Origin of the sequence: Larkinella fluvii, from assembly GCF_051857545.1 — a bacterium.
In the GTDB taxonomy this organism is placed as follows: Bacteria; Bacteroidota; Bacteroidia; order Cytophagales; family Spirosomataceae; genus Larkinella.
On sequence record NZ_JBPZHB010000005.1, the window covers coordinates 632,439 to 690,109 of the forward strand.

Annotated in this window: 48 protein-coding genes (1 of these 48 only partly in view); 13 read left to right on the top strand and 35 right to left on the bottom strand. The window is 52.3% G+C overall.

What is annotated here, in order from left to right:
- The first annotated feature begins 83 nt into the window (after positions 1-83).
- The 8 genes from ACS5NO_RS16030 to ACS5NO_RS16065 all read left to right on the top strand — a co-directional run bounded on the left by ACS5NO_RS16030 (position 84) and on the right by ACS5NO_RS16065 (position 8,493).
- Positions 84-749, top strand: a complete 666-nt coding sequence (locus tag ACS5NO_RS16030) for an SGNH/GDSL hydrolase family protein (RefSeq protein ID WP_439416102.1) — start codon at positions 84-86, stop codon at positions 747-749.
- Positions 750-797: 48 nt separating this feature from the next.
- On the top strand, positions 798-1,622 hold the full coding sequence (locus tag ACS5NO_RS16035) for a PepSY-like domain-containing protein (protein WP_439416103.1): 825 nt from the start codon (positions 798-800) through the stop codon (positions 1,620-1,622).
- Between the two features lie 111 nt (positions 1,623-1,733).
- On the top strand, positions 1,734-3,188 hold the full coding sequence (locus ACS5NO_RS16040) for a S41 family peptidase (protein ID WP_439416104.1): 1,455 nt from the start codon (positions 1,734-1,736) through the stop codon (positions 3,186-3,188).
- Positions 3,189-3,213: 25 nt separating this feature from the next.
- Positions 3,214-4,185: a hypothetical protein gene (locus ACS5NO_RS16045; RefSeq protein ID WP_439416105.1), complete on the top strand. Its 972-nt coding sequence runs from the start codon at positions 3,214-3,216 to the stop codon at positions 4,183-4,185.
- 102 nt (positions 4,186-4,287) lie between these two features.
- Positions 4,288-5,343 carry a Kelch repeat-containing protein gene (locus ACS5NO_RS16050; RefSeq protein WP_439416106.1) on the top strand — a complete coding sequence of 352 codons (1,056 nt, stop codon included), beginning with the start codon at positions 4,288-4,290 and terminating at the stop codon, positions 5,341-5,343.
- An 8-nt stretch (positions 5,344-5,351) separates the two neighbouring features.
- Positions 5,352-5,675, top strand: coding sequence for a DUF4907 domain-containing protein (locus ACS5NO_RS16055; protein ID WP_439416107.1), 324 nt, complete (start codon positions 5,352-5,354; stop codon positions 5,673-5,675).
- A gap of 144 nt (positions 5,676-5,819) precedes the next feature.
- Positions 5,820-7,133, top strand: coding sequence for a DUF4270 family protein (locus tag ACS5NO_RS16060; protein ID WP_439416108.1), 1,314 nt, complete (start codon positions 5,820-5,822; stop codon positions 7,131-7,133).
- A gap of 259 nt (positions 7,134-7,392) precedes the next feature.
- Entirely contained in the window at positions 7,393-8,493 is a 1,101-nt protein-coding gene (locus ACS5NO_RS16065) for an alkaline phosphatase family protein (protein ID WP_439416109.1), read from the top strand.
- Positions 8,494-8,523: 30 nt separating this feature from the next.
- On the opposite strand, the gene ACS5NO_RS16070 is transcribed toward ACS5NO_RS16065, so the two are convergent.
- The 19 genes from ACS5NO_RS16070 to ACS5NO_RS16160 form a co-directional block, all read right to left on the bottom strand.
- Entirely contained in the window at positions 8,524-9,888 is a 1,365-nt protein-coding gene (locus ACS5NO_RS16070; protein ID WP_439416110.1) for an MFS transporter, read from the bottom strand.
- On the bottom strand, positions 9,885-10,952 hold the full coding sequence (locus ACS5NO_RS16075; protein WP_439416111.1) for a tRNA wybutosine-synthesizing protein 4 beta-propeller domain-containing protein: 1,068 nt from the start codon (positions 10,950-10,952) through the stop codon (positions 9,885-9,887). Before ACS5NO_RS16075 ends, ACS5NO_RS16070 begins: the two co-directional genes overlap by 4 nt.
- A gap of 89 nt (positions 10,953-11,041) precedes the next feature.
- A complete protein-coding gene (locus tag ACS5NO_RS16080; RefSeq protein ID WP_439416112.1) occupies positions 11,042-12,010 on the bottom strand; it encodes a dihydrodipicolinate synthase family protein in 969 nt (322 codons plus the stop codon).
- A 31-nt stretch (positions 12,011-12,041) separates the two neighbouring features.
- Positions 12,042-13,097, bottom strand: a complete 1,056-nt coding sequence (locus tag ACS5NO_RS16085) for a sialidase family protein (protein WP_439416113.1) — start codon at positions 13,095-13,097, stop codon at positions 12,042-12,044.
- A 71-nt stretch (positions 13,098-13,168) separates the two neighbouring features.
- A complete protein-coding gene (locus tag ACS5NO_RS16090) occupies positions 13,169-14,401 on the bottom strand; it encodes a sialidase family protein (protein ID WP_439416114.1) in 1,233 nt (410 codons plus the stop codon).
- A gap of 46 nt (positions 14,402-14,447) precedes the next feature.
- Positions 14,448-15,896, bottom strand: coding sequence for a RagB/SusD family nutrient uptake outer membrane protein (locus tag ACS5NO_RS16095; protein WP_439416115.1), 1,449 nt, complete (start codon positions 15,894-15,896; stop codon positions 14,448-14,450).
- 23 nt (positions 15,897-15,919) lie between these two features.
- Positions 15,920-19,270, bottom strand: a complete 3,351-nt coding sequence (locus ACS5NO_RS16100) for a SusC/RagA family TonB-linked outer membrane protein (RefSeq protein WP_439416116.1) — start codon at positions 19,268-19,270, stop codon at positions 15,920-15,922.
- A 170-nt stretch (positions 19,271-19,440) separates the two neighbouring features.
- The gene (locus ACS5NO_RS16105; protein ID WP_439416117.1) at positions 19,441-20,568 is read right to left on the bottom strand and encodes a mandelate racemase/muconate lactonizing enzyme family protein; all 1,128 of its coding nucleotides are present in this window, start codon (positions 20,566-20,568) and stop codon (positions 19,441-19,443) included.
- A 109-nt stretch (positions 20,569-20,677) separates the two neighbouring features.
- Positions 20,678-21,025 (bottom strand): VanZ family protein, encoded by a 348-nt coding sequence (locus ACS5NO_RS16110; RefSeq protein WP_439416118.1) that lies wholly within the window; start codon positions 21,023-21,025, stop codon positions 20,678-20,680.
- Between the two features lies 1 nt (position 21,026).
- On the bottom strand, positions 21,027-21,755 hold the full coding sequence (gene gldF / locus ACS5NO_RS16115) for a gliding motility-associated ABC transporter permease subunit GldF (RefSeq protein ID WP_439416119.1): 729 nt from the start codon (positions 21,753-21,755) through the stop codon (positions 21,027-21,029).
- 106 nt (positions 21,756-21,861) lie between these two features.
- Positions 21,862-22,389 (bottom strand): DUF4199 domain-containing protein, encoded by a 528-nt coding sequence (locus tag ACS5NO_RS16120; protein WP_439416120.1) that lies wholly within the window; start codon positions 22,387-22,389, stop codon positions 21,862-21,864.
- Between the two features lie 16 nt (positions 22,390-22,405).
- Entirely contained in the window at positions 22,406-23,002 is a 597-nt protein-coding gene (locus ACS5NO_RS16125; RefSeq protein WP_439416121.1) for a DUF4199 domain-containing protein, read from the bottom strand.
- A 6-nt stretch (positions 23,003-23,008) separates the two neighbouring features.
- Entirely contained in the window at positions 23,009-24,304 is a 1,296-nt protein-coding gene (locus ACS5NO_RS16130) for a dihydroorotase (protein WP_439416122.1), read from the bottom strand.
- Between the two features lie 51 nt (positions 24,305-24,355).
- Complete coding sequence (gene gcvH, locus ACS5NO_RS16135; RefSeq protein WP_439416123.1) at positions 24,356-24,736, bottom strand: glycine cleavage system protein GcvH; 381 nt, start codon at positions 24,734-24,736, stop codon at positions 24,356-24,358.
- A 199-nt stretch (positions 24,737-24,935) separates the two neighbouring features.
- Entirely contained in the window at positions 24,936-28,349 is a 3,414-nt protein-coding gene (locus tag ACS5NO_RS16140; RefSeq protein ID WP_439416124.1) for an RICIN domain-containing protein, read from the bottom strand.
- Between the two features lie 43 nt (positions 28,350-28,392).
- Positions 28,393-29,301: a hypothetical protein gene (locus tag ACS5NO_RS16145; RefSeq protein WP_439416125.1), complete on the bottom strand. Its 909-nt coding sequence runs from the start codon at positions 29,299-29,301 to the stop codon at positions 28,393-28,395.
- Between the two features lie 172 nt (positions 29,302-29,473).
- Positions 29,474-30,388: a hypothetical protein gene (locus ACS5NO_RS16150; RefSeq protein ID WP_439416126.1), complete on the bottom strand. Its 915-nt coding sequence runs from the start codon at positions 30,386-30,388 to the stop codon at positions 29,474-29,476.
- A gap of 280 nt (positions 30,389-30,668) precedes the next feature.
- The gene (locus ACS5NO_RS16155; protein ID WP_439416127.1) at positions 30,669-31,532 is read right to left on the bottom strand and encodes a hypothetical protein; all 864 of its coding nucleotides are present in this window, start codon (positions 31,530-31,532) and stop codon (positions 30,669-30,671) included.
- Between the two features lie 326 nt (positions 31,533-31,858).
- On the bottom strand, positions 31,859-32,413 hold the full coding sequence (locus ACS5NO_RS16160; RefSeq protein ID WP_225309613.1) for a lipocalin-like domain-containing protein: 555 nt from the start codon (positions 32,411-32,413) through the stop codon (positions 31,859-31,861).
- A 366-nt stretch (positions 32,414-32,779) separates the two neighbouring features.
- Here ACS5NO_RS16160 and ACS5NO_RS16165 point away from each other — a divergent pair, with 366 nt between their 5' ends.
- Positions 32,780-33,100, top strand: coding sequence for a heavy metal-binding domain-containing protein (locus ACS5NO_RS16165; RefSeq protein ID WP_114409040.1), 321 nt, complete (start codon positions 32,780-32,782; stop codon positions 33,098-33,100).
- Positions 33,101-33,109: 9 nt separating this feature from the next.
- Here ACS5NO_RS16165 and ACS5NO_RS16170 read toward each other — a convergent pair whose 3' ends face one another.
- From ACS5NO_RS16170 to ACS5NO_RS16190, 5 genes are all read right to left on the bottom strand, one after another.
- Complete coding sequence (locus ACS5NO_RS16170) at positions 33,110-34,156, bottom strand: porin family protein (RefSeq protein WP_439416128.1); 1,047 nt, start codon at positions 34,154-34,156, stop codon at positions 33,110-33,112.
- 257 nt (positions 34,157-34,413) lie between these two features.
- A complete protein-coding gene (locus tag ACS5NO_RS16175) occupies positions 34,414-35,946 on the bottom strand; it encodes a P-loop NTPase family protein (protein WP_439416129.1) in 1,533 nt (510 codons plus the stop codon).
- 96 nt (positions 35,947-36,042) lie between these two features.
- Positions 36,043-36,432: a type II toxin-antitoxin system death-on-curing family toxin gene (locus ACS5NO_RS16180; protein ID WP_439416130.1), complete on the bottom strand. Its 390-nt coding sequence runs from the start codon at positions 36,430-36,432 to the stop codon at positions 36,043-36,045.
- A 5-nt stretch (positions 36,433-36,437) separates the two neighbouring features.
- The gene (locus ACS5NO_RS16185; RefSeq protein ID WP_439416131.1) at positions 36,438-36,638 is read right to left on the bottom strand and encodes a hypothetical protein; all 201 of its coding nucleotides are present in this window, start codon (positions 36,636-36,638) and stop codon (positions 36,438-36,440) included.
- A gap of 10 nt (positions 36,639-36,648) precedes the next feature.
- Positions 36,649-37,752 (bottom strand): vWA domain-containing protein, encoded by a 1,104-nt coding sequence (locus ACS5NO_RS16190; RefSeq protein ID WP_114409035.1) that lies wholly within the window; start codon positions 37,750-37,752, stop codon positions 36,649-36,651.
- A gap of 305 nt (positions 37,753-38,057) precedes the next feature.
- Between ACS5NO_RS16190 and thrA the strand changes: the two genes are divergently transcribed.
- The 3 genes from thrA to ACS5NO_RS16205 all read left to right on the top strand — a co-directional run bounded on the left by thrA (position 38,058) and on the right by ACS5NO_RS16205 (position 43,238).
- Positions 38,058-40,520, top strand: coding sequence for a bifunctional aspartate kinase/homoserine dehydrogenase I (gene thrA, locus ACS5NO_RS16195; RefSeq protein WP_439416132.1), 2,463 nt, complete (start codon positions 38,058-38,060; stop codon positions 40,518-40,520).
- Positions 40,521-40,589: 69 nt separating this feature from the next.
- A complete protein-coding gene (locus ACS5NO_RS16200) occupies positions 40,590-41,519 on the top strand; it encodes a homoserine kinase (RefSeq protein ID WP_439416133.1) in 930 nt (309 codons plus the stop codon).
- A gap of 207 nt (positions 41,520-41,726) precedes the next feature.
- Positions 41,727-43,238: a capsule assembly Wzi family protein gene (locus tag ACS5NO_RS16205; protein WP_439416134.1), complete on the top strand. Its 1,512-nt coding sequence runs from the start codon at positions 41,727-41,729 to the stop codon at positions 43,236-43,238.
- A 114-nt stretch (positions 43,239-43,352) separates the two neighbouring features.
- On the opposite strand, the gene ACS5NO_RS16210 is transcribed toward ACS5NO_RS16205, so the two are convergent.
- The 3 genes from ACS5NO_RS16210 to tsaE form a co-directional block, all read right to left on the bottom strand.
- Positions 43,353-43,760 carry a hypothetical protein gene (locus ACS5NO_RS16210; RefSeq protein WP_439416135.1) on the bottom strand — a complete coding sequence of 136 codons (408 nt, stop codon included), beginning with the start codon at positions 43,758-43,760 and terminating at the stop codon, positions 43,353-43,355.
- A 102-nt stretch (positions 43,761-43,862) separates the two neighbouring features.
- On the bottom strand, positions 43,863-45,074 hold the full coding sequence (locus tag ACS5NO_RS16215; RefSeq protein WP_150880222.1) for an alanine dehydrogenase: 1,212 nt from the start codon (positions 45,072-45,074) through the stop codon (positions 43,863-43,865).
- A gap of 115 nt (positions 45,075-45,189) precedes the next feature.
- Entirely contained in the window at positions 45,190-45,600 is a 411-nt protein-coding gene (gene tsaE, locus ACS5NO_RS16220) for a tRNA (adenosine(37)-N6)-threonylcarbamoyltransferase complex ATPase subunit type 1 TsaE (protein WP_439416136.1), read from the bottom strand.
- A gap of 166 nt (positions 45,601-45,766) precedes the next feature.
- On the opposite strand from tsaE, the gene ACS5NO_RS16225 reads away from it, so the two are divergent.
- Positions 45,767-46,798 (top strand): oxidoreductase, encoded by a 1,032-nt coding sequence (locus ACS5NO_RS16225; protein WP_439416137.1) that lies wholly within the window; start codon positions 45,767-45,769, stop codon positions 46,796-46,798.
- Between the two features lie 158 nt (positions 46,799-46,956).
- On the opposite strand, the gene ACS5NO_RS16230 is transcribed toward ACS5NO_RS16225, so the two are convergent.
- From ACS5NO_RS16230 to ACS5NO_RS16265, 8 genes are all read right to left on the bottom strand, one after another.
- Entirely contained in the window at positions 46,957-48,714 is a 1,758-nt protein-coding gene (locus tag ACS5NO_RS16230) for a phospho-sugar mutase (protein WP_439416138.1), read from the bottom strand.
- Positions 48,715-48,836: 122 nt separating this feature from the next.
- A complete protein-coding gene (locus ACS5NO_RS16235) occupies positions 48,837-50,270 on the bottom strand; it encodes a TolC family protein (RefSeq protein WP_439416139.1) in 1,434 nt (477 codons plus the stop codon).
- Positions 50,260-53,469, bottom strand: coding sequence for an efflux RND transporter permease subunit (locus ACS5NO_RS16240; RefSeq protein ID WP_439416140.1), 3,210 nt, complete (start codon positions 53,467-53,469; stop codon positions 50,260-50,262). The genes ACS5NO_RS16235 and ACS5NO_RS16240 overlap by 11 nt, the downstream gene beginning before the upstream one ends.
- 24 nt (positions 53,470-53,493) lie before the next feature.
- On the bottom strand, positions 53,494-54,576 hold the full coding sequence (locus ACS5NO_RS16245) for an efflux RND transporter periplasmic adaptor subunit (RefSeq protein ID WP_439416141.1): 1,083 nt from the start codon (positions 54,574-54,576) through the stop codon (positions 53,494-53,496).
- 6 nt (positions 54,577-54,582) lie between these two features.
- Complete coding sequence (locus ACS5NO_RS16250) at positions 54,583-54,888, bottom strand: hypothetical protein (protein ID WP_439416142.1); 306 nt, start codon at positions 54,886-54,888, stop codon at positions 54,583-54,585.
- 263 nt (positions 54,889-55,151) lie between these two features.
- Positions 55,152-56,507 carry an ATP-binding protein gene (locus ACS5NO_RS16255; RefSeq protein ID WP_439416143.1) on the bottom strand — a complete coding sequence of 452 codons (1,356 nt, stop codon included), beginning with the start codon at positions 56,505-56,507 and terminating at the stop codon, positions 55,152-55,154.
- Positions 56,508-56,517: 10 nt separating this feature from the next.
- On the bottom strand, positions 56,518-57,189 hold the full coding sequence (locus tag ACS5NO_RS16260; protein ID WP_439416144.1) for a response regulator: 672 nt from the start codon (positions 57,187-57,189) through the stop codon (positions 56,518-56,520).
- Between the two features lie 41 nt (positions 57,190-57,230).
- Positions 57,231-57,671, bottom strand: partial view of a hypothetical protein gene (locus tag ACS5NO_RS16265; protein ID WP_439416145.1) — the 3' portion only. The gene runs 414 nt beyond the window's last position; 441 of the gene's 855 nt are visible here — the last part of the coding sequence; its start codon lies beyond the right edge, outside the window; it ends in the stop codon at positions 57,231-57,233.

The window sequence follows — 57,671 nt, forward strand, 5'->3', positions numbered from 1 at the left end:
GTCAATTGTATCGTCGAAAAAACCGGTTCGCTCCCGAGTGGTTCTCCCGCTTTTTCCGACTTCGAACCTGAAATTCTAAAGCAATGAAAATACATCTGTTGGTCATTGCGGATAGTCTCCATTACGACTCGGGCCTCAACTCCCGGCAGAGCTACATCGATCAGTTCGTGCAGCAACTGGAACGCGGGGGGCAGGAAGTAATCGTGACCTACCATGCGCCGATGGCCATCAGCACCATCGCGGAAGTGTTGCAGCGGGTTCCGCTCCGGCGCTATGACCTGATCATTCTGCAAATTGCCAACCGCCACCTGCGCGATTCGCGGCTGGCCCTGCGCCCCACCGCCGGAACGCGGTTCATGGAGCATGTGATGGCGTGGAAGTTACGCATCCAATCCGTGCTGGGTGCCATTCGGCCCCTCAACGAAGTATACGCTCATTTGTCGATGATCCTGGAAACCCTCCGGTTTCACCGCAGCCGGGTTATTCTGATGACCCCTTTCCCCCACCGCGAACCGGTCAGTGGCTGGTTGCGACGCAAGGGCAGTGCCATCCTTAAAAGCGAAGGACAACACCGGGGGTTCCGGGTATTCGATGTGCAGGCACTGGTCGATTCCCGCGAGGAGTTTTTCAGTACCGGCGACCGCGAAAGGCTCAACGCCATCAGCCACGAACTGATCGGACGACGGCTTTATGATTTTTACCGAACCGAACCCAGCATGACCACCGGCCCTTTGAAACAGGACACCTAATTTGTTACTCTGCATTACCAACCACCATCATATATAGACAGCAAAACCATGAAAAAATCCCTGTTCATCGCCTTGACCGTTATCGTCGCCGGCCTATACGGCTGCAATCAAAGCCAGCAAACCGTCACCCCGGACACCGATTCGGCTATCTCGGCCACCAGCACCGCCCGGCTGGCGTCCGACAGTTCCGGATTCTTTTGCAGGAAGAACATTACGAAAATCGCCGTAACCGACCTCCCAACGTCTGTAAGCAACTACCTCTCTACTAATTATGCCGGCGCCACCGTTGACTATGCCGCTAAAGATGACACGGGCAATTTCCTGGTAGCCATCACGCAAAATGGCGAAACCAAAGCCCTGTTGTTCAACGCTGACGGCACCTTTAACGAAGAATTAGCGCTGAAAGGCGGACCCGGCCGTAAAGGGGGTTCGCACGGAAAAGGGGGTGGCAAAAAAGGATCGCTGGAACAGATTGCCGTCGCTGACCTGCCGTCTGCCATCACCAATTACATCAGTACAAATTATGCCGGCGCCGAAGTGAAAACCGCAGCCAAAGACAGTACGCGTGGCTATCTGGTGATGATCGTGGTCAGCGATCAGGCCAAGACCCTGCTCTTCAACACCGACGGGACCTTCAACAAAGAAGTTTCCAAACCGTTGCGCGGCAACTTTACGTCGGTTGCCGTGGCAGATTTGCCCGCTGCCGTTACGACCTACATCACGACGACGTATGCGGGTTCGACGATTAAAGATGCCGCCAAAAATGCCGAAGGGCAATTGGTGGTCGTTGTGAAAACCAGCGATGGAAAACCGGTAGCCCTGCTTTTTGAGGCCGATGGCACCTTCAAGCAGGTGCTGAAACAACGGCGTTGAAAAGTCAATTGGCATCCTTCTCCGAAAACAGGATGCGGAGCGGTGGAGAAGGGTGCCAATTGTTTTGGTAAATGACTTATCCTTTTTGAATACAACCTGAATTGAAACGCTATGAAAAATAAACTGCGCAGTGTCCCTGCCTGGTGGGGAATGGTTTTGCTTTCCGTTACGCTGCTGGCGGGTTGCCGCAAGGAAACGGACCTCGTTGAACCAACCACCACGACCACTACAACCGCCGAAAACCAGACCATCAACAAGTGGATTCTGGAAAACATGCGGGAGTATTATTACTGGAATGACAAAATCCCGGCCAGCCCGGATCTGACGCTCGCGCCTTCCGACTTTTTCGATTCCATTCTCTATTCCTACGACGCCACCGCCCGACCCGACGGCGACCGGTTTTCATGGATCGAAGAAAATGCGGACGACCTGTCGGCATCGCTGAGCGGAGAATCGACTACCACCGGCATGGAATTTATGCTCTACCTGCGCTCGCAGGGTTCTACCAACGTGATTGCGCAGGTTTTATACGTTTTGCCCAACTCCCCGGCAGCCGCTGCGGGCTTCAAACGGGGCGACATCATCAGCAAAGTGAACGGTCAAACCATCACGACGTCCAACTACGTTTCGTTGCTCTATTCGGGCGGCACAACGTTCTCCTTTGGTCTGGCCGAATTGCAAAACAGCACGCTGGTCGATACGGATCTGACCCGCGCGGTAACGGCTACGGTTTTTCAGGCCAACCCGGTTTTCATGGATTCGGTCTACACCGTTGGCGGAAAAACCGTCGGCTATCTGGTTTACAATCAATTTGTTCCGGCGCCCAACAACAGCAACGGTTCGGAATATGACGATCAGGTCGATGCCATTTTCAGCAACTTCAAAGCCAAAGGCGTTAACGAACTGGTGCTGGATCTGCGCTACAATCCGGGCGGCTATACTTCGTCATCCGCCAATCTGGCCAGTTTGATCGGAAAAAACATCGACCGAACCAAAGTCTATTTCCGCGAAGAATGGAACTCTACCCTGACGCCTTATCTCCAGCAGGAATACGGCGATGAGTTCTTTATCCAGCGGTTTGTTATCAAATCGCAAAACATTGGAAGCAACCTCCAGCGGGTTTTTGTGCTGACCACCGACGGAACCGCTTCGTCCAGCGAATTGATTATCAACGGACTGCGCCCTTATATGACCGTAACGACCATTGGCACTACAACCTATGGCAAAAATGTGGGGTCTATTACGATAGTCGATGATTCCGGAAACATTAAATGGGGTATGCAGCCAATCGTTTTTAAGTCATTCAACAGCCTCGGCCAGTCCGATTATTCCACCGGTTTTACGCCCGCGGTGGAGGTTCAGGAACCGCTCAATTTACAACCATTGGGCGACGTCAACGAGCCCCTGCTCAACGAAGCACTTTACCAGATTACCGGAAGCCGCATTGCCCGGCGGGGTGTTGCCGAACCCAACCGCCTGCCCGCCCTGGGGTCGTCGATCCAGCGGAAAGCCGGCGGAGGACGCATGATCAAAAGCTTGCCAACCTTTAAACCCAGTACCCTATAAAACACCTTTAAGCTGCCTTTTCTCCATGAAAACCGCTCTGACTACGTTCTGGCTCACCCTCCTCGTCTGCCCGGCTTTTGCCCAGGGAATTACCGACTACTATCGCCCGCCGGTGGCGTCTGCGGGTGAATTCACGCCCGAGTACCGATCGGTGAAGGAACGCCGGGCCGAAATGACGAAGCTGATCGCCCGCTATGGCGAGACGTATATCCTGGAGCGTTGGTATATCGGAGGGGACGGTTTTTTCCGAACCGACAAAGGGCAGCTTGACCAAACCTTCAACGGATTGATTAGCACCAAAGGAACCACACAAACCGGCTGGAGTGCCGTCATCGGCTGGGTTAGCAACGAACGCTGGGCCGTGGAAGGCGGTTATGCCCGTTCCCCCATTCACAACACGCTGGTGGTGGGCAGCGGCTCGAATGCCCTCGATCTGCGGTTTGAGAACAACAAGCACGGTTTTGTGGTACGCGGCAAACGGCTGATGCGGTTTGGCAACCGGGCCGCCCGTCGCTCCGGCTTGTGGCTCGGAGCCGGGGTCTGGATGGTGCCGAACAATGGCCAGCAAGTCAGCAACTTTCTGGTGGAAGGCTACAGCTACAGTGGTTCCGGGGGTGGTTTTGGCCGCACCAGCCGCGCCCGGGTCGACACCATCCAGATTTTTGGGGCAACCCGCCTGAGCCCGCGCCTGAACGGCATGGCCGAAGCCTCGGCCGAATATACTGTAAAACTGGGCGGAAAAGCAGAACTCAGTCTGTTTGCCCGGAAATACTGGGGACTCAGTAACTCAATAACAACCAACCTATTATACACCGTAAACCGCGGAGAGTCGCAGTCCGCCGTCCTTCGGGCCGACGGCAGCGGCTGGAGCGTAGGCGTATCCTTGCGGTACGTCTACGCCCTCCGCTATGACCTGCGAAAAATGCCGGGCATATTTAACCTGCGGGGCAATCGACCGGAAACCGTCAACGAAAAACGACGACGTACTCAATTGTAAGTTCATGCATATCGATACCGAAAACAATCACCCTTTCTATTCTTTCACCGTTGCCCCATCGGTAACGGGTTTTTCTATTTACTCACTTTCCCCTTTTTTTCTATGAAAATTTCATTCCCCCGCGTGTTGCGTTCTAAACCCTCGATGGTAAGCTCATTTTTTAAGAATCGTTTTTCGATTCTGATCCCGGCTTTTTCCTACACCTTAATCTGGGTGTTGTGGGGTGCTATGCTGAGCAGTTGCTCCAACGAAGACGACGTTGCGGTTTTGGGCGACTGGAACCGCCGGTCCGACTTTGAAGGCGTGGCCCGCAATGCCGTGGCCGGTTTTGTGCTGAACAATGTGGCTTACATGGGTACCGGCACCAACGCTGACAACGACCGGCTGAAGGATTTCTGGTCGTATGACCCGGCCCGCAACACCTGGACGCAGTTGGCCGATTTTGGCGGAGAAGCCCGCAATACCGCCGTTGGTTTTGCCGTCGGCACGAAAGGCTATCTGGGTACCGGGCTGAATGCCAACAGCGACCGGCTGAAAGATTTCTGGGAATTTGACCCGACCGCCAACGCCTGGAAACGCATCGCCGACTTCGGTGGCACCGCCCGCCGGAACGCGGTGGCTTTCTCGGTGGGGAACAAAGGCTACGTCGGCACCGGTTTCGACGGTAATTATCTGAAAGACTTCTGGGCTTATGATCCCACCAAAGATACCTGGGAGAAAACAGCCAGCTACGGCGGAGCCAAACGACTGGGAGCCATCTCGTTCGTGATCGACGGACTGGCGTATGTCGGAACCGGCAACAACAACGGATCGGCCGAAAAAGACTGGTGGGCCTACGATGCAACCAAAGATGAATGGATCGAAAAAGGCGATTTTGAAGACGATGAACTGGTACAACGCAGCTACGCCGTTGGCTTTTCAATTGGCAACAAAGGCTACGTAACCCTCGGAGATGGCAGCACGGCGGTTTGGGTGTATGACGTTGCCACCGACGACTGGTATGAGCAGGGCATTTTTGAAGGATCGGCCCGGCAATACGCCTTTGGATTCGCCATCAACGGCAAAGGCTACGTCACCACCGGCAGCAGCGGTTCCGGCCGGTTCGACGACATCTGGGAATTTGACCCGACCGTTGAACAGGATACGGATACGAATTGATGAGACGTATGAAAGGCAAAAAAATTCAGTCCCTGGCGATCCTGCTGATCGGGCTGGCCATTGTCACGACGTACAGTTTGTTCCGTCAAAAATCGCAGTATGAGCTTCAAACAACCCGCACACCGGCGGGCTGGGGGTATCAGGTCATGTTGAACGGAAAAACCGTGATCAACCAGCCGACGGTGCCGGGTCTGCCGGGGCAACGCGGTTTTGCCAGCGAAGAACTGGCCCGCAAAGTGGGTGAATGCGTTGTTTCCAAACTGCATCAGGGACAATTCCCGCCCACCCTCACCCCGCCGGAACTCAGCCAGCTAGGCGTGTCGGTTCCGTAATCGGTTTACGGTTTTCAGTTTACGGTTTACGGTTTACGGTGGCTGACGCATTCTGGTTGAAGCACGCGCCAGCCACCGTAAACTGAAAACCGTAAACCGTAAACTACTATACAGTATTTAGTCCCCCTACTTTAGAAAAAATACATGCGAACTTTACTGCGCTTAGCGCTACCGATTGTGGCCGCAATATTGATTTCCGGCTGCATGTCGGGGGATCTGGACGTCGGCCAGAATCTAATCAATCCCGACGAAATGGAACTCCAGTACATTGACACGGTGACGGTCAATCTGTCGACCGTCATGGCCCCCGACTCGTTTGTCACCTCGTCCGACAGCACGATTCTGGTGGGTCGCTGGACCGACTCCCAGACGGGCCAGATGGAAGGCCGGGGATTTGCGTCCTTATCGTACGTTACCAACGATTTACCCGATCAAAAGGGCATCCGGTTCGACTCGCTGGTGCTGGAAATGGTGTACGGTTATTCGGTGGGCGACACCCTGAAACCGTTTACGCTTCAGATTCACCAGCTTCAGCAGCCGCTCGATATTGGGGCGGTTCATTACAACACGCAATCGGTCGCCTACAACGCCACACCATTGATTACCAATACCTTTCTTCCTCAATTCAAGGAAGAAACCCGGCAGGTTCGGGTTCGGATACCTGACGCTCTGGCGCAGTCGTTTTACACCAAGCTGATCAGCAAGGAGATTAACAGCAGCGAAACCATGTCTGATTACTGGAAGGGGTTTGCGTTTTTGAGTCCAGCGGCCAGTAATGTTTTTCTGGGGTTAAACCTCACCTCGTCGCTTTCCGGCATCCGGTTGTATTACCGGGGCAACGACATCAGCCAGACGGCGGGTAATCTGCTCTTTCCGTTCCAGGCGTCGCAATTCACCCAACTGACCAACAACCGGAGCGGAACGCCTTTGCAGGCTTTGCAACGCGCATCGGATGCGGTTTCCAGCCGAACGACGCAAAATTCATCGTTTGTCGTACCCGGTGCGTTTCTGTCCACCCGACTCGAAATCCCGTCGCTGAGTGAATTCATCAAACCGGAAAATTTCATTGGCCTGAACCGCGCGGAACTGATCATCGAACCCATTCGGCGGGATGTGCGCGACAACAATGCGCCCCCCGACCAGTTGGCGCTGTATTTCACCAACAATCAAAACGAAACGGTAGAAGCCGTTCCCGGTTTTTCTACCGGTGCATCGGCCGCCGTGGCCAGCTATTCGTATTTGCCAAACGCCATCGAACTGGAGGATGCCTACGTCTTCAACATCACCCATTACGTCAACCAGGTGATGAAGGGTTTGTCCGTCAACCGGCCGATGTTGCTGAAGGTAACCACTGGTCAAAGTACGATGAAAACCATGATTCAACGCGTTGCATTCGGAAACCGGCAAAGTACCACCGACCGCATCCGGTTGAAATTGTACATTACATCGGATACGTAACCAAACCATTGGGCAATTCAGAAGTCTAGCTTTTTTCTCAAGGCTTACCCTCTGATCATTCTTTATGCCTTCGTTTTGCCCTGTTCCCCTAATTTAATCGCCGAAATGAATAAGGCCGCCGTTTAGGGGAACGGGGCAAAAACGAAAGTCCTATTTCTATATTTTTACAAAAATTTAACAGCCTGAACACCAGCGGTTCTAACGGCTTTTCAGTATTTTACCGGTTCATCTGCCCCTTTTTCTCTTTCTTCTTCCCGGTATGAACCAACTGATTCGAATTTTCACGCTGGCTTTTTTTCTGGTCATCTGTCGCCTTTCTTTTGCTACGGCACAGCAAACGCAAAACGTTATTCTGGTTACGCTCGACGGTGTTCGCTGGCAGGAGGTGTTTTCCGGTGCCGATTCGACACTGTTGTTCGACCCGGCTTATTCGCCCGACACGGCCACGGCACGGAAGTTTTTCTGGGCGGCTACGCCCCAGGAACGACGTCAGCGGTTGTTTCCGTTCTTCTGGAATACCGTCGCCAAAGAAGGTCAGCTTTACGGAAACCGCCTGAAAAACAGCCGCGTCAATGCCTCAAATCCGTACTGGTTCAGCTATCCGGGGTACAACGAAATTCTTTCCGGTTATGCCGACGACCGCATCAAGTCGAATGATAAAATCGATAATCCGAATACCACCGTTCTCGAATTTCTCCACAACCAACCCGACTACAAGGGCCGGATTGCGGCATTTTCATCCTGGGATGTGATTGAAGCCGCCGTGAACGAGAAGAAAACCGGTCTTTTCGCCAGTGCCGGCAACGAGCTGATTCCATCCCCAAAATCCGCCACCGATTCGCTGCTCAACAGCATGATGACGACCATTCCCGCGCAGGTTTGGGACAAATCCGTCCGCAGTGATTTCCTGACCTATTATGCCGCCAAAAACTACCTGCTGCAAAACCGCCCCCGGGTGCTGTTCATGCAGTTTGACGAAACCGACGGGCTGGCCCATGCCGGGCGGTATGCCGACGATCTGCGCATGGTGAACACCGCCGATGCGTTCATGGCCGACCTCTGGAAAACCATCCAGCAAATTCCACAATACGCCGGAAAAACCACGCTCATCCTGACCACCGACCACGGACGGGGCCACACGCCGAAAGCCACCTGGAAAGGTCACGGTGCCAAAACACCGGATTCCTACCAGATGTGGTTCGCCGTGATCGGCCCGGACACGCCACCCACCGGCGAACAGTCCGGCGGACCAGTCTTGTTTCAGAATCAGTTGGCGGCAACGGTGGCGAAGCTGTTAGGCCAGTCGTTCACCTGCGAACACCCGGTTGGACCGCCGGTTCTGACAGTTTTGAAACCGTGAGTCTACCAAAACCGGCTTTTCATCCGGCAGTTATTCAGAAGCCAGGGTGACCCGTTCCATTTTCGGAACCAGCAGATGAATGATCCCCAGCGCGAGCAGATACGAGCAGGCAGCAACCACAAACAGCGGAAAATAGCCATACCGGACGCGAATGACGCCTGCGATCAGCGCCAGCAGAACGCCGGAAATCGCCCCGACCGCTCCCCCGATTCCCGTGACCGGGGCCACCAGCGGTTTGGGGAACAGATCGGTAACGCTGGCGAACAAGGTCGCCGAAAAACCCTGGTGGGCCGCTGTAGCCAGTGAAATCAAGCCGATGGCCACCCATAAACTGTGCGTCTGAGCGGCCAGCACTATCGGCACCACGCAGAGGGCACAAATCAGCCAGGTGATCTTGCGGGCGCGGTTGACCGACCAGCCGATTTTGAGAAAGTAACTCGATAGCCAGCCGAAGAAAATACTGCCCACATCGGTAACGAGGTAAATCACCAGAAACGGTAACCCCAGATTTTTGAGGTCGAGCTTCTGGTCCAGGGCTTCGCTGCTGTTGAAAAAATCGGGTAACCAGGTCAGGTAAATCCAGAAAACCGGGTCGATCAGGAATTTACATCCCGCATACGCCCAGGTCTGGCGGTAGCGCAGCAGTTGCCACCAGGACACGGAAGCCCGCTCCGGCTCAGGAACCTCATCGGCCCGAATCAAAGCGTGTTCGTCGGGCGACAAACGGGGATGTTCCGCCAGCGGGCGGTAAATCACCAGCCAGGCCACCAGCAGCCCGATACCGAGTAAACCGGTGAGCAGAAAGCAACTTCGCCAGCCGTATTGCAGCGTCAGAAACGGCACGAGCCAGGCCGTCAGAATGATCCCGATGTTGCCGCTGGCGTTAAAAATACCAAACGCAATCGAGCGTTCCTTTTGCGGAAACCACTCCGACACCGTGCGCGTAGCTGCCGGAAAATTCCCGGCTTCACCAACGGCCAGCCCCGCCCGCGCCAACGCCAGCGACCGGATCGAGCCGACCAGCGAGGTCAGCATCCCGGCCAGGCTCCAGATCATCACAAACAGCGAAAATCCCCGACGAAGGCCCAGCCGCGTGGTGAGCCAGCCCGTCAGCAGAAAGCCCACCGCATAGGCCGCTTTGAAAGCCGCATCGACAAACCCCATCTGTTCCTTAAACTGCCCGTCGAGCGCCGGGGTCAGAACCGCGTCGGCGGGCAGCCCCAGCATATCCCGCTTGAAGGACGGATCAATCATGGTGAACGACAACACATTGCGATCCACATAGTTGACAATACCCGACAGAAACAAAACCGCCAGCACCCACCAGCGCAGGTTCTTCCAGGGTTTGTATCCGATGGCCGGTTTCAGATCCGGCACATTGAGGGGTTGATTCATGGGGTTGTGGGGCTGGTGATGAGTACCCGGTTGGTGCGCAGGCCGGGTCGTACCTCGCCACCGGGCAGAATCCATTTTCCTTCCCAGACCACTGCGGGCGTCGTAACGGGTGCCCACAATGCCGGTTTTTTATTGTCGTCATTCACCCCGGTTTTGGGACTGACGTTGCCAACAACCGTCCAGGTGTTGGTCGGGATGTGGTAGGCCAGAACTTCGGTGCGAAAACCGGGGTGATTTTCTTTCAGAATCAGATTGCGGTCGGCATTGGCCCCATCGTCGCCACCCGGCACCAGCAGGTGATTGGAGCCGGACGGAAAAGCGGGTGAGGGCGCGGCAACAATGGGATTCGGCAAATCGGCCAGGCGTGTCCAGGTTCGTTGCGCGGGGTCGTAGGCATACGCATCGGCCAGATACCGGCGTTTGATCGCTCCGGTTTTTGGCTCCGCGAAAACTTCCGTACCGCTGAAAAGATAGAATTTTCCGGCCTGCGCACCCGCTACGGCCAGCATTCGGCCCGGCCCCGGCCAGGGTGGTAACCGCTGCCATCCGGCTTCGGGTTGGCGCAAATCCAGGCTCAGAAAAAGGTTTTCGGCGGTGGTGTCGGTCGGCGTTTCAATCCCTCCGGCCACGTAAACGACTCCGTTGAGAACCGCCCCGCAGGCATTGGCCAGCGGCAATGGCAACGGACTCAGACTTTTCGTCGTCACCTGTCCATGCTGGTATTGCAATACAAATACATCCGGATAATGCCGTTCCCCGTCGGCACCACCGATGCACAAAACACCGTCAGGTACCGTCAGGGCCACGCTGTACCCCATTTTTCGCGGCAGTTTACCCACTTTTTTCCAGGAACCGTCCGGTTTTTCCAGCACAAACAGATCGTCGTACCAGGTTTTCGGCGTTTTGCCCCAAGGACCTACATTATCGGGAAAATTAGCGCCCCCTCCCACCAGCATAGCCCCGTTGCTAATCCCGGCGACAGAACCCGCAAACCCCACCGGATCGGGAACGGAAGGCAACGTTCGCCAGGTCAGCGATTGCGCCAAAGCAAGATCATATACCATTGAAAAGAGAAGAACAAGAAACCCGTTTCGAGTCATAACGTCTATAAAAAACCGCGTTGGTGGGCCATCCAGCCCGTTCAAAAACCGACTCAGGGTTGACCATTTGGCGTAGCGGTGGCCGACAGAACGACCGGAGTTTCCGAAGCCGCGCGGAGCCGTTGCCAGAAACCGATCGTTTCCAGTTCGGTGTACAATTGATCGTATTGATTCTCCGAAAGCCGGGTCAACGGCAGACGGCACGGCCCTACGTTGTACCCCAGCATGTGCATGATGGCTTTCTGGGCCGGAATGGGCGGAAATTGGGTCATCACCCGGATCATCTCGATCAGGTGGGCCATGCCCTCCTGCGCCTGCTCCATCTGCCCAGCGTTGTAGCGCCGCTGGACTTCCAGATACAGCGGAGCGGCAAAATTGTACGTGCTGCCAATGGCTGCTTTTGCCCCAATACTCAGGGCTGGCAGTAACATTTCATCGTATCCGTACAGAACGTCAAACCGGCTGTTGGCATACCGCAGACACACCTGGTATTCCCAGATCGTCGTGGCCGTATACTTAATTCCGCGCAGGTTGGGAATCTGTTTTTCGCTCAACCGGAGAAATTCAACCATGTCCATGCCTACGCCGGTCAGGGTCGGAATGTGGTAATAGTAAAACGGCATTTCGGGTGCTGCCGACGCGATTTCGGCCATGCTGCTGACCAGATTCTGAACCGATGTGGGTTTGAAGTAAAACGCAGCGACCGACGAAGCCGCATCGGCCCCGATCGAATGTGCATGTTGCAACAGTGCCTGCGATTCCCGAATACTCGAATGCCCGACGTGTACCCAGATGGGCAACCGCCCCGCTGATGCCTGCACGAACGCTTCGGCCACGGTCATGCGTTCCTGTGTCGTCATGTTGGGGCCTTCGCCGTTGCTGCCACAGATGAAGGCGCCACTCAGCCCATCGGCAACCATTTTATCGATTAAAACCGGTATTAATTCCAGATTGAGGGAACCGTCTTCGTGAAAGGGGGTAAATGGTGCGGACAACAGTCCTTCGGTTTTTGGTACGTTCATGGTGTTTTGGTCAATTCTACTCTCATTAATTTTAAAGCCTCTTGTCGAAATCGTCGAGCTTGAACCGCACGGAGACGACCGAATGCTTTTTCGTTCCGGGTTCATATTTGATGTAGGTCGTCGCCACGAGCGTACCGTCGGGCAGGAGTTCCAGACCGGGATACCCGCAATCGGTTCCGGCGTAATTATGCAGCAGTTTCACCCGGTATTGCCCCGAAAGACCGTTGACAATGTCGTTGTACGTCCCCACCCAGGCTACGAAATGCCCTTTGGTGGGGCTGTTGGGGGCCATATCCCGAAAAACCGACACAATCCGGCCGTCCGGCGTATACCGCACCATATGGCGGTCGCCGGTCAGCCCCCAGGGCGTTTCGACGGGCTTCGACCAGGTTTTTCCCTCGTCCTCCGACGTCATCATCAACGCCCGGCCTTTCCGCTGGTTTTCCCGCATCAGACACAGCAATTGTTTGCCGTTGGGCGACCGAAACACGGCGGGTTCGCAAGGCGAACGGCCTTCCATTTCGCCCACCATCACCGATTCGCCCCAGGTCACTCCACCGTCGGTCGAGATCGATTGCCAGATTTTCAGCGGAGATTTGTCCTTGTCGTCCGGTCCCCGGTGATACAGCCCCAGGTAATCGCCGTTTTGTAGTTTGACGATGCTCGAAAAGGCCATGACGCACGGTTTTCCCAGACTTTTGACAGGTGTCCAGGTTTTGCCGCCGTCTTCGCTCCAGGTCTGGGACATGCCCGGACGAGCTGCAAACACCATCAGACGCGCCTTCCCGGCTTTGTCGGTTAAGTGATAAATACTGGGGCAATTAAAGGTCGTGCTCCAGTCGGCGGGCGTCGGGATCATTTCCCACTGCACACCGCCGTTCGTACTCTTCGCCAGCGGGCCGCATTTGCCCCCGTGATCGAATGACCAGGCACAAAACAGCGTCTTGCCATCGGGCATCAAGACTGTTGTCGGGTGGCCCTGGTAGATTTCCTCCGTTCCCCGGGCAATAACCGTGTGCCGGTTTTTCTCGCCGGACACATCCAGAATCGGGAGATTTGGATGGTAAGGCTGTGCTACAGCAGACAAAGTCGCACTAGACCCTAAAACCGTTACTATACAGCACTTTATCGATTGTTTCAGGAAATAATTCATAAGATTTAGCGGGTAAAAGACACCATGTTGACCTTATCTTTCTGATCCGTGAGCCAGGCCAGGTTGAAGCGTTTGAGCACAATGCGATACCGCCAGGTTTCGGTTGACCCTTCGTTGGTTTCGTAAAGGCAATACATCATGCCATCCGGACCAACGGCCAGATCGGAATACCCCGCCTTGCCCGCATCGATCACTTTCTGCACCGGCCACGACTGTCCATCGTCGTAACTCAACTTCGCCGTCAGGTTCTGCCGTTTGCGAAAATCGTTGCGTTTGTTGAGGTATTCCGGATCATTTTGGCTGTCTGGATTCACGAATAAAATACGGTTTTTTCCGCCCTTGCCGGGGCCGCTCACCCGAATCAGGCTGGCCATACAAACCGGGTCGAACAGTTCCTCATCAAAAACCGGCTTTGTCCAGTTCGTAGCACCGTCCGGGCTGTAGGCAATCATCCGTTGGTGCGGTGCGGATTCGGTGCGGATGTTGAGCATCACCCGCCCGTCGGCGGTTTCGATGGCAACGTGTTCGCTCGGATTTTTGATTTCCGGAGTGGTGTTCGCTACGATGGCTCCGCGTTTCCAGGTCTGGCCAAAATCGTCGCTGTAAATCGTGGCCACGCACGAAGGCCGGTGGTCACCGCCCGGAATTTTGGGATTCGGTTCGCAGAGCCAGACCGGCACCACGAGTCGCCCCTTGTGCTGCCCGTTCTGAAGCTGAATGGCGTGGCCGGGGCCGGGTGCGAGCACTTTCCAGTTGTATTCGGGCCGAAACTGGTCAAAGGCGTAGGTGATTTCTTTCGGTGCCGACCAGGTTTTGCCGTCATCGGTCGAGCGGACGTAATAACAATTGCTGTAGTTCCGATGATAGAGCACATGAATGGTTTTGCCGTCGCGGTCGACAATGGGGGTGCAATTGGACGTCGGCCGTTTGATTTCACGGGCGGCAATAACCACGTTCTCTTCCCAGGTTTTCCCACCATCCGTGCTCCGGCGCATGATCATGTCGATGTCAGCCCAGTCGCCGGAATTATTAACGCGGGCTTCACAAAACGCCAGCAGCGAACCTTTGGTGGTCATCACCAAAGCCGGAATGCGGGTCGTCGCGTAGGACGTTCCCGGATCGAAAACCGTAGCGGTGGTTTCAAAAACCGGCTGCTCACTCACCTGAGCGGGGCGGTTCGCGGTCCTGCAATTCGCCAGCAACACGCTCAGGAACAGAAAATAAACGAAGATCCGCATGTTTTAAAAGTAAGGGTTTAGGAAGTCTATATATTCAGGACATTGATCAGTAACCTTCGGTCTGCTTAATGAGATTATTCAGCGAAAGCACGCGCGTGGCTACCGGCCAATACAAAGGTGTGGTTTTTCCCCGCAGGTTCGGCACGAGTTCGTAGACATTGATGGTGCCGCCTTTGTGGAAGCGGACCAGATCCCACCAGCGTTTGTTTTCGTGGAAAAACTCCCGGCCGCGCTCGTCTAGAATTTCTTTTTCCAGCGTCTTTTTATCGGTCGCCATAAAGTCGGCCACACCGGCCCGTTTTCGGACTTTGTTCAATTCAACCAACGCCGGTGCCGACTGACCCAAAGCCGCCAGCGCTTCGGCTTTCAGCAACAACAGGTCGGCGAAGCGGTACAGAATCACATCATCGTCAGCCAGCCGGTCTTCCGCATACAACGTCCCCCGGAATTTATTGGGCCAGGCAATGAGTTTTTTGGTGCCCTGCAATTCCCAGATGTAGCTCACCTCCCGGCGAACATCGCCCGGATAGGTGTCAAGCAAAGCCAGGGCTTCCGGACTGGCGGCATAACCCGCCTGGGCATTGCCCGGTTCTTTCACCAGCGGCAGCTCGGCGGCATTGGCGGCCGTACCCGAGTAGTTCGCCAACGGCAGAGCAGACCGGGCGTACATATCGCTACCGGTTTCGTTGCGGTTGAAATACAGCGAAAAAATCACTTCGGCGTTCTTTTTATTGGTAGACAAAAAGACATTCCGAAAAACCGGCAACAGACTCACCCCCGATTTTTCAACCTCCGCAATGGCCGCCAGAGCCTCGTTGAAATCCGCATTGCCGCCCCCCAGCATTTTGGCCGTCCACAGCTTCGCGTCGGCTTTGAAGGCATAGGCGGCCGGTTTTGAAAACCGGTTTTTATCCGGATAACCAGCTTCCGGGAAGAGCGCAAGGGCCTGGTCCAGATCCGCAAAGACCTGCTTGAATACGTCGGCAACGGGGGTTCGGGCCACCAGTGGTACGTTCTCATCGACCACCGGTTCGAGCACCAGCGGCACATCGCCCCAGATTTTGGCCATGTAATAGTATAGGTATGCCCGAACGCAAAGGGCTTCGGCCTGCGTCCGTTTTTTGACCACCTCGTTGGTGAACGCAAAGCCGTCGATCTGTCGCAACAGCAGATTGACGTGTCCGATGGTACCGTAAAATGCCGTCCAGTCACGCGAGTTGCCGGCATTGATGACCTGCGACCAGTAGGCCGAAAACCGGGGCAACGATCCCTGAACGTACAGCTCGCTCCGGTCTTCGCCGAAAGCCTGCTCGTTCATGTGACCCCGAAACCGCTGGTAAATGCCGGTCATGTAGGTGGTGAAGTCGCCTTCGCTCTGCCAGAAAACCTGATTGGTGATCTGCGAACGCGGTTTTACCTCCAGAATATCCTGACAGGAAGAGCCGAGCCAGCCCGTCGCCGTCAACAAAAGGAATTGAATGAATGTCTTTTTCATGAGTGCAGCGATTGAATGCCTGATTAAAACCGGATGGTGGCTCCGAACATAAACTGACGCGGACGCGGATAACCACCTTCATCGTATCCCTTGTAGACTTCCGGATTCAGTCCCTTGTATTTCGTCAAATACCCAATGTTGTAGACCCCGGCGTTGAGCTGAACCGAGCCCGCAAAAATCCGACGGGCCATTGCGGTTGGCAGTTGGTACGAAAACGAAAGCTCCCGCAGAGCCAGCCAGTCGCCTTTCGAGTAATAAATGGAGTTGTCGCTGCCATAGCCGTCGTCCAGCCCTACCTGGTTGTAGCCGACCTGCGTCACCTGCCGCAGGTGATTCCGGTAGCCAAAGTCGGCATCGCCGAAGCTGAAACGGGGGTAGTATTTCCCGGTTTCGCCCGGATTCTGCCAGGTTTCGTCGCTGAGGGCTTCGCGGGGTGCCCCTTCGTTGGAGGCTCTTGCCTGTCCCATCGCCCGGGCCAGCGCGCCGTCGCTGATGACGTGTCCGAGGGCATAATCCATCGTAAACCGGGCCGATAAGCCTTTCCAGGTGAAGGTATTCTGCATCCCGCCAATCTTGTCCGGAACCCGATAACCGATGAATACCAGGTCTTTACCGTCGATTTGACCATCGCCATTCAGATCGGCCCAGTTGACATCACCGCCGTGTTTGGGTTTGCCGAGTGCGACGCTGGTGACGAGCAAATCCCTGGGTGCGCTCTTGGCCTCTTCGTCGGTGGCAAAAATACCGTTCGACTGAAAAGCCCACAAACCGCCGGGACGCTCGCCCTCGGCGTAGCCACCGACTTCAATATCCTTGCCCGTGGCCGGGTCATAAATCAAGCCGCCGTTGATGCGGTTTTTATCGCGGCCATTGTCGGGTAATTCAACGATGGTGGTTCGGTTGAACGCAAACGAGAAATTGGTATTCCAGGCAAAGTTGCCCTTTTTCAGCACCGTAGCCCCCAACTCGACCTCAACGCCCCGGTTGCGGAGTTTGCCGACGTTATAGCGGATGCTGTTGAAGCCGGTTTCGGTGGGCAACGGCAGGTTATCCAGGCGATTTTTGGTCAGTTTGTTATACACATCGACGATCAGCGTCACCCGGTTGAACAGGTTCAGATCGATACCGCCGTCGATGGTTTCGGTGGTTTCCCAGAGCAGGTTCGGGTTGGCGAGTGTGGTCCGCAAAATACCACCATTGCCGCCGTACGGAGCCGACCCATAGCCACCGTAGGTGTCCGTGTAACTCAATCCGGACAAACCGGTCTGCCCGTAGCTCGCCCGCACTTTCAACTGATTGATTGCCTGAACTTTCCAGAAATTTTCCCGGTGAACATTCCAGCCCGCCGAAACCGAGGGAAACAGCGCGTACTGGTTGTTGGGCGCAAAACTCGAAAAACCGTCGTACCGCAGCGAAGCCCCCAGCAGATACCGGCCATCGTAATCGTAATTCACCTGACCGAAAAGGCTGGCGGTTTTGGTTTCATAATAGCCCGATGTTAACCCAAAATTCGGTTGCTGAACGCCGTTGATCACCGTCGTCGGCGGATTGCCGTTAAAAGTGGTCTGGTAATCATCCGTAGACCGCTGCCCCGTTCCCCGCAAATTGTACTCAACCCGGCGGGTAAAGTTGAAACCGGCCAGGGCGGTCAGGTTGTGCTTTCCGCCAAACGTGTTGTCATACTGCAAAATCTGGTCGGTCATAAACTGCTTGTCCTGCGTGAGTTCTTCTGCCTTGTCGCGCTGGCGTTGTTGTCCGGGAAAAGCCCGCTCAAAAAATAGATAGCGGTTTTGAACGATATAGAGCGAAGCCGACGGGCGGAAATGCAGCCCTTTGGCGATTTCCAGATCACCCGCCAGCCGGAACGTCGCCTGGTCGTTGTTGGAGCTTAAATCCTGGTAATACAACTCGTGGAGCCGGTTCCGAACCGAAACGCTTTCGCCTAATGCTGGTAAACCGTTGTCGTAATACAGGCGGTTCAGCGGTGGCACCCGCACACTGCGCGTCAACTGCACCTGGTTGTTGGACAGAAATTTATTGTCGTTCCAGAGGTAAGAGACGTTGGTTTCCAGCCGAAACCGGTCGCTCACTTTGAAATTGGCGTTGGCCAGCGAGCTGAAGCGTTTGTAATTCGTACCCAGAAAAACCCCACCCTGATCGATGTAGCCCAGCGATACGTTGTAACTGGCACGTTCGGTGCCGCCATCGATTCCAATGTTGTAGTTGTTGGTTGCAGCCGTGTTCCAAACCACGTCCTGATACTGACTGTCCTTGAAAATAATCGTTCGGCCCGGATTGACCGGATCGTCCATCGTTTCCCAACCGTTGGCCAGCAGGTTATCGACGTAGGGCTGGCCTTCAACCGCCACCAGATTGTCCTGGTAAGCAGTCGTAAAAACCGCGTTGCCATATTGCCCTTTTTGGGTGTAGGTGGGCGTAGTGGCCGAATTACCGGCGGAATACAGCTTCTGGTTGATGTCGAAAACGTCGAGGCCACGCGCCCAGGTCCGGCGGGCCAGATTCAGGTATTCTCTGGCATTCAGGTAATTGTAGTTACGGGCCTGGGTTTCCACCCCGTGCTGATACCGGAAAGTCACATTGCTTTTTCCGCCGTTGAACTTGCCGGTTTTGGTCTTGATGATGATCACACCATTGGCCCCGCGCGCACCGTAGGCAGCGGTCGAAGCGGCATCCTTCAGCACCTGAAGCGACTCGATATCGTCGGGGTTGACATCGTTGAAGCTCCGGAAAACGCCGTCGACGATGACCAGGGGATTACTGGCCTGGATGCTGGAAACCGGGTTGGTGCCACTGCCGGTCGAGCCGGTTCCGTAAGGATTCAGGGTGGTGCCACCCCGGATGACAATGCTGGCGGCAGCCCCCGGCTGTCCGGACAAAACCGGCACCGAAACCCCGGCCAGTTTTCCCTGCAAGGCCTGGATCGGGCTCGCCGACGGAATGTTGCGGAGTTCCTGCACATCGATTTTCGATACGGATGCCGTGGTTTTGGCCCGCGACTGTTCAGCGTAGCCCACAATGACCACTTCATTCAGCGCTTTCACATCTTCCAGCAGTTTCACATCCAGCCGTGTGCGGCCATTGACGGCGAGTTCCTGACTGACGTAGCCGATGAACGACACGACCAGCGTGCTTTTCGGATCGGGAACGCTAACCGTATAGTTGCCCTCGGTGTCCGTAACCGTGCCGGTCGATGTTCCTTTGATGACGACGCTGACACCCGGCAGGCCGTCGCCATCTCCGCCGACAATGCGACCCTGCACCTGAAGCCGGGCCTGTGCCAACGCGACCGGTCCGCTGAACAGCAATGCCAGCATTCCAATCAAGCTTATGGCTCGAAATAGAGGATTGATCATAATCGAAATAAGGTAAGGTTGTGTTAGGAAAGGACTCTTGTTATTATGTAAATAAGTAGTACATAATTACACAATATTGAAAAGAAAGAAAGAAAATTCCAAGAGCAGTCCCTGTTTTTTGTATTTCTATCAGAAAAAATAATACGGGTTAAGGACTACTCAGGACTGATTCAATACGCGCATCCCCGGATCACGTCGACGGTATGGTTATCCAGCCAATCCCAATCCAGGTCGACGCCCAGACCCGGGCCGGTGGGACAGTGTTGACAACCGTCTTCGCGAATTTCCAGCGGATCGGTTTTCAGGCCAAACCGGAACATGGGATGGTGGCTTTCCAGAAAACGCGAGAGCTTCGTAGCACAGCCCACATGCAAGTTTGCCACATCCAGCAGAGGAGCACCGGCGGTATGAATTTCCAGCCCGTAGCCCATCATCTCGCACATGCCCATGGCTTTCATCAGCCCGGTGACACCACTTTTGTGGTGAACATCCGCCCGAATGAGGTCAATGGCACCTTCGGTCATGTAGTGCGGCAATTCAAATAGGCCAACGGTTTCGGCGGCCAGAACCGGGGTGCGGATAGCTTGCGACAGTTTTTTCAGCAGCACGAGGTGCGCATCCGGAAACGGTTCTTCGAACCATTCATACGTCAGATCGTCCAGCTCATACCCAATTTTGAGCGCGTCTTCAAAGGTCAACACCGCCGACGAGTCGAGCATGAGGGGAAAACCGTCACCCGCCACCTCCCGTGCTTTCCGCAGGCGGGGAATATCCAACGCCGAACCACCCGACAGTTGCAGTTTGATCCCCCGAAAACCCTGTCCGATTTTTTGGCGGACTTCCTGTTCCACTTCGTCAACCGTCAGAACGGTTTGCGGGGGACAGGTAGCATAGGTGGGTACTTTGTCCCGGTATTGACCCAGGAGTTTGGCAATCGACATCCCGGCGGCTTTGCCTTTGATGTCCCACAACGCCACATCCAGATTACCCCAGATGGCTTCCCGGAGGTTATACAAATGCCGCTGTTTCGACCGCATCGCCTGCCAGATGGCTTCGTGATTCAACGGATCTTTCCCAACCAGTTCGTGGTAATAGACGTCATGCACGGCGTAGGCCGACGCCCGCCCCTGCCCCAGCGGCCCGTAATCCATGGTGTAGCCTTCAATGCCGTCGTCGGTGTGCAGGGTCGTCAGCGGAAATTCCCAGTAGGGAACATGTCCGGGCGGAATGGGCCGGGGATGAAACCAGGCTTCGGCACTCAGGCGAATCCGGTGGGTGGTTATGTCCGTGATCTTCATCTATTTAATGTACTTATGTGGTACATATAAGAGCAAATAAAAAAGAAAGCCGTTTTATTTCCTACTATTTCACAACAAATTTATCGAAAAATGAAAATTAAGTAATCGATCAACCCTTCATGATTTTCCGCATTAGAAGGATGCTAACCAGTAAACCGCCCGCAATCCCGACCGCATCAGCCGCCAGATCGAGCCACTCAAAATCGCGGTTAATGGGCATGACCAACTGATAGATTTCAATCAAAAAGCCATAAACCACACCGATGATAAAAAGTCGCAGTGGAAACCGGTAGATGGTTCCCCAGAGCAAACCCCAGAGGCCAAAGATACTGACATGCAGAAACTTATCATTGACCGTTACCCCTGGTGAGGGATAGTCACTCGGCCAGGCACAGCCAATAAAAATAATGATGGTCCAGCCGATAGCGGCCCATTTTACCAGCACTTCGAGTCGCATATCAGCGGGTGAGGGCGGTCATTCGCCACTCGGTCAGAAATAGAAAAACCGTAATTACACTGAGCAAATAGATCACGTTTCGGGAATCGATCAAACCACGCCCCAGCGCCTGGTACTGCGCATCGAGCGCCAGCCAGGTGAGTGGATAAGAGAGCGTTCCCCAGAACGACAAACCGGCCACCGAACTGATTCCGACGTACAGCAAAAAACACAAAAACACGCCGACGACAAACGCAACTACCTGATTTTCATTGATAGAAGAAGCAAACAGGCCCACCGCCACAAAGACGCCCCCCAGTAACACCAACCCAATGTAGGAACCGAAAACCGCAGCGGAATCCAGATTGCCCACCGGATTACCCAGTTGGTAGACCGAATAATAGTACAGCAAGGTAGGGAGCAATAACAATATGACAACCAGCCAGTTGGCACCAAATTTGGCCAGAACCAACTGCCAGCGGGTCAGCGGTTTGGTCAGCAGCCACTCAATGGTCCCGGCCCGTACCTCCTCGGCAATGGACCGCATGGTAATGGCCGGAATCAGAAACAGCATGACGTAGGGCGTCAGGTTGAAAAAAACGCCCAGGTCGGCATAGCCGTAGTCCAGCAGGCTGGTGTCCGGAAAAACCCACAACATCAGCCCCACCGCCGTCAGAAAGACGACCATGATGACATACGCGACCGGCGAGCTAAAAAAACCGTTGATTTCTTTCCGAAAAACAGGGAGCATGGTTTAATAAGACGAGAGAGGTTAGACAAGAGAGCAAAGACGTACGCTTTATCAGGTATCGGTATATTTTTATCTCATTTCTCTTGTCTAACGTCTTTCCTCTCTATCAATTTTGAAAATCTGAAAAAGGCGGACGGTTCCGGCGGATGAAGGCGGCTGCGACCAGTGAAATGAGCGCGCCAAAAATGGCGGCAACCAGGATACCAATCAAAAACTGTAAGCCGGGTCCCTGGAGTTTTTCGGTAAATTCCATCGCCTGTTCGATCTGCTCGTCGGGCATTCCCCGGTTTTCCATCTGCTCCCGGGCATTGTCCAGAATTTGCTGACGAATGGTTGGATCGATGAACGAGGTGTAGATCAGGTTGTAGGTGACGGAGATCAGCCCTGAAATGACCGATACCAGAGTTCCTATACTTACGCCTTCACCGTAACTCATAAAACCGCTGTTCAACGTACGATATTCACGCATCGCCATTACAATAATTGTAACGGAAATCACCAGACTGAGCCAGGGCAATGCCGTGTTTGAAAATTGGCCGGTGACATTGATGGCGGTGGTATAGATCATGAAAATGACCCCGGAGATTAATCCCCATTTCAGGGCCAGACGAGCGGTAGAGGGTTTTTCTTCCATTTCAGTGCGTGTTTTATCAGTTTGATTTAGGGGATTCGGAAGGATTCGGCAAGTCGGGGGTTGGATTGTAGAGGCTGTAGTCCTGTCTTCTGAAAAGTAAAGAAATAATCAGGACGGGTAAAATCGCCAGCACGGTTTTCTTGCTGATTTCGTCACCAACGAGGGTTTCCAGGGTAATCAAATCGACATTTTTCAGCATTTTCGCGTATTCCGCCTGCCCCAGTGTTTCCACCAGCCGCCCTTTGGTCGAAACGATCAGCTCCCGCATTTCGTCAAGATACTGGGTAAAAATCGTTGGATCGATGTATTTTAGGAAGAGATAAATCAGCCAGGCCGTCAGCATCGCGCCCACCGTATTGACCACGTAACAGATGCTCAGGGCTTCCCACAGGTGCAAAAATCCCTTCCCGATGTGCTTGCGGTAGTACCAGACTGCCGCTACCATCATGATGATCTGAAAACCAAAATCCAGCACTTTATGATTCCCCAGCGGCATGATGCCCAACGCGTAGAGCGCCAGGAAATACCCGAAACACAATACCCCCGCCAACAGCCCGAAAAATACCGGCAGCTTCAAAAGCGGGTGGTTAAAAAACGAAATAAGTTGTTTCACTACGTGTTATAAAGATTCAACAAAGCTTTTGTTAATAATCCATAACGCCTTTCCCCGTAAAGTCTTGCCAAAAAACGGCGAGTTTTTTGACCGGGAAGCCGTCCGCTCATACGTCCACGCCAGGTCCGGATCGAAAACCGTCAGCGTGGCCGGCTGGTTTTCGTCGATGGTGTGCGCTGGCAATCGCAGAATCTGGCGCGGACGGTGGGTCAACGCTTCGACCAATGACGCCAACGGCCATTCCGGAAAATGGGTGCGGACCACGGCAAAAGCGGTTTCCAACCCAATGATGCCAAAATCGGCGTGGTCAAATTCGATATTCTTGCTTTCGTCGTCCTGCGGATTATGGTCTGACACGACGGCGTCAATGGTGCCGTCGGCCAGCCCCTGCTTTAGGGCTTCGCGGTCGGCGGGCAGTCGAAACGGCGGGTTTACTTTTAAATTGGTATCGAACCCCATCAAATCCGAATCGGTGAACGCCAGTTGGTGGGCGGCCACATCGCAACTCACCGGCAAGCCCTGCTGCTTGGCCTGCCGAATCAACTCGACCGAACGCGCCGTTGAAATCGTGGAGAAATGCAGGACGGTTTCGGCGGGTCGCCCGGCAGATTGCGGATACAGGTATTCCAGAAGCCGCAAATCCCGCTCGATCATCATTTCTTCGGCCATGGCGGGCATCCCCTTCAGCCCCAGCAAGGTACTGGAAAGCCCCTCGTTCATCTGTCCGAAATGCGTCAGGTTCTGCTCTTCGGGGCGGTTCATCAGCAAGCCGTTGAACGGCCGCAAATATTGCAGCGTTTTCAGCAGCAGATCGGGATGCGTCAGCGGTTGTTCGCCATCCGAAAACGCCACCGCTCCGGCGTGGTGCAGGTCGATCATGTCTGTAAAGTCCTGACCTTCTGCCCGTTTCGTAATGGCGGCAATCGGATGCACACTGACGGCTTGTCCCTGGGTGGCCTGCCGGACATACCCAAGCGTGTCTTTTGAATCGAGAACCGGTTTGGTATTGGGCAACACGGCAATGTCCGTAAAACCGCCCAGCATGGCGGCCCGGCAAACCGTGGTCAGGTCTTCTTTCTGTTCATAGCCCGGATCTTTGGCCGAAACCCGGAGGTCGACCCAACCCGGAGACAGGCACAAACCGGCCGGTTCGATGCGTTGAATCGAGGAGTCGTCCTCATCGACCGGGAGCGCTTCGCCGATCTGGCGGATGAGACCATTTTCAAGGAGTACGTCACGAACCAGTCCATCAAAGGGCGACTGCGGGTCTATGATTCGGACGGCACGAATGAGTAGTTTCATGGAAATGCAAAAAAAAAGCCCCGGCTGGAGCTTCCTGATTCAATTGGGGACTTAGGCCCCCACCAACTCTTTATAGGATTCGGCCGACATCAAATCATCGGATTCGGCCCCATCGGTCAATTTCAGTTTCACGATCCAACCCCGGCCATACGGGTCGTCGTTGACCAGTTCGGGTGATTTTTCAACTTCCGGATTAATTTCAAGTACTTCACCGGCAACGGGCAGAAAAAGGTCCGAAACCGTCTTGACAGCTTCAATCGAACCGAATATGTCGCCTTTTGCCAAACTCTGTCCGACACTCGTGATGTCCACAAAGACAATATCACCTAATTCACTCTGGGCAAAATCCGTGATACCGACAATGGCCGTATCTCCTTCGATGCGAATCCACTCGTGATCTTGCGTATACTTTAATTCTCCGGGAAAATTCATACGTGACGTTTCGTTTAACGCTGCAATTTACACAGGTAAAACGGTTTTGCAAACCTTCACGTTGGGGTTTCCCGACCATTGCTGCCCGTGAGGGGTCGGGAAGTGTCCGGCGGATTTCGCCGGCGCTTGCATACGAACTCCATCTCCTCCATCGCCGTACCAAAACCGGGTGTTTCCGTACGGCGATGGAGGGATAGACTCAATGCTGCAGGAGTAATTTGGCGGTTTGGTTCATGGTGTCATTCGATAAGCGGATCAAATACAGACCATCGGCTTGCTTGCTTAGGTCGATACTTACCGCCTGTTCGTCCCCCGTTCCGGCAACCGGTTTTGCATAAACCGTTCTGCCATCGACTGCCACGACGGAAAGCGTCGCTTCTTTGCCTTTGTCCAACGTGAAACGAACGCGTGTCGATCCATTGGTCGGATTGGGGTTGACCCGCAAACGCTCCGCAGGTTCTGAACTAGAAATGGCCGATAGCCGTCCACCACTACAGGCCGTCAGGAATGAATAAGGAGAAGCTTCGGTGCCCGACTGCCGTACTTGCAGCGTAAAGGTTGTACCCGTACGCTGCCAGGAAGGTACAGTAAACGTCGGGTTCGTCGTCCACGCAGCCAAACCCGGAACCTGGTATTCAAGGGTAGTCCCGTTCCCTCCCGAAGTAGCAATCGTTAGATTGCCCGTATTACAGTTGTAAGTTGGGGTTACGATTGTTAAGGTACCACCACCCGTCGGTGGGTTCGTGGGAGGATTCGTCGTTCCTCCATCACAGGTCGTCAGGAAGGCATACGAATTGGCTTGCACACCCGATTGCCGCACCTGCAGCGTAAAGGTTGTACCGGTCCGTTGCCAGGAGGGGATCGCAAACGTGGAATTCGTAGTCCAGGCAGCCACGCCCGGAATCTGATATTCAATTGTACTTCCATTGCCTCCCGACGTATTGATTGTCAAATTGCCCGTATTACAGTTGTAGGTTGGGGTTACGATCGTTAAGGAGCCTCCGCTTGGTGGGTTCGTCGGCGGATTCGGGGTGCCACCCGGACAACCCGTCGACTCGAAACGGAACAAACGTTGATTCTGGAAGCCTTCACTGGTCGATCCCCAGAGTTGCAATTGGGGGTCGTTGCCGTAATTTTTCATGTCCCAGGTCACGCCATTGCTCCCGTTGATGCGGTAGGCTCCGCTGCCATTGTCCTGAATCGTCCACAGTTGCCGGGTATCCCCGGAAGACGCACTCAGGCGCAGGAGTTCGCCATTGTTTAGATCGTTGACACTCATAGCAAGGCCACTGCCATTTTGCGTTACGAAGCGGTACTGATTGGCGGATGTCGTTTCGGCTTTCCAAATCTGATTGTTCGCTCCGTTGGCGCTCCGTTGCTCGACGGTGTTGCCCGAAAGGGCCTCCATGAGCTGATTGGTCTGGACGGAACGGATCACATAACAGCCACTTAAGGAACCGGTAGGCGGATTGGTGGGCGGAGGGGTCGTTCCGCCGGAACAGCCGGAGGTCTGAACGTAAAACCGTTGATTATCTCCACCATGCTGACTCCACAGATGAAGCCCTGCCCCATTGTCCAGACTGGGCCCTTCGATATCGGCGGCCAGGGCATTGGAATACGAGGGTACGAGTTTGTAGGTGCCGTCACCGTAGGCTTCCAGCCGCCATTTCTGTTGCGCGCTGTTGGCCCAGTCATACTGGTTGACCGTGGTACCACTGCCCGTACCGGCCCCATTCGCATCCACGACTTTGTTGCTGAATTGGGAGATCATGCGGTAGAGGGAGCCATCGACCACTTCGAGTTTGAAGATCTGGTTGGTAGAACCGTTGCCGTCCTGCTGACGGATGCGGGTACCGGCATTTCCATCGGCCACCTGCAGGAACTTGTTGGAGTGTTTGGCTTTGATCGTGTAGCAGCCGGTGGCGAGGGGGGCTGAACCGGTGGAGCCATCATTGGTGTCGTCGACGATAACGTAAGGATAATCAACCGTTTGAGTAATTACATAGTTTCCACGATCATTCTGCATAATAGCCCGGTGCGTCCCGAAACATTCCCCCGGTAGGGTTTGGACATTGCATACTGGCGCATCGGCATTGGTGGCACCTCCATTTTCCGTACTCCAGGTATAATTTGAGTATCCGCCCGGCGCGGATACTGTACGGCCATCATCGCTGATGTCTACGCCTTGTGGCTCGGTGCCTAAATCCTGCACCGTGATCGGACGTGTATTCTCACAGACTGTTTTTAGTTTGTCGAACCAACGATCGGCAACAACATTTAATCCATTGTTATTGAAATGCACGGGTTCATCAGCGCCCGAACCGACAGGCCGCCGGAAATCTGTACCTAAATCATCGGTGTATGGTCCTTGATAGACGTAGCCAACCTGTCCATTCAAATCATTGGCATTCTGCCCATCCCGAATAACCGATGATGAATGGTAATTACGATTCGGTGTGTAATCATAAATATAGGAGGTCTGCGAGACGACCCAAATTAAATCCGGCTTTTTGCAATACTCACGGGTTTTCCGAATTACTTCCGCGAGCTTGTCACGATATTGTCCTGCATTCTCCACCCAACGCTTTTCTTGATTACCATTACCAAATGGTACAAGATAATCTAAAGGATTTCCGTTCGGACCTACTATAACTCTATCGTTCCAACTGTCTTTTTGCTCCTGATTACCAGAGGTTACATCCCTATATGCTTTCGTATCCGTTTCACCCTGCATCCACAAAACCGCCCGAACGCCATAGTTATCGCTATAGAACTTGAGCATGTTGGCAAAAAAGTAAAAGGGAGAACCAGGCTGATAGCGTCCTCTAGTAACGTCTGTAAAGTTATTTTGGTTTGAAGTGCGGGCGTTAGGATTCGTAGAGGTGACCCAATTTGTGACGGTCGTCCCTCCATAGGCTCCGTTGAAAAAAGCAACGGGTGCCTGGCATTCGTTGGCAAGCTTTGCACCTAGAGCAGCCCAGTACCACAGCGAATTACCCGTAGGACCGATTCCACCAAAATGATCTTTGGTACCGACCATTCGCTGCACCTGCCGGTACGATTTAGGCAGGTTGGGACTATTGGGGTCGTAACTGCCTAAATTGGCTTCCGGAATGACATCCGGCGAAACTCGGACAGCATCCATACGCTGGGTATTGGAAGCTGTCAGTCCGAAACCGCCCTGGGCATTGGATTGCCCGGCGATGACAAATACTTCGCCGATTCCTACTTTGCGTTTGGTTTCGAAATTACGTTTGATCAACGGGAAGGTGGTGATTTGTGTAGCCTTAACCGTTAGTTCGTACCAGCCTTTGTCAACCGTAATAGAACCTTTAAACGTCGTCTTGTTACGTGAAATGGGGACGGAAATGGGAGCCGCACCCGTAGAATTACCAGTGACCAGATCCAGTTTCTGGAGCGATGCCGAAACGACATATCCCCCTATCAACATGTTTTTGGTATTCAAATCGCCCAGAACGACAATTTTGCCCTGATGTTGCGTATTCTGCTGGAATACAACGCCGTCGATGGGATCACTGACGGTAAATTTCTGTGCCTTGCCACTGATTATCAGACTAAAAAAGATCAGGAAGGTTAGTAAGATTTTTGTCATAGAGATATAGGTAATTTATTGTACAAACAAAAATTTATAAAAATTAAGGACACTCATATTCAAAATCAGTCACCCCCACTCCATACAGATCATCCTCAATCAACCAGCCACCGATCAGCGGTTTGCCATGCACAATGCGTCGTTTAACCTGACCTTGCTGATCATACCAATAAGTGTAGGTTTTCTGATACACCTGCTGGGTGCCAAAGTCAGGGGACGATTCCAACTGCCAGATCTCTTTCAAAGGTAGATTGCGGCTTTCATTGCCCCGAAATTGATGGATCACCGGCAGATTGGGGCGCGTAGTCAGGTAGCTGTAACGTTGCAGAAAGCGGTCGTATGCAAACCACTCCCCATCCCGCATGCCCCAAGATTGGTATACGACATATTCAACCATATTGCCGTCAATATATACCTGGGATTGGCCCGGACGATCCGGTTCACGATCCACTAATTGATCATCCTGATTATAGAAATAGTAAGGTTCTCCCAAACCTTGACGCCGATTAATCAATCCTTGGTCGTTGAGTGAGGTGGTGTCAATCTCAATATATGGTTTTGTTTTACCTGAATATTCCTGGTAGGTAATGACAAAATCGCTTGTATACGTGTATTTAAAGAGCCAGTATTGGTTGTCCAAATATTGAGACCGTATTTCCACGATTCGATTCTGATTATCATAGAGGCAGGTGGTTTTAGTTACACAACTGACGGGCACTTTCCGGCCATCGTCCAGCGTAACAGTTTCCGGTTCCCAGAGTTGATCGCCTGTCCGGCCCACCGAAGGGTTCTTATACGTGGTTCTCACTATCTTACACCCCTTTGGTGGTTGCGGCAAGTTGGTCGGGTCGGTCACCCAACCGTTGGGATGCAGATCCCGGTCTTTTTTGCAGCTTAAGGCCATCGCCAGTAGACTGAGCAAAAACAGGATGGACAAGAAAGAAGTCTTCATAGGTGATCTAAAAGGGACGGGACAAACCTATAATTTACAAGACAAACAAACAAGAATTGCATTCGCTTTTTTACATAAGTTTCCAATACAAAAAACCCTGTAAATCAAGTGGTTATTAGAACAAAGAAACAGTAACATGATTCTAAATCGCTAAAAATGAAGGTCGTAAATTTCAACTACACTCATATTCAAAATCAGTCACCCCCACTCCATACAGATCATCCTCAATTAACCAGCCACCAATCAGCGGTTTGCCATGCACAATCCGACGTCTGACCTGACCTTGCTGGTCGTACCAATAGTTGTAGGTTTTCTGATATACTTTCTGGGTACCAAAGTCAGGAGAGGACTCCAATTGCCAGACTTCTTTCAGTGGCAGATTGCGGCTTTCGTTACCCCGAAACTGGTGGATGACCGGCAGATTAGGACGTGTCATATTGAAGCTGAAGTGGCGTAAAAACCGATCGTAGGCAAACCACTCTCCATTGCGCATTCCCCAAGATTGGTATTCCACTTGTTCAATCATATTTCCATCGACATAAATATGCGTATATCCCGGACGATTTGGACTGTCATCAACCAGTTGGTAATCCTGATTATATATTAGGTAAGATTCACCTGAACCCCGGTATCGGTTGATTAAACCTTGGCCATTTAATGATGTTGTATCAATCCGAATAGTAGGTTCTGTCTCCCCTTTATAGAGTACCTCATAATAATCAATTAGATAATGTGATTCGTACGTGTAGCGATGCCTGGTATACAGATTGTTTAATAATTTTTCGTACACTTCTACAAGCCTATTTTGAGCGTCATAGGTGTATGTCATTTTGGCAACACAACTGATGGGCATTTTCCGGCCATCGTCCAGCGTAATGGTTTCGGGTTCCCAGAGCAGATCGCCCGTCCGGCCATCTGATGGGTCTTTGTACGTAGTTTTGACAATCTTACATCCCTTTGGTGGTTGCGGCAAGTTGGTCGGGTCGGTCACCCAACCGTTGGGATGCAGATCCCGGTCTTTCTTGCAGCTTATGGCCATCGCCAGCAGACTAAGCAAAAACAGGATGGATAAGAAAGAAGTCTTCATGGGTGATCTAAAAGGGACGGGACAAACCTATAATTTACAAGACAAACAAACCAGGATTTTATGCGCTTTTTTACGTAAGTTTCCAATATAAAAACCCTGTAAATCAAGCGGTTATTAGAACCAAAAATCGGTAACATGATTCTAAATCGCTAAAAATGAGGGTTGTAAATTTCAACTACACTCATATTCAAAATCGGTTCCTTTAATGAGTGGCCTGGGGTGATGATGGAGAACCATTTAAATTTAGGAACGTCTATTGGTAGTGTGGCTGGCAAGGTGCTTATAGTTGCTTAGCGTTTTTTGGCGGGGGTTGAAAATAAAGTTTGGAAGGAGAACAATCATATTCATAGTCAATAACTGCTGTTCCTTCATCTGCATACCACCCAAATCCAACATCTTCACCGTGAACAATTTTTCTATATACACGCCCATCAGAATCGAATCGATATTGATAATTAGTTTCAAAGATAGCCTGTCCAATAAAGGAGTCTCCTCGTTCAATCGATTCTTTTTTAAGCAGATTACGGCTTTCTTTCCCCAAGAATGTGTAAATCGCAGGCAAGCCAGAACGGGTTAAATCATATTCGTATTTATAGACATACAACCCATCCAGGTATTTATACTCTTTTACCAAATTACCATTCACTACCTGACCTACGAATTGAATCGAACCACTTAACATCTGTTCGGTCAAATATCCTTCCGAATCATATTTGACTTTTTGCTGATAAAATTTGGATTCAGCCAACCCTTGTGTGTTTAAGACTATACTATCAATGAATACATGCGTACCCAATTGGCGGGAATAGGAAGTAGTCTGCTTAAGCATCAATCCCGGCGAATAATCATACTCGACGACCGTAGAGTCCCCGGTTATCATCCGGTCTTTTTCCCGAATCAGTCGCCCCTGTGGATCATAGGTGTAAAAGCTTTCTTTGTAGAAACTCACTTTTACGTCTTTGCCGCCTACCCGTATCGTTTCCTCATCACGAATTAGACGATCACTAGTTGAGGTAGACTTCAATACGACGCTAACAATCCGGCATGAGGGAATGGGGGCGGTTTCTTCGTTTCGCGGTTTGCAACCAAAAATTGCTACACATAGTGTGAGTATCAGCCCATAATTGGTTACTGTGTTTTTCATACCCTATAAATTATTTTACCGTTGTACAGTGAAACCTTATGTGGATTTAGGCTTATTGTTTAAATGTTTGTGCAATAAAACACCTATTTCATACTGGTTAAACTATTCCCGTACTATTTTTTTGTGACCGACAAATTCAGTTTACGGATCATTTAAAAAGGCAACAACATGTTTTTACAATTACCTGAGCGGTAACGAATTTTGGCTGTTCCTGTGGAGTAGCTGGGGGTGATGATGTAGCACTTTTAAAACTAAATTTTTACAACACAAAAAAACCGCCCGTCGAATGTCGACGGGCGGCCCCTTTATTATTCTGCATCGGCAACTTACGCCTTCTTGAATTCAATCGTCATGGTATAGGTGTCCACCTTTCCGTCGCCGTCCAGGTCGTCTTTTTCCGTGATGCTCCATTTCATCGTGCTGCCCGACGTTTCCAGATCATAAACCTGGGCACCGTCGCTATCAGTAATCGTCAGTTTATTACCATCTACCGACCATTTGGCGTTGTTAGTCGCCGGGTTGAAATCATCCAGATCATCCGATTTGCAATTGGGTGAGGGCGTACCAGTAATAGTTCCGTTGCTGTTGAACGTCATTTTGGTGTCCGTCAAACACGCAACGGCTTCCTCTCCACCATATTCCTTAAAGAACGCCAGCAAATCGGTAACTTTTTGGCCGGTTCCGAAATCAAAACCCGGATTCACTTTCATTCCCGAAATTTTCCAGCTTCCGCTCACCGCCGATGGTTTTACATCCGGTTCGCCATTGCCATCCTTATCTTTGCTACAGCTTGCAAACCAGAGCGGTAGGGCCAGCAACATAACCATAGTCCATCCATAACGGAAATTCACGCGGTTCAAAAGTACGGTTGTCTTTTTCATTTGTTGTTTGATTTGATTGTTAGAAAAGTTTGATTTGTGATTCAAAATTGGGCAAAATTGGTGCGGCCAGCCAGTGCATTACGCCTGAATTGCCTATATTGAGGTTTAAACAGGTACTTCCGTCTGCTGAAGTGCATTCACCGGTTTTTTCGGCTTTACAGACCTTGTTTTTGAAGGTCGATACTGGTTCTGTACCCGAATTTGGATCATACCGACTACCGCCTGTAAGGCAAAACAAATACCCCATCCATTAAAAATAATCTTCTGTGTAACTCTGTCATTTAGCATGTTCCCGGTATTTAATTTTGAGGAACAAGTCATCATTCAAACCAGGAACCGCCCGACGGTTACACCGAGATCAAGTCTATGCTGATAACAACTACTTCGAATATCGAAGGCAAACGGATCACAAAATACCTGGGCCTGGCCAACGGTGAAGCCATCATTGGCTCCAACCTGATTAAAGATTTCTTTGCCACCGTGCGCGACGTAGCGGGCGGACGTTCAGCCGCTTACGAACAGGCCCTGCGCGAAGCCAAAAGCATTGCCATGAAAGAAATGATCGAACAGGCGCAGCGGCTGGGTGCCAATGCGGTTATCGGCGTCGACTTGGATTACCAAACCATCGGAAACAACGGCGGTCTGCTCATGGTGAGTGCCAATGGCACGGCGGTGGTGATCGAGTAACCGGTCGTCCTAGCGTCTTCCCAGCGGGAAAACATAGCCCAGCGAGAACGTAGCCACCTGCTGGCTGACGTATTCCGCCGGTTGGGGGTCGGCGTCGGTTCCGAGGCTGTAATTATACCTTCCTTCGATCAGCAACCGGCCCGGCCCGGCCGGAATCGATACGCCCAGGCCACCGGTTACGCCGTATTCGAGCCGCGCATCGTCGCTGGTTAGCGTCCGTTTTTCGTCGGCCAGCGTTTCACCATCCACGACAAACTTGTACCGGGCATCCAGGCCGTAAGCCACATACGGCCCCGCATTCACAAAAAACCGGGTTTTGCGACCGAAAGAAAGTTTGAGCAGCAGCGGAACTTCAATGGCGTTGGCAGAAACCTGGAGCGAGAATTTCTGGCCTTCCACCTCTCCGGCAAATTTCGCCGACCGGCGTGTATACAGGATCTCCGGTTGAATCGAAAAGACGTTGCCAAGGCCGTAGTTGATCACCAGCCCACCCGTAAAACCCGGAGCGGTTTCGGACGCACCACCGACGCCATCCAGATCACCGCCCGGCGCATATTCGTTCAACAACGCATTGACGCCCCCCCGAATACCGATCGACAAGCCCCGGCCCGAATACGCCGATTCGGTTTTGATGCGGGCCGGTTTCTCCGGTTTGGCCACTTTCTCGGCCTTTGGCGCCTTCGCCGGTTTTTCGGCTTTCGCTTTTTTCGAGCGTTTCGTCGCTTCTTTCGAAGGCGTCTCCGCTTGCGGCTTGGTCTCCACAACGGTTTGCTGGGCCAGCATCGGTTCGGCTTCGGCCGTCGCCGTTACGGATTCCACCGCCGTGGTCGTGGCTTTGGGAGCCGTCGCAACCGCCGGTTTCGTGGCGGGTTTCTTCGCTGCCGTGGCCGTGGTTTTCGGCTTGGCAGTGGTGGTTTTCTTCGGGGCCGCTGCCACCGGTTTCTTTTGTACGGCGGCAACCGGCTTGGCGGCCGTCGTCGGTTTGGGTTTGGTGGTCTGCGCTTCCGCCAGCAGGCCAACCGCCACCAGGCACACGGTGAATAGTGATGCTTTCATGGGGTGTTCAATCTTTATGTGTATCTGTTGTTACTGATGCTGCAAAATTAGAACCTTGAACAACGCCCCGAAAGAGAAGAACTACGTGATTTTCATCGCGTAGTTTCCCTGTAGCATTTCACGACACAAAAAAAGGCACCCTGAAAAACAGGGTGCCTTTTTTTGTGAGTTATGAGTTAAGAGTGATGAGTTAAGAGTTGGCTGACGCAAGAATACAGATGCGTCAGCCAACTCTTAACTCATCACTCTTAACTATTTTAAAACCGGTCTTCGTCGTCATCATCGTCGTCTTCACCGAAGGCCGTGCCGGGACTGAACATGCTGCCCAACAGGTCTTTAAACTGCTGACCCGTATCCATCGCCTTCTTGCCCACGAGCGAATATTCCGCCAGACCGTGCAGGGCGAATTCCATCATGAACAGTTTCTCCTGTTTGCCCAGGCGCGAATGGAGCGAATCGACGACATCGTCCAGACCGTCGATGGCTTTCAGGCGGTTTTCGTAATCGCGGGTGGGCAGGTCGTTCAGGAAATCCATCACGTTGCCGTCGCCAAACCAGTCGGTTATCTTTTTGTAGGGATTGCCGCCCTTCTGTTTTTTGGCTTTTTCGGGATTCGGGAAATAATTCAGGAACTGCGTCCGAATGGCTTTCCCGATCAGGTTCTGGGCCACGATCACCGGGCCTTCCACTTCGCCTTCGTACACTAGCTCCACTTTTCCGCAAATCGCCGGAATGACGCCGTACAGATCCGTAATCCGAACGTAGGTTTCCTTCTCGCTATTCAACAACGCCCGGCGTTCGGCGGCCGACAACAGGTTTTCAAAAGCCGCAATGGTCAACCGTGCCGAAACCCCACTTTTCGAGTCAACATACTCACTATCACGCGCTTCCATCGCAATTTGCTCAATCAGATCCGCAATCAGATCATTGGTTTTCACCATGCCTTTCTGCTCGGTTTTGACGATGGCTTCCTGCTGCGTAATCTTCTTCCCGATCTCCAGCGACTTCGGATAGTGGGTCACAATCTGGCTGTCGATCCGGTCTTTCAGGGGCGTCACGATGCTGCCCCGGTTGGTATAATCTTCCGGATTCGCCGTAAACACAAACTGAATGTCAAGCGGCAAGCGCAGTTTAAAACCACGAATCTGAATATCGCCTTCCTGCAAAATATTGAAGAGCGACACCTGAATCCGGGCCTGCAAATCTGGCAATTCGTTGATCACAAAAATACACCGGTGCGAGCGCGGAATCAGTCCGAAGTGAATGGTCCGTTCGTCCGAATACGGTAACTTCAACGTTGCAGCCTTGATCGGATCGACGTCGCCGATGAGATCGGCTACGGAAACATCAGGCGTCGCCAGTTTTTCGGTGTAGCGATCGTTTCGATGCAACCAGCTAACCGGCGTCGCATCGCCCTTTTCCGCCACCAGATCGTGCGCAAACCGGGAGAGTGGCACGAGCGGATCGTCGTTCAGTTCAGACCCTTCCACAACCGGGATGTATTCGTCCAGCAGATTGATCATCAGCCGGGCAATCCGGGTTTTGGCTTGCCCGCGCAACCCCAGCAAATTGATGTGGTGCATCGACAGAATCGCCCGTTCGACATCCGGAATAACGGTATCTTCATAGCCCCAGATTCCCGGAAAAACGGTCTCTTTCGCCTTAATCTTCTCGATCAAGTTGTCACGAAGTTCTTGTTTGATGGACTTGGATTGGTAACCGGCAGCCTTGAGTTCGCCGAGGGTTTTTATTTTTACTAACTCTTTACTCTTCAGGGATGAATAGCTCATGAAATCGTTGGGTAGCGTCGGAAATGGTGGTTTATGTCGAAATAACGGGGATCTCCCGGAATAAGTTTTTGTTTACCATCCCATCACCTAGTTCTGTTAAAAATTAAGTAAAACTATTCGTTTGTTTAACCATTGAGTGAATGTATCACGGTCCAGCATACCAGCGGCTAAATCCAAAATTATGCGCTCCTGTTCATCTATATCTGCCCTCACTTCATATCCGTTGAGCATTAAAAAGAATTCCATAGCAGCCTGTCCAATTCGCTTATTACCATCCACAAAAGGATGATTCATCACTAATGAAAAACAGATGGCCGACGCCTTTTCAATAATAGTCGGATAGAGATCCTCACCGGCAAATGTCATTCTGGGCTGAGCGACAGCAGCTTCTAGCCCACCCTGATCGCGAACGCCTGAACTCCCGCCAGATTGTCGAATGATAATCCCATGAAGGAGAACAATATCTTCAACGTTTGGATAAGTCATGTTTTTTAAGCCAAACGCCGATACAATTCAGCATTTTTATCTACGATGTAATGCATTAAGCGTGTCTTGTATTCCTCCTCCGTTTCCAATAAACGATGAACCGTTTTTTGAATTAACTCATCCACCGACTCATAACCGAGCGATTGTGCTTTTTGCTCCAGTAGCGTTATTTCCGCTTCTTCCAAGGAAATTTGAATCGTCGTCATACTTTTTCGGTTATTTCATGTTTTTCCGGCGGTTGCGCTGGAAGTCTTCAAACATCATGTTTCCCAATCCCTGCAAACCGCTGTAATAGGCACGGCCGTTGTTCACTTTCGTAAATTCGTGAACAAACTGCTTTAAATAGGGATCGGAGGCAATCATAAAGGTCGTAATCGGAATGTCGAGCCGACGGCATTGGGCGGCCAGCGTCAGGGTTTTCGAAACGATCTTGCGGTCCAGCCCGAAACTGTTTTTGTAATATTTGATGCCTTCTTTCAAGCAGGTGGGTTTTCCGTCGGTAATCATGAAAATCTGCTTGTTCTTGTTCTTGCGTCGACGCAGCAAATCCATCGCCAGTTCAAGCCCGGCCACGGTATTGGTGTGGTACGGCCCCACCTCCAGATACGGCAAATCCTTCACCTGAATCTGCCAGGCGTCGTTGCCAAACACAATGATATCGAGCGTGTCTTTGGGGTATTTCTGCTTCACCAGCTCTACCAACGCCATACCAACTTTTTTGGCGGGCGTAATACGGTCTTCACCGTAGAGAATCATCGAGTGGCTCACATCGATCATCAAAACCGTCGAGGTCTGGGTTTTCTGCTCCTTCTGAACCACCTCCAGATCGCGCTCCATCAGCGTAAACTCATTGACGCCACTGTTGATCTGGGCGTTGCGGATGGATTCGGTCATGGAAATCTGTTCGAGCGAATCGCCAAACTGAAAATCGCGCAGGTCGCTGCTCAGTTCGTCGCCCACGCCCGTGAACGGGGTGTGGTGGTTGCCGCCGGATTTCGAGCGTTTCAGTTTCCCGAAAATTTCTTCCAGCGCCGACTTCCGGATGGATTGTTCACTCTTGGCCGTCATCGCGAGTGTGCCTTCTTCGTTCTGCTCGGTCAGATACCCTTTTTCTTTCATCTCCTCGACAAAATTACCAATCCCGTATTTGTCGTCGGTCAGGCTATACCGCCGGTCGAGGTCGTTCAGATAAGCCAGCGCCTGTTCGACATTGCCCGACGTCATCAGCAACAATTGCTGGAAAATGTTGAGCAACTGGTCGAATTTACTGCCTTCTTTTTTTTCGGGCGGAATATAATTGGAGAATTGGAATCCTTTCATGAAATACGGTCGTTAGGTCAGCAGTTATCCTTGATGAAAGAACAGCGTGTTCGGCGGATTTGTTCGCTTCCTGAAAATACGAAATTTTCGGCAATTCCACCACGACAAACAACCGCCAGTGGCCTCCATGACCGGTTTTGGGGCCTTTACGACCGCAATCCTATGTTTTTCGTTTCGATTTCTTTGCTGTACACAACCTGCTTTTTCCCTATATTTGCGCTCCTTTTCTCTTCATCACCAATACAGCATCCGAATTGTTGATCCACTACGACCAACAATTCAATAATTCAATAATTTCCCACTGTATGAACGTATTGAAATTTGGCGGAACGTCGGTAAAGTCCGTTGAGAATATTAAAAAAGTCATTGCCATCATTCTTAACCACCGCCAGAACGGGGATACCATCGGAGCCGTCGTGTTGTCGGCCATGAGCGGGGTCACCAACCAGTTGATTGAAATCGGCCGGATGGCTGCCACCAACAACCCCGATTACCTGGAACTGATTCGGGGCATTGAAGACCGCCATTTCAACGTCATCAAGGGATTAATTCCGATTAAAGAACAAAGTAAGGTGTTCGGCAAGGTTCGCGGCACGGTCAACGAACTGGAGGATCTGCTGCGGGGCGTGTCGCTCATTCGAGAGTTGTCGGACCGGACGATGGACCTGGTCATGAGCTTCGGCGAACGACTTTCGTGCCTGGTCATCAGCGAATGCCTGAAAAGCAAAGGCGTTCCGGCCCGGTTTTGCGACGCCCGCGAACTCATCAAAACCAACGCCCAGTTCAGCATGGCGGACGTCGATGAAACAACGACCAACCAGTTGATTCGGGAGTATTTTTCAACCATTGCATCGGACTTGCCCATTGTCACCGGTTTTATCGGCTCCACCGCCAACAACGAAACCACCACGCTGGGCCGGGGCGGTTCCGATTACACGGCATCCATTCTGGGTGCCGCCCTGAACGCCGACTTCATCGACATCTGGACTGATGTGGACGGCATGATGACCGCCGACCCGCGCAAGGTGCCGAATGCCTTCAACATTCCGACCATTACGTACGCGGAAGCGATGGAACTGAGCCACTTCGGGGCCAAAGTGATCTATCCGCCCACGCTGCAACCGGCTTTTTCCAAAAACATCCCGATCCGGATTCTGAATACCTTCAACGCCAGTCACGAAGGCACGGTAATCAGCCGCACCGCCGACCGGCGCGATTTTACGATTACCGGGATCTCATCCATCGACGACATTGTACTGGTCAACATCCAGGGCAGCGGGATGATCGGCGTCGCCGGGGTTTCGGCCAAGCTGTTCAGCACGCTGGCGCATTACAAAATCAGTGTCATTCTGATTTCGCAGGCGTCGTCGGAACACTCCATCTGTTTTGCCATCGAACCCCGCAACGCCGAGCGTGTCCGCGACATTCTGGAAGCGGAATTTGCGACCGAAATTGCCCACGGTCACGTCGATTACATCGGTATTGAAAAAGACCTGTCGATCATTGCCACGGTGGGCGAAGGCATGAAAAAGAGTTCGGGGATTGCCGGGAAGCTCTTTTCGGTTTTGGGCAAAAACGGGGTCAACATCATTGCCATTGCGCAGGGGTCGTCGGAAATCAACATTTCGGTGGTGATCAACAAAAACAACCTGTCGAAAGCGCTCAATGCGATGCACAACGTCTTTTTCCAGTCCGAAGCCCGGATTCTCAACCTCTATCTGGTTGGGGCGGGATTGATTGGCCGTACGTTGCTGCAACAGATTGAATCCCAATACGCGTTTCTGCGGAACGAAAAGCTGCTCCGGATTTGCCTCGTTGGCGTGTCTAATACGAAGAAAATGCTGCTCGATCCCAAAGGCATCGACCTGACCACCTGGCAGGACCGGCTGGCCAACGAGGGCGTAACAACCTCATTACCAGCCTTTGTTGAGAAGCTGAAAGATTATAACCTGCCCAACAGCGTGTTCATCGACTGTACGGCGGATAAGGACATTCCGTTATTTTACGAACCGTTGCTCAACGCCAACGTGTCGATTGTCACCCCGAACAAAGTGGCCAATTCCGGGCCGTATGCCGAATACAAGCGGTTGCAGCGGGCGGCTGTTCGGCGGGGCGTCAAATTCCTGTATGAAACCAACGTGGGCGCGGGATTGCCGATCATCAACACCTTGCAGGGCCTGATGACGTCCGGTGATCGGTTTCTGAAAATCGAAGCCATTTTATCCGGGACTTTATCCTATATTTTCAACAATTTCAGACCCGGCGTCTCCTTTGCCACCATCGTGAAGGAAGCCAAGGAAAAAGGATTTACCGAACCCGACCCGCGCGAAGACCTGAGTGGCATGGACGTGGGCCGGAAAATCCTGATTCTGGCCCGAGAAGCCGGTTTTGAACTGGAACCGTCCGACGTTACCATCAACAATCTGTTGCCCGAAAGCTGCATCACAGCGCCGAGCATTCCGGCATTTTTCGAAGAGTTGGAGCACAATCATGCGTATTTTGATAACCTGCTTTTGGGAGCGGAAGGCCGCAACGAAAAGCTGCGGTATGTCGCTACGTTTGAAAACGGGAAAGTGACCATTGAACTGCGGTCGGTCGGTTTCGACCATCCGTTTTACTCGCTTTCGGGTGCCGACAACATCATCTCGTTTACGACCGAGCGGTACAAAGAACGCCCACTCGTGATCAAAGGCCCCGGTGCGGGCGCGGAAGTGACGGCCACAGGCGTGTTTGCGGATGTGGTCAGCATTGGAAGTTACCTGGCGTGAACCACACGCCCATAGAATTTGTATAGATAGACAAAAGATTGGGATTGCCACGGTAATCCCTTACAGACTGTGGATTCAATAAAAGTATTTGCCCCTGCGACCGTCGCGAATGTTGCCTGCGGTTTTGACATTTTCGGTTTTGCCGTCGATAGTCCCGGCGACGAAATCATCGTCCGGAAAAGCAATTTGCCGGGCGTTCGAATTAAAGCCATCGTTGGCGATGAAGGCCGGTTGCCGAAGGAGGCCGAACGCAACACCGCCGGTATTGCCATTCAGACGTACCTGAAACACATCGAATCGGACCAGGGACTGGAACTGATTCTGCATAAGAAAATGCCGCTCGGCAGCGGTTTGGGTTCCAGCGCGGCCAGTGCCGTTGCGGGTGTGTTTGCCATCAATGAGTTGCTGGGCCGACCGCTCAAGCAAATCGACCTCCTACCCTTTGCCATGGAGGGCGAACGTCTGGCCTGTGGTTCGGCCCACGCCGACAATGTAGCGCCCTCGCTGATGGGCGGGTTTGTGGTCATCCGGAGCTACAACCCGCTGGATATCATCACCATCAATACCCCGGCGCAACTCTTCGCCACCATTGTTCACCCGGAAATTGAAGTTAATACGAAAGACGCCCGGCACATTCTGAAAAATGAGGTGTCGATGAAAAACACCATCATTCAAATGGGCAACGTCGCCGGGCTGATTGCGGGATTGATGAAACCCGACTACGATCTGATTGGCCGTTCGATGGTCGATGTCATTATTGAACCGATTCGCGCCATCCTCATCCCCGAATTCAGCGAAGTAAAGCAAGCCGCCCTCGATGCCGGCGCCCTCGGTTGCAGCATTTCCGGCTCCGGCCCATCCATGTTTGCCCTCAGCCGTGACCAACCCACGGCGTTGCGGGTTGGCAACAGCATGCAGGCCGCCTTTCATTCGGTCGGCATCGGCAGTGAATTGTATGTTTCCGGAATCAATCAGGAAGGTCCAAAGGTGCTTGGATAATTGCAAAATTGGAATAATATTTGCACATACAACCTTATCACTCCAGGTCAAACCGTCCGGGCCAGTCATCGTTGATTGTATGAATCCGTGATCCGGCTAAATCCGCAAGGGTTAACGGGTCAGTCGTCGCTATCCCAGACCGGGAATAGAGGGCTTTCCTGTCGCCTGTAGTGCTCAATGAAACGTGGAATCTTTTTTCAATGAGACATGATAAGAGCGCTACTCCTGATTCTTTTTCTTCCGCTTTTTGCCTTTAGTCAGCCCGTTATTGAAACCCGGCCCAGCCATTTTTTTGCAGAAATAGGCGGTTTTTATTCCTCCTCCCGGCAAACCCCATTCTGGCTGCGAACCAATCAATACGGCATCGTTCCCACGACTCTACCGTATGCAACCGTTCGGGCGGGCGTTCGGCAGGATTACCGGTATTACCCCCTGACCGACATTACCTCGCCCATCCGTCGGGATCGTTTTGGCATTGGCTATGGTTTTGAAGTCGTTTCAAATTTGGATGCTCAAGCAAAAAATTCATTTTTAATTCCTGAAGCGTATGTTAAAATTCGCGCCGGCGCCTTTGAAATCATGGCAGGACGCCGACGCGAAGTGGTCGGTTTAGTCGATTCAACCCTCAGTTCGGGTTCATATAGCTGGTCGGGTAACGCCCTGCCCCTGCCCAGAATCCAGATCAGCCTGCCCCACTACACACCCATCGGCTTTACCAAAGGGCTTCTTTCTTTCCGGGGCAATTTCGCCCACGGCTGGTTTGGTAGCCAGCGCAAGGTTCAGCATTATTTTCTCCACCAGAAATCGTTCTACGGACGGCTGGGAAAACCGCGCTGGCCGGTCAAATTCTACGCCGGTTTCAATCACCAGGCCCAATGGGGGGGCGTCACCGATCAGTTGCCGGAATCCATTGTCAAAAATGGTCATTTCCCCGCCAGCCTGCAGGACTACCTTTTCGTGACGGTGGGCAACAGCCTCGGGCGTCTGTCGGATGTCGACACGACCCACTACAGCAAATTCGACCGGGAAAATCGGGTGGGCAATCACTTGGGCACCATTGATATAGGAATAGAATTCTGTTCGCGCCGAACGTCTGTTTTGTTGTATCACCAGAGTGTCTACGAAGACGGTTCGCTCTATTACCTGACGAACCTCGAAGATGGCCTGACGGGCATCCGGTTCCGGAATCTGAAACCGGCCTCATTCGGTCTACGCATTACCGGTGCCGTTGTGGAGTTATTGTACACAAAAAGCCAGGGCGGGGGCGTATTTGACGATGGGAATAAATTCCGGGGAAAGGATAATTACTTCAATCATACGCAGTACCAGGACGGCTGGTCGTATTTTGGTCGCGGCATCGGCACGCCTTTCATCACACCGGTGACCGACACCCGTCCCAATCTGTCGCCCTACGGTTTTTTCAGCAACAACCGCGTTCGGGTGTATCACACTGGTATTCAGGGAAATTTCGCCCGAAACTGCCAGTTTCAGTTCAAATTTTCTTACAGTGAAAATTATGGCACCTACGATTTTCCGTTCGCTGAAACCCTCCGGCAGTTTTCGTCCGTCATGTCACTCGATCTGCCGGTGAATCAGCGGGGACTGCTGGTCACGTTCTCCGCAGCCGCCGATCAGGGCGATTTGTTTGAAAACCGCAGTGGCGTCTATGCCGGTATTCGCAAAACGTGGGATTATTACAAATACCGGGTTCGGAAGTAGTACTAGGTTTTCGGTATACGGTTTTCAGTTTACGGTGGCTGACGCATGCTTGCTAACGCGTTCTTATATAATGCGTCAGCCACCGTAAACTAAAAACCGTATACTGAAAACCGACTAATCCTCCGGAAAAGGGATGAAGATGAAACCGGCAAAGTCGCCGTCGACGACGAAGAGGCAGCAATATTCGTCGGGATTTTTATAACTTTCCTTGAACACATCGACCGACTCCTCCGCCACCAGTTTCCGCTGCACAAACTCATCGAGCAACGACGCCCGATAGCTCCACGCATTGGCCGCCAGTTCGTTCGGCCCGAGCAGCAACTGACCGATATCCACCGGCCGACGGGATACGACAAAAATGGGATTCTCGGTAAACCCGCGTTTTCGAATGACGTACGACGCTTCGCGCAGGGTATCCGACACTTTCACAAAATCCGTCGAAACCGCACTCATCAGCTTCCGGTTGACATCCGGCGAATTGGCGTCGTCCAGCAGAAAGTTTTCGTTGCTATTATTGATCATGTTTTTACGGTTTACGGTTTTCAGTTTTTGGTATACGGTGGCTGACGCGAAAGAGTGGATGCATCAGCCACCGTATACCGAAAACTGTGAACCGTAAACAATTTAAATTCTGGCAGCCAGCAACAGACTCAGGTCTTTGTACCGCATGTTAAATTTTTTAGCGATGTAGGCATTGGTTAACAGCCCGTTATGACTGTAAACGCCCTTCATGAACCAGCGATTGGCGAACATCATTTCTTCAATGCCACCGATGGTCCCGGTTTTCAGGAGGAACGGCAGAAAAATGTTACTTAGAGCCAGACTGGCCGTATGAGCCACCCGCGAGGCAATGTTCGGCACACAATAATGAATGACGTTCTGGTATTTATACGTCGGCTCTTTGTGCGTCGTCATTTTGGACGTTTCAAAATTGCCGCCCTGATCGATGGAGACATCGATAATTACCGCGTCGAGTTTCATGCGCGAAACCATCTCCTGCGTCACCACAATCGGACTCAAACCGTCTTCCGCCCGCATGGCCCCAATCACCACATCGGCCCTTTGAATGGCTTCAGAGAGCGTATCGGTTTCAATGATCGAGGTATAGATATGCTGTCCAATGGCGTATTTCAGCCGCTGGAGTTTGTAGATGTGTTTGTCGAAAATCTTGATTTCGGCACCCAGTCCCAGCGCCGTCCGGGCTGCGTATTCGGCCACGGTTCCGGCTCCGAGAATCACCACTTTGGTTGGGGGAACGCCTGTAATCCCGCCCAGAATTACCCCCCGGCCGTTGTTGGCACTGCTCAGGTATTCACCCGCAATCAGCATGACGGTGCTGCCTGCAATCTCGCTCATCGCCCGGATGATCGGCATGCCGCCCACTTTATCCTCGATGTATTCGTAGCCCAGCGCGGTGATTTTTTTGCTGTTCAGCCGCTCGAAGTATTTCTTCTCGTGGTTGGGCAGGTTGACCGCCGAAATGAGGGTGCTGCCGGTTTTGATGTAGTCAAATTCCTGATCGACCAGCGGTTCCACTTTCAGAATCAGGTTCGCGTCGTAGACCTCTTTGGCCGAGGGCATAATTTGTGCTCCGGCTTCGCTATAGTCGTTATCGGAGAATTTTGCGCCCGCGCCCGCGCCTTTTTCAATAAGAACGTCGTGGCCGTGGCGCACCAGAATGGTGACCGCTTCGGGCGTCAGGGCAATCCGGTTTTCCTGTAGGGAGACCTCTTTGGGCATCCCAATCATGAGACTGCCATTGTGCTTCTTAACAGCGGCAGGAGCTTCCTGCGGATAAAGTGCCGTTTGTTTTGCTAATTGTTCAAACCCAGTCACTATAAACGGGATTTATGAATTTCGAACTGCGAATGACGCATTCCCCGGTGGAGATGGTTTCACCGAAAACCGCCCGAAAGCGTTGCGCCCCGTTGTTCTTAATCCGTCATTTTTGTCAATTGGTTTCCAGTATTCGTTCGCCTTCTTCCACCCGGAGGTGAAGGGTCCAGGCGTCGGGGGGTAACAAACCGGCAATTCGTTCCGGCCACTCGATGAAACAGCGTTCTCCTGAGTCGATGTACTCTTCGAGACCACTGTCCAGGGCTTCCTCTTCATTGCGAAGCCGGTAACAATCAAAATGATAGACCGGTTCACCTGAATCTGTAATGTATTCATTCACAATCGAAAAGGTTGGACTTTGGACCGTGGTCTCAACGCCCAGACGCCGACAGATTGCTTTAATCAAGGTCGTCTTTCCCGCACCCATCTCACCATCGAACAGCCAGACCGAATGCGATCGCCCGGCGTCGATCAATTGTCCGGCAACGGCATCCAGTTCAGCAAGGCTTTGAAAGCGGAGGATCATTCTTTTTACTTAATTCCAATTTCAAAGATAATACTTTTCTTGGTCTCCTACAGGCCGTTATCGACCCGGTAGGTGGGACAAATTTGACCATTGGCTCAATTTATCCAGTTGACCTTCTGGACAAAATTAGTCATCTTCGGCCCTCAACTCTTGATTTGTCATTCGTATGTCCCGCACTATTCAGGTTGGATTAATCGGTTTCGGACTATCGGGCCGGTATTTTCACGCGCCTTTCCTAACCGTTAACCCGCATTTCAAACTGGTCAAAGTGGTGGAACGTCACCGCAATGAAGCCGAAGCTTTCGACTCAAGCATTCAAACCGTCCGCAGTCACGAAGACTTGCTGGCCGATCCGGCCATCGACCTCATTATTGTCGGCTCGCCCAACGACACTCACTTTTCGTACGCCAAAGCCGCTCTTGAAGCCGGAAAGCATGTATTGATTGAAAAACCGTTTGCCAACAGCCTCGAACAAGCCCGCGAATTGCTGGATCTGGCGAAACAGAAAGGGCTCGTGGCCATTCCGTACCAGAACCGGCGATACGATGCCGATTTCCTGACCATTCAGCAGGTGTTGCGGGGAAATCAGTTGGGCGAAGTCGTGGAATACGAATGCCGCTACGACCGGTATCGGCCGGATATTCTGGATAGCTGGAAAGAAAAAGATCCCGAAGGCGGTGGAAACCTCTTTAACTTAGGCCCTCACCTGATCGACCAGGCTATTGCGCTGTTTGGCATTCCGCAAGCCGTTTCGGGCGATGTTCGCATCATTCGGAAAGGCGGTATTCTGGATGATTATTTTGACGTGAAATTATTCTATGTCGACAAACGCGTCATTCTGAAATCGTCGATGCTGGCGGTCGACAACAGCCTGCGTTACATCATTCACGGCACCAAAGGCTCATTTATCAAACACGGTCTGGACATTCAGGAAGAAACCCAGCGCAAAAATATTCTGCCCGACACCCCGGATTGGGGCGCCGAACCCGAAAGCCAGTACGGTACGCTCACCACCCCCAATGCCCGGTTTACGTTCCCGAGCCAGCCGGGCAATTACCACCATTTCTACGACAATCTGTACCGGGCCATCGTCGGCGAAATTCCGCAGGAAGTAACCCCGGAACAAGCCCTCGCGGTCATGCGGATTATTGAGCTGGCTGGGGAAAGCAGCCGGACGAAGGCGGTTTTGGCATTTTAACGTACAGACCGACGAACTGCCTGACGTTCAGAAGCTGTTTGAATGAAGGCCAGAGGCCTGTCCTGTCAATAGACAATAGCACCCATCAGCTCGTGGTAGCTATTGTCTATTAACAGACTGCCCTTCCAGGGCTCTCCCCGGTTAATTAGAACAACCGATCACTCCAGATTCAAATCCGTCATCACCGACTGGACTTTCTTCTTCAACTGATCGTACACCGCATCGAACTCTTCCTTGCTTTTCAGGGGTTCGTTGACGCTCACGTAAAATTTAATTTTCGGCTCGGTTCCTGATGGGCGGGCCGATACTTTCGTTCCGTCGGCGGTGAAAAACTGCAACACGTTCGACGACTCGATGCCCATTTTCCCGGCTTCAATGGCGGTTTTTTCGCCGGTTGTCAGATCGGTTCGCTCCAGACTCGCGTAGTCATCGACCCGCAAAACCGGTGACCCGGCAATCTGTTTTGGCGGATTGGCCCGGAAGTCGGCCATCATCTGCTGGATTTCTTCGGCCCCGGTTTTTCCTTTTTTCGTCAGTGAAATCAGGCCTTCGTAATAGAAGCCAAACTTCTGATACATCTCCATCAACAGGTCGAACAGGCTCAGCCCTTTGTCTTTGGCATAAGCCGTCAGCTCGGCAATCATGGCACAGGAAGCAATGGCGTCTTTATCCCGGACAAAATCCCCGATCAGGTAGCCGTAACTTTCTTCGCCCCCGCCGATGAACTGCTGCTGACCTTCCAGTTCGCGGATAATCTGCGCGATGTATTTAAAACCGGTCAGGGTGTTGTAGCAGTAAACGCCGTATTGATCGCACATCTTGTCGATGAGGTCGGTCGTCACGATGGTTTTGGCAACAAACTCTTTGCCGGTCAGTTTGCCGTTGTCTTTCCAGGCCTGGAGCAAATAATAGATGATCAGGCTGGCCATCTGGTTGCCGTTCAGCAACTCAAACTGACCGTGGTGGTTGCGGGCACCCGAACCCACGCGGTCGGCATCGGGGTCGGTGGCCATGATCAGGTCCGCATTGATCGCTTCGGCTTTTTCCAGCGCCAGCCGCATGGCGTCGCGTTCTTCGGGGTTCGGCGATTTCACCGTCGGAAAATTGCCATCCGGTTCGGCCTGCTCCTCCACGATGTTCACGTTGGTAAAACCGAGGGCTTTCAGCACGCGCGGAACCAGCGTAATACCCGTCCCGTGGATGGGCGTAAAAACGATGTTCAGGTCTTTCTGCCGCGCAATCACATCCGGATTGATGGAGTTCGACTTGATCCGTTCGACATATACGCTGTCGATTTCTTCGTCGATCAGGTGAATTTTCTCTGGAACGCCGTCAAATTTCACGTCGTCGATCGACGTGATTTTATTGACTTCGGTGATGATGTTTTTATCGTGGGGCGCCACCACCTGGCCACCGTCGTTCCAGTACGCTTTGTAGCCATTGTATTCCGGCGGGTTGTGCGACGCCGTTACGACGATCCCGCTCTGACAACCCAACTGGCGAATGGCAAACGACAACTCCGGCGTGGGGCGCAACGCGCTGAATAAGTACACTTCGATGCCATTGGCCGAGAAAATATCCGCCACAATCCGGGCAAACTCCGGACTCATCCGGCGGCTGTCGTGGGCAATCGCTACTTTGATGTCAATGTCAGGAAAAGCCGCGTTCAGGTAATTCGCCAGCCCCTGCGTAGCCGCGCCGACCGTGTAGCGGTTCATGCGGTTGGAACCCACGCCGATGACGCCCCGCAAACCGCCGGTACCAAATTCCAGGTTTTTATAGAACGAATCGGTCAGTTCGGTCGATTCGTTATTATCCAGCAATTTTTGAATCGCTGCTTTGGTTTCGGAGTCATAATTGCCGTTGAGCCAATGGTCGATGGTAGCCTGGGTTGCAGAATCAATTGCAGTTGTCATAAAGATATTGAGTGTTAAATCGGCTGCCAATTTACAGTTCTAAATGAAGGAGTCAAATCCTTTTGGTAAAAGGTTTTAAAACCGTAAACTATTGGACAAAACAGGCCTGAAACAGACCTCCTTTATTTCCACCCACCACCCAGCGCCCGGTACGCATTGACCATGGCGTTCATTTGCCGCATCCGCGTTTCGATCAGCTCCATTCTGGATTCCAGCACATCCCGCTGCGTCAGCAATACTTCCATATAATCGGCCCGGGCTGAGGTAAATAACCGGAGTGATATGCCTGTCGACTGGGTCAACGCCTGCACCTGGTTATTTTTTGTACTGTAACTTTTTTCCAGGTTATCGATGGCCGACAACTGATTGGCTACCTCGATGTAGGCATTCAGAACCGTTTTTTCGTACTGGTAAACCGCCTGAATTTGCTTGGCGTTTGCATTTTTGTACATCGCCGTAATGGCATTCTTGTTGATGACCGGACCGACCAAATCCCCAATCAGCGAGGCAATCAATGATTCCGGCGTATTCACCAGATAAATCGGATTAAAGGCCATCAAACCCAGCGAAGCGGAAAGGTGCAACGAGGGATAGAAGTTGGCCCGGGCCACACTGACATCGAGTTTGGCAGCCTCCAGTTGGTGTTCGGCCTGTCTGATATCGGGCCGGTTTTCCAGCAATTGCGAGGGGGCACCCGCATACATTTTGGTTGGACTTAACTCGTTAAAACTCACAGAACTTCGCTGAATCCGCTGCGGAAACCGGCCCACGAGGAAATTGATCCGGTTTTCCGTTTCAACAATCTTTTGCTGAACGTCATACTGAAGATTCTGCGTTTTATACACCTCGGCCTCAAACCGGCGAACCGCCAGTTCGGTCACTTTGGCCGCTTCTTTCTGCTGCTTGATGATCGACAGGGCGTTGGTCAGAATATCGATGTTCCGTTTGATGATTTCCAACTGATTATCATACGCCATCAGCTCATAATACGAGTTGGCGATCTCGGCCACCAGATTCGTCACCTGGAAATTCCGGCCTTCAATGGACGCCAGATAGTTGAAAACCGCTACTTTCCGGGCGTTCCGCAGTTTATGCCAGATATCGACTTCCCAACTGGCAAAGGCACCAACGTAGGTGTTTGGTAACACATCGGGCGTGTGCCGCCCCGGTTTTATATCGGTTACGGCATCAGCGGCCCCTTGGCTGGTGTAGCGGGAGACCTTTTCGACGCCGGAGCCACCGCCCACCGTGACGAACGGCAGATACTCTCCTTTGCGGGCCATGATTTCGTTGTTGGACACCGCAATTTCCTGAAGCGTAATATTTAATTCCTGGTTGTTATACAGGGCCGTATCGATCAGGGCCGCCAGATTGGGGTCGGTAAAATACGCCTTCCAGCTTGTCTTTGCCGTGTTGGTCGAGTCCGACGAATTATTGTAATTCGTCGGTACGGTTTTATTTTCGGCTTTCGGAACCAGGCGGGGAACGCTACAGCCGCTATTGAGCAGGGTAAGAATCGTTATCCCTACGCAGGCTACTCGTTGTCTATTTCTCATTGATTTCACTTTCTTCAGGTTGTGGAAACTGGTCTACGGAATGGACGAATACGTCGGTCAGCGAATCTTCTTCTTCCCCTTTAATCAGCTTACGGCCATCGGCCAGATTGCCGAATATAAAGTACAGTCCGGGGATGATGATGACCCCGAAAATGGTTCCGAACAACATCCCACCCATCGCCGAGGCACCAATGGTACGGTTTCCAATCGCTCCGGCACCGGTCGCGCTGATCAACGGGATCAGACCGGCCACAAAGGCGAAGGAGGTCATCAGAATCGGGCGGAAACGAACCTTGGCTCCTTCAATGGCTGCGTTCAGAATGGTTTCGCCCTGCTGCCGCTTCTGAACGGCAAATTCGACGATCAGTACGGCATTTTTACCCAACAGACCGACCAGCATGATGAGCCCGATCTGGGCGTAGATGTTGTTTTCCAGCCCCATCAGTTTGAGCAGCAAAAACGACCCGAAGACCCCAACCGGCAGCGAGAACACGACAGCCAGCGGAATGATGAAACTTTCGTACTGCGCGGCCAGCACAAAGTAGACGAAGGCCAACACAATCAGGAACACATACAGCGACTCATTGCCCCGGCTCGCTTCGTCGTAGGAAAGGCCCTCAAAAGCAATGTCATAACCTCTGGGCAATGTCTTGGCAGCCACTTCCCGAATGGCCTGAATGGCATCGGCGGTGGTGTACCCGTTGGCCGGAAGACCCTGAATGGCGGCTGAATTATACAGGTTGAATCGGGTAATTTCATTCGGTCCCTGGCCTTTTTTAAGCTTCATGAAGGCTGAATAAGGCACCATTTCGCCCGCGTCGTTTTTGACAAAAAGCTTTAAAAGATCGGTTGGAAGCCTTCGGTACAGCGGATCCGACTGCACATAGACCTTGAAGAACTGGTTAAACTTGATAAACCCCTGCTCGTAGGTACTACCGATCATGATGTTGAGGTTGTCCATCGCTTTACCGATCGACACGCCTTTCTGCATGGCCAGCTTGTTGTCGATCTCCAGTTCGTATTGCGGATAGTTCGCGGCAAAGAAGGTGAACAAGCCGGTCAGCTCTTTCCGCTTGCCCAGGTTATCCATGAATTCCTTGTTGATTTTATCAAACTCGCGGTAATCCGTATCCGTGGTTTTGTCCAGTAAACGCATGGAAAAACCGCCGGACGTACCGAAACCGGGGATGGCCGGTGGTTCAAAGAACTCTACCACGGCCCCAAGCCCCCTTGTCTTCCCTTCCAGTTCTTCCATGATTTCCTTCACGTTTTTCTCGCGGTCCGACCACGGTTTCAGGTTGATCAGACAGGTACCGGCATTGGAGCCGCGTCCTTCGGTCATGATCTCATAACCGGCCAGTGAAGACACCGATTCGATGCCCGGAACTTCTTCGCAAATTTTCTGAAGCCGCCGGGAAACCTCGTTGGTTTTTTCCAGCGTCGAACCGGGAGGAGTCTGGATAATCGCGTAAATCGTACTCTGGTCTTCGTTCGGAATAAAACCGGCGGGCAGAATTTTATTTACGTAAAGTATTCCAAAACAGAAAGCCAGTAATACGCCCCAGGTAACCACTCTCCGGCTGACGATTGATTTTAACAGGCCAACGTATCGTCCGGTCACTTTATCAAAGCCCCGGTTGAAACCGTCAAGGGCTTTGGTGAGCAGGTTTTTCTTCCGGGCGGGCTGTCCGTGGTGGTTTTTTAACAACATGGCGCACAAAACCGGGGTAAGCGTCAGGGCGATCAGAGCTGAAATCACAATGGAGCTGGCCATCGTGATGGAGAACTGCCGGTAAAAAGTCCCCACCGGACCCGACATAAAGGAGATGGGCAGGAATACCGACACCATAACCGCCGTGATGGCGATAATCGCCCCGCTAATCTCACCAAGCACTTTCTTGACTGCGGCATACGGGGATAGATGCGGCTCTTCTTCCATCTTGGCGTGAACTGCTTCCACCACCACAATCGCGTCATCCACCACAATACCGATGGCCAGCACGAGAGCGAAGAGCGTAATTAAGTTGATGGATAGCCCAAACGCCTGAATCACAAAGAATGCCCCGATCAGGGAAACCGGAACGGCCAGAATTGGGATCAGGGTCGAACGCCAGTCACCCAGAAAGATGAAAACAACCAGCGCAACCAGAATAAACGCGTCCCGCAGCGTATCGATGACCTGCTCGATGGACGCGTCCAGAAAGTTTGACACATCATAGCTGATTTTGTAATCCACGCCCGGTGGGAAGGATTCTTTCATGACGTCGAGCTTCTCTTTTACCTCCTCGATGACGTCACTGGCGTTGCTCCCGTAGTTTTGCCGCAACACAATGGCAGCCGATGGCTTGCCATCCAGGTTGGAATAGATGTCGAAGAACTCGCTTCCCAACTCCACTTTGGCAATGTCTTTCAAGTGGATACTTTCACCGGCTGAATTGGCCCGGATGATGATGTCTTCATACTCTTTGGGGTCGCTATACCGTCCTTTATACGTGAGCACGTATTCCAGCGACTGGGCCGCAATACCGGAGCTTTGCCCAATCCGGCCCGGTCGGCCGATGATGCTTTGCTCCCCGATGGCCTTCATCACTTCTTCGGTGGAAATCTTGTAGGCCCGCATGCGGTCCGGGTTGAGCCAGATGCGCATTGCATACCGACGACTCCCCAATATCTGCGCCCGGGCGACCCCCTTGGTCCGCTGAATTTCGGGGATCATTTTAACAGTCGCGTAGTTGAACAGGAATTTCTCGTCGATACTTTTATCCTTGGAATAGAGGTTGACGTACATCAACATACTGGGCTGAACCGGCGAAATAATAACCCCCTCCCGCTGAACGAGTTCTGGGAGAAGCGGCATAACCTGATCCACCCGGGTTTTCACCCGGATAACGGCGACATTGGGGTCCGTCCCTGGTTCAAAAATAATCCGGAGCGTCGCTTCCCCGGCACTGGTGGCATCGGTGGCAATATACCGCATATCCTGGACACCGTTGATGGCCTGTTCCAGCGTAATCAGCGTGGATTTTACCAGTACATCGGCACTGGAACCGGGATACGCAATGAAAATATTGACGGTGGTGGGGGCAATATCCGGGAATTGGGAAATCGGTAACTTCTCAATAGCCAGGATGCCGATGAAGACGATCATGATCGAAATCACAATCGCAAATACGGGTCTGCGGATGAATTGATTGAACATATCTTTGCAGGTTGGAAAACCGGTTTATTCGGCGTAGAGGCTTAACTTGGACAAAACCGAATCAGGCTGCACGAAGGTGTAGTGGATTTTTTCGTTTTCTTTGACCTGACGCAAGCCTTCCAGCAGGATTTTATCGTCTTTGGTCAGACCGGATTTAACCACAAAAATGTGGGGCATTTCCGCAGCTATGGTAATTTCCCGGGACCGGATCTTGCCGTCTTTATCCACCAGATAGACATATTTCTTGTCCAGAACTTCGAAAGTGGCTTTCTGCGGGATAATCAGGGCGTTTTTGAGCGGCAAGGTCATCTGGATGTTCCCGGTTTCGCCGTGCCGGAGCAGTCCTTTTGGGTTCGGGAAAGTGGCCCGGAAAGCGATATTTCCCGTTTCGTTGTTAAAATCCGCTTCGATGGTTTGAACCACGCCGGGATAATCAAACACTTGCTGATTGGCCATTAACAGGTTGACATTCTTCAGATTTTCCTGCTGGGCGTGGGTTTTGTAATTCAGGTATTCCGCTTCCGGCACATTGAAATACACCCACATTTTGCTGTTGTCAGACAGCGTAGTGAGCAAGTCGCCCTCGTCGACAAGGCTTCCCAATCGCACCTGGAAGTGGTCCATGATGCCATCGAAAGGCGCTCTCACCTCCGTAAAACCGAGGTGAATCTGCGCAACGGTGACTTCTGCTTTGGCCTTGTCTAACTTGGCTTTGGCCAGTGCCAGCTCGTTTTTCGAAACGATGTTGCTGTCGGCCAGCGATTTGGTATTTTTGTATTCCACCTCCACGAAATTGGCTTCGGCCTGGGCTTTCTGGAGTTCGGCCTGGTATTGAATCGGCAGAATCTGAAACATGAGCTGCCCCTTTTTAACCGCCTGTCCTTCGTCCACAAAGATTTTTTGCAGATAACCCCGTTCCAGGGCTCGCAATTCGATGTGCTGGATGGAATGAATCTGGGAGACGTATTCATTCGTGACGGTCGTATCGGTTTTTAAAGGGCTGGTCACCAAATACTTGGTCTCTTCCTCCTTTTCTTCTTTTTTCTCGGAACAGCCTGCCACACCCACCAGGGCACACAAACTCACGAGCATCAATAATTTATTCATAAGGATCTATTTTTTCACGTTACTGGTTTGAAGGGGATGCTGAGGAGGGACGACCTGACCCGGCGGTGCGTTGGGGCCTTGTGCTAATTGCCGAATCAGGCTGTCTTTCTGCTGGTTGGTCCGTTTGCAATCCAGAAGCTGCTGTTGCCAAACCACGAGATCGACTGGAGGAATCGAGTTGCCTAATTCATATTCGTAAATCATTCGCTGGCGACTTTGCTCATACAGCAGAAATCCATTAAACACCAGGGAGAGCGCCAGGGCCAGTCCAAAGCCGTAAAGCAAAATTGAGGGGAAAGTCCGGCGCTGCATCGCTTGTGTCTCTAGTTATTGACACAAAGCACGCTCCGTAACATTAGAACGGTGTGAGAAGGAAATTAAAAGGTAGTAGAAAAGTTTAATATGGCAGAACAGTCAGATCATGAAGTCCTTCTGAATTTTCTGTGAAATTTGAACAGAGAAGTATTTTTCGTACGTATTTCAACGATCCCTACCTATTAATTGAAATTACGAAATCTAAAAAAAGTACTAATTAATATTCCAGATAAGCTATTTTTCAGACACAAGCATTCCATTCACCCCTGGCTTGGCAACTGAATCGTCACTGAAGTTCCCCGGTTTACGTCGGAGGTGATCTGGAGAACACCCTGATGCAAGTCAATGATTTTCTGCGTGACGGCCAGCCCAATGCCGTAACCCGGCACGTCATCGACATTGCCGCCCCGGTACAGCGGATTAAGGATGTGAGCAGCATCGGTCTCGGAAATGCCACGCCCCTGGTCGGCTACGGTCACAATGATTTGATCTTTTGTGACTTGCAAATGCACCGAAACCGCTTCACTGGAATATTTGCAGGCGTTGTCGAGCACATTTAGAAAAGCAGTTGTCAGCAGCGTAGCGTTGCCTTTCACCGTAAACGATTCTTCCTCTTCCGTTTTGAATTGCAGGTTCAGGTTCCGGCCCGGATACTTGGCCTGCACGTACCCAATGGCGTTGAGCAGGCAATCGTCTACCTGAACGGCGGTTAAAGCAACGGGGCCATCGGTCACTTTGGCCAGGCCCAGCAAGCCATTGGTCAGGGCAATCACTTTTTTCAGTTCTTCAACCGCCACTTCCATGCTCTCGCGCCAGTCGGCGGGGTTCTGGTCATACCGCAGGGAGGTTTCCAGCGTACCCAGGGTGTTGGTCAGCGGGGTGCGCAGTTCGTGCGACGCGTGGGCGACAAAGCTGCGCTGGGAGACAAACGCATCTTCAAGCCGAAACAGCATCTGGTTGAACGTCATGGCAAGCTGGGCGATTTCATCCCGGCGATTTCCCTCATGAACCCGCTTGTGCAGTTGCCGGGCAGTGATCTGCTCCACCTCATCCACAATCTGGGCGATCGGTTTCAGCACACCACCGGAAAAATACCAGCCAGCCAGCACGATCAGCGCAAACCCCAGCAGATTGGCCAGCAGCAGAATTTGTTGCAGGGTTCCGAGTTTGGCCAGGCCGATCCGGTCATAACCCGAGGCAAAAATGTAAAAGAGCTGTCCGCCATGCCTATACGGAATCACGATCGATTCGAGGTGACCACTTTTGAATTCAAACAGCGATTCGGTAGTCAGGAGCGGTATTTTTTCTTTGTAATACTCCGATTCTTTCAGCGTCCGGTTGGTAAAGACCAGATTGTGCCGCTGATCGTAAATGCTGATTTGCTCCTCCACGATGGTGAGCAGGTCGGTCCGCACCATGTTTTTAAAAAAGTCATCGTGGAGATGTCGCCGGGAAATCAGCAGACGTCCGGCCACACGGGCTTTCGACTCCAGCCGACTGTAAAATTCCTCGCGTCGGTACAGCGAATAGAAGTACCACACCAGCAGCGACAGCGTGAGCTGGATGGCCGTAGCCAGCAGTGTAAAGATGATCGTCAGGCGGTTTCGAATCAGCATACCTATCGGATTAATCTTCCCGGAGAACGTACCCCATGCCAACAATGGTATGCAGCAACCGGGGCGAAAAATCTTTGTCGATCTTTTTGCGCAGGTAGCTGATATACACATCAATCACGTTGCTGTTCGTATCAAAATTCAGACTCCAGACCCGTTCGCTGATGTCTACCCGCGAGATGATTTTCCCTTTGTTGAGCATGAGGTATTCTATGAGGGCATATTCGCGGGTGGTCAGGTCGATGCGTTTGCCCGCCCGGGTCACGGTTTTGGTATCCAGGTTCAGTTCCAGATCGGCCAGCCGGAGTATTTGCTTCGGCCGGGAGCCGCTCCGGCGCGTCAACGCTCGGAGCCGTAGCAGCAGTTCCTGAAACTCAAACGGTTTGGCCAGGTAATCGTCGGCCCCGGCGTTAAAACCGTCCGACTTGTCGGCCAGACTGTCGAGCGCGGTGAGCATCAACACGGGGATTGTCTCATTTTCCGAGCGGATCAGGCGACACAACTCAAAGCCGTTGATTTGCGGAAGGTTGACATCCAGGATGATGAGATCGTAAATCTCCCGGCGGAACAGGGCCAGCCCGGCCCGTCCATCGTAAGCAACTTCAACTTCGTAACCTTCGGCCGATATTCCTTTGCGAATAAAAGAAGCCAGCCGCTCTTCATCTTCAACGAGCAGAATTTTCATCAGCGTTTTTCAGTTGAGTACGATACAGGCTGTCCGGGCTTTCAAAGAATCAAACCCGGTAGCCAAAACACGCCGTCGCCGATCCAACGGTAGCGATTGTTAGTCAAAAACCGGTTTGGATACCGCTGAATGGTATACAGCACGGCGCTCATCATACCCTGGATAATGGCCGCCCGCTGGGCAAACCGGTCGTCGGCCATGAAAAATATCACGAGTGCCAACACCGTAATCACCACTGCCAGCGTCCGCAGCACCACGTCGCTCCGGTCGAAACCCCAGAAGGTCGCCAGCGAATAGGACGTGTCCGGTAATTCGTAGGCTTCCATCACCGAAAACAGCAGCAGGTTCTGGAAAACGATCAACAGAAACAAAAGTCCTAACCCAATTTCGGACCAGCCGATGGTCGGTTTTTGCGCCCACGAACTGCCCCAGACACCGATGGTATAGACGAGCGTCACCGCCGGTTCTTTCCACGCCAGCCG

Excerpts from the sequence above, each read along its gene's own strand:
- ACS5NO_RS16180 (WP_439416130.1), bottom strand. The coding sequence starts at position 36,432 with ATGACTTATCCAAACGTTGAAGATATTGTTCTCCTTCATGGGATTATC.
- ACS5NO_RS16235 (WP_439416139.1), bottom strand. The coding sequence starts at position 50,270 with ATGAGAAATAGACAACGAGTAGCCTGCGTAGGGATAACGATTCTTACC.
- ACS5NO_RS16050 (WP_439416106.1), top strand. The coding sequence starts at position 4,288 with ATGAAAATTTCATTCCCCCGCGTGTTGCGTTCTAAACCCTCGATGGTA.
- ACS5NO_RS16155 (WP_439416127.1), bottom strand. The coding sequence starts at position 31,532 with ATGAAAAACACAGTAACCAATTATGGGCTGATACTCACACTATGTGTA.
- ACS5NO_RS16170 (WP_439416128.1), bottom strand. The coding sequence starts at position 34,156 with ATGAAAGCATCACTATTCACCGTGTGCCTGGTGGCGGTTGGCCTGCTG.
- ACS5NO_RS16035 (WP_439416103.1), top strand. The coding sequence starts at position 798 with ATGAAAAAATCCCTGTTCATCGCCTTGACCGTTATCGTCGCCGGCCTA.
- gldF (WP_439416119.1), bottom strand. The coding sequence starts at position 21,755 with ATGCTCCCTGTTTTTCGGAAAGAAATCAACGGTTTTTTTAGCTCGCCG.
- ACS5NO_RS16165 (WP_114409040.1), top strand. The coding sequence starts at position 32,780 with ATGCTGATAACAACTACTTCGAATATCGAAGGCAAACGGATCACAAAA.
- ACS5NO_RS16240 (WP_439416140.1), bottom strand. The coding sequence starts at position 53,469 with ATGTTCAATCAATTCATCCGCAGACCCGTATTTGCGATTGTGATTTCG.
- ACS5NO_RS16090 (WP_439416114.1), bottom strand. The coding sequence starts at position 14,401 with ATGCGGATCTTCGTTTATTTTCTGTTCCTGAGCGTGTTGCTGGCGAAT.
- ACS5NO_RS16140 (WP_439416124.1), bottom strand. The coding sequence starts at position 28,349 with ATGACAAAAATCTTACTAACCTTCCTGATCTTTTTTAGTCTGATAATC.
- thrA (WP_439416132.1), top strand. The coding sequence starts at position 38,058 with ATGAACGTATTGAAATTTGGCGGAACGTCGGTAAAGTCCGTTGAGAAT.
- ACS5NO_RS16190 (WP_114409035.1), bottom strand. The coding sequence starts at position 37,752 with ATGAAAGGATTCCAATTCTCCAATTATATTCCGCCCGAAAAAAAAGAA.
- ACS5NO_RS16060 (WP_439416108.1), top strand. The coding sequence starts at position 5,820 with ATGCGAACTTTACTGCGCTTAGCGCTACCGATTGTGGCCGCAATATTG.
- ACS5NO_RS16150 (WP_439416126.1), bottom strand. The coding sequence starts at position 30,388 with ATGAAGACTTCTTTCTTATCCATCCTGTTTTTGCTTAGTCTGCTGGCG.
- ACS5NO_RS16160 (WP_225309613.1), bottom strand. The coding sequence starts at position 32,413 with ATGAAAAAGACAACCGTACTTTTGAACCGCGTGAATTTCCGTTATGGA.
- ACS5NO_RS16055 (WP_439416107.1), top strand. The coding sequence starts at position 5,352 with ATGAAAGGCAAAAAAATTCAGTCCCTGGCGATCCTGCTGATCGGGCTG.
- ACS5NO_RS16175 (WP_439416129.1), bottom strand. The coding sequence starts at position 35,946 with ATGAGCTATTCATCCCTGAAGAGTAAAGAGTTAGTAAAAATAAAAACC.
- ACS5NO_RS16225 (WP_439416137.1), top strand. The coding sequence starts at position 45,767 with ATGTCCCGCACTATTCAGGTTGGATTAATCGGTTTCGGACTATCGGGC.
- ACS5NO_RS16065 (WP_439416109.1), top strand. The coding sequence starts at position 7,393 with ATGAACCAACTGATTCGAATTTTCACGCTGGCTTTTTTTCTGGTCATC.
- ACS5NO_RS16110 (WP_439416118.1), bottom strand. The coding sequence starts at position 21,025 with ATGCGACTCGAAGTGCTGGTAAAATGGGCCGCTATCGGCTGGACCATC.
- ACS5NO_RS16250 (WP_439416142.1), bottom strand. The coding sequence starts at position 54,888 with ATGCAGCGCCGGACTTTCCCCTCAATTTTGCTTTACGGCTTTGGACTG.
- tsaE (WP_439416136.1), bottom strand. The coding sequence starts at position 45,600 with ATGATCCTCCGCTTTCAAAGCCTTGCTGAACTGGATGCCGTTGCCGGA.
- ACS5NO_RS16030 (WP_439416102.1), top strand. The coding sequence starts at position 84 with ATGAAAATACATCTGTTGGTCATTGCGGATAGTCTCCATTACGACTCG.
- ACS5NO_RS16120 (WP_439416120.1), bottom strand. The coding sequence starts at position 22,389 with ATGGAAGAAAAACCCTCTACCGCTCGTCTGGCCCTGAAATGGGGATTA.
- ACS5NO_RS16210 (WP_439416135.1), bottom strand. The coding sequence starts at position 43,760 with ATGATCAATAATAGCAACGAAAACTTTCTGCTGGACGACGCCAATTCG.
- ACS5NO_RS16075 (WP_439416111.1), bottom strand. The coding sequence starts at position 10,952 with ATGGTATATGATCTTGCTTTGGCGCAATCGCTGACCTGGCGAACGTTG.
- ACS5NO_RS16080 (WP_439416112.1), bottom strand. The coding sequence starts at position 12,010 with ATGAACGTACCAAAAACCGAAGGACTGTTGTCCGCACCATTTACCCCC.
- ACS5NO_RS16145 (WP_439416125.1), bottom strand. The coding sequence starts at position 29,301 with ATGAAGACTTCTTTCTTGTCCATCCTGTTTTTGCTCAGTCTACTGGCG.
- ACS5NO_RS16245 (WP_439416141.1), bottom strand. The coding sequence starts at position 54,576 with ATGAATAAATTATTGATGCTCGTGAGTTTGTGTGCCCTGGTGGGTGTG.
- ACS5NO_RS16205 (WP_439416134.1), top strand. The coding sequence starts at position 41,727 with ATGATAAGAGCGCTACTCCTGATTCTTTTTCTTCCGCTTTTTGCCTTT.
- ACS5NO_RS16260 (WP_439416144.1), bottom strand. The coding sequence starts at position 57,189 with ATGAAAATTCTGCTCGTTGAAGATGAAGAGCGGCTGGCTTCTTTTATT.
- ACS5NO_RS16130 (WP_439416122.1), bottom strand. The coding sequence starts at position 24,304 with ATGAAACTACTCATTCGTGCCGTCCGAATCATAGACCCGCAGTCGCCC.
- ACS5NO_RS16070 (WP_439416110.1), bottom strand. The coding sequence starts at position 9,888 with ATGAATCAACCCCTCAATGTGCCGGATCTGAAACCGGCCATCGGATAC.
- gcvH (WP_439416123.1), bottom strand. The coding sequence starts at position 24,736 with ATGAATTTTCCCGGAGAATTAAAGTATACGCAAGATCACGAGTGGATT.
- ACS5NO_RS16040 (WP_439416104.1), top strand. The coding sequence starts at position 1,734 with ATGAAAAATAAACTGCGCAGTGTCCCTGCCTGGTGGGGAATGGTTTTG.
- ACS5NO_RS16045 (WP_439416105.1), top strand. The coding sequence starts at position 3,214 with ATGAAAACCGCTCTGACTACGTTCTGGCTCACCCTCCTCGTCTGCCCG.
- ACS5NO_RS16100 (WP_439416116.1), bottom strand. The coding sequence starts at position 19,270 with ATGATCAATCCTCTATTTCGAGCCATAAGCTTGATTGGAATGCTGGCA.
- ACS5NO_RS16185 (WP_439416131.1), bottom strand. The coding sequence starts at position 36,638 with ATGACGACGATTCAAATTTCCTTGGAAGAAGCGGAAATAACGCTACTG.
- ACS5NO_RS16095 (WP_439416115.1), bottom strand. The coding sequence starts at position 15,896 with ATGAAAAAGACATTCATTCAATTCCTTTTGTTGACGGCGACGGGCTGG.
- ACS5NO_RS16105 (WP_439416117.1), bottom strand. The coding sequence starts at position 20,568 with ATGAAGATCACGGACATAACCACCCACCGGATTCGCCTGAGTGCCGAA.
- ACS5NO_RS16255 (WP_439416143.1), bottom strand. The coding sequence starts at position 56,507 with ATGCTGATTCGAAACCGCCTGACGATCATCTTTACACTGCTGGCTACG.
- ACS5NO_RS16230 (WP_439416138.1), bottom strand. The coding sequence starts at position 48,714 with ATGACAACTGCAATTGATTCTGCAACCCAGGCTACCATCGACCATTGG.